This is a genomic window from Pseudonocardia aurantiaca (genome assembly GCF_039526725.1).
GTDB lineage: Bacteria > Actinomycetota > Actinomycetes > Mycobacteriales > Pseudonocardiaceae > Pseudonocardia > Pseudonocardia aurantiaca.
The window spans coordinates 56269-112550 of sequence record NZ_BAAAJG010000005.1 but is presented as its reverse complement, the minus strand read 5'-3'; the positions used below and the strand labels follow the sequence as shown (position 1 = coordinate 112550).

The window sequence follows — 56282 nt, the reverse complement described above, 5'->3', positions numbered from 1 at the left end:
GACAGCTGGTTCCGGTCGAGCGCGGCGGACGGATCGGTGGACGTGCCCGCCGACACGAACAGCGTGACCTTTGCGGCGTAGAGAGGTGTGCTGGTCTGGACGATCCCGACCGCCACCGCGATCCCCAGCAGCAGCCCGGCGAGGATCGCCCGCCAGCGCTCGCGGAACAGGTCGACGTACTCCCGCGGGGTCATTCACAGCTCCCGTAGATCGTGTTCTTCGCGTTGATCGTTCTCTTGACCGTGTTCACGAGCCGGCCGTATCCGGCCCGCAGCGCGAGGGCCGCCTTCGCCGAGCGGCGCGCCCGGCTGACGTGGAGGTATGGGGTCTGGCGGCCGCCGAAGTCGCGGAAGAAGCGCTCGACCGGCACCAACATCGATCCTTCGAAGTCGAACGTCGACGTCACCTCGCGCGACCGCAGGATCGCCTCCCAGAGCAGGAGGCTCTGTGCCCCGCTCGCGCGCAGCGCCGGGTCCGCGCCGCTCAGCAGGTAGTAGGCCGACGAGCGGTCCCACACGACGTACGCGACGGCGTGCACGCGCTCCGACGCGTCGCACGCGAAGAGGATCGAGCGCGCTCCGCGGGGTGCGCAGACGGCCTCGATCCGGCCGAGCAGGGCGCGGTCCGGCGGCCGGATCCCCTGGCGCTCGAACGTCCCGGACAACACGTGGTGGAACAGGTCCAACCCGAGGTCGGATCGGACCGTGACGCCGCTCTTGCGCGCCTTCCGCACGTGACCGCGGATGTTGGCCCCCAGCCCGTCCCAGAGCGCTTGCTCCGAGGTCAGGTCCTCCAGCCGGTAGGTGTAGCGCACCTCCGCCCGGTAACCCGCCCAGATGAACGGGAGCACGCCGAGCACGTTGGGCGCGAAGCTCTGGCGGAACGCGCCCGCGGCCGGGAGCCCCGCCTCCAGCTCGGCGAGCAGCTCCATCTCGTTCCCGAGCGCGCCGATCGGCTTGGCGCCCGGTCGCCGCGCGGTCCACGGCCCGAGGAACGGAGTGAGCGGGGGTTGGGTGAGCACGCGCATCCGCCGCGGCCCCCGCACGACGAAGGGCAGCCGGGCCACGGTCTGCCCGTTCCGCTGCACCGCGACCTCGGACCAACCTCCCGGGGCGACCGCGTCGAGCCACCAGCTCTCCTGGAACATCCCGTGGCCATGCACCGGCTCCGGGGCTGAGGGGGCCACGCCGGGCAGCGCCCCGGCAGCACGCGGCTGCCCGATATCAGTAGGGTCCGCAGGATGCCCGGAGTTTGTGCTGCTGATCACCACCCGCGCCTCCCGCGCTCATGACGCTCGTCGTCGCAGTCCCCGACGGATACGGCGCCGAACGTCGGTATGCCCTCGACGTGGTGCTGTCCGAGTGGCTGGGCCTGGACTGGCGGCTCGTGCATCACGCCGGTCCCGGCGTCCGGATCACGCTCGCGGACGACACCAGCGACCCCGCGGGCTGCGTCACGCTCCCGGACGGGCTCTTCGCCACGGCCGAGGACGACTGGCTGACGCCCACCGCGCTTCCGCCCGCCGACGTGCCGTGGGTACCGGTCGGCACCACCTTCGAGGGGCCGTTGCGCGCCGACGATCGGCTGCCCGTCCTCCACGGCGCACCCGCGGCCGACCCGCCGTCCCGGCTCGTCACGGCCGACGACGGCGTGCACCTGCACGTCGACGTCCTCGGTGGCGTGTTCTTCCTGATCACCCGCTACGAGGAACTGCTCGACGCCCCGCGCGACCGCTACGACCGCTTTCCGGCCGCGGCGTCCGTGGCCGAGAGGGCAGGCTTCCACGGCCTTCCTCTGGCCGATGCCTACGTCGAGCTGCTGTGGGCGGCGCTGCAGCGGGCCTGGCCGCGGCTGACCCGCACACCGAGCAGCTACCAGGTGCTGATCACCCACGACGTCGACGACCCGCTCGCGACGCTTGGCCGCACGCCGGCGCTCACCGCACGCCAGCTCGCTGCCGACCTGGTGCACCGCCGCGACCCCGGCCTCGCCGCACGCCGGGCGCGCGCGGTGCTCACCGTGCGCCGCGGGGACCACGGCCCGGACGTCAACAACACCTTCGACTTCCTCATGGACGTGAGCGAGCGCCACGGCCTGCGCAGCGCCTTCTACTTCCTCTCCCACAACGAGGTGCGCGCGGGCGCCCCGCCGTGCCACGTGCTGGGTCACCCGTGGGTCCGGGATCTCGTGGGCCACGTGCACCGGCGCGGGCACGAGGTCGGGCTGCATGCCGGCTTCGGCACGTACCGCGATCCGGAACGGACGCGCAGCGAACTGACCGCGCTCCGGGCGATCGCCGACGAGCAGGGCGTGCGGCAGGAGGTGTGGGGCGGGCGGCAGCACTACCTGCAGTGGGGTGGCCCGGTGACGTGGCGGAACTGGGAGGCCGCCGGCCTCGACTACGACTGCACGCTCGGCTGGGCGGACCGCATCGGGTTCCGCACGGGCACGTGCCGTGAGTACCCGGTGTTCGACCTGGAGGAGCGCAAGCCGCTGCGCCTGCGGGAGCGGCCGTTCCAGGTGATGGACGTGACGCTGGCGGGCTATCTGGGCCTCACGCCGGACGCCGCCATGGACGCGGTGCTGGCGGTCGCGCGCGAGTGCCGGCGGTTCCAGGGCACGCTCGGCGTCCTGTGGCACAACGACGAGGTGCTGCGCACCGGCCGCGAGAAGCGCTGGTACGCCGACCTCGTGGCGGCTGTGACGGCGGCGGGCTGAGCCCGGTCCCGGGCCCACCTCAGGACCCCCCGTCGGCCCACGGCGCGAACCCGGCGTTCCCGATGTAGTCGATGCAGCTGAGCCCGGGCGCGAACGCCCCGTGCTGCTGCGGGTACTCGAACACCTCGAAGGCGTGGTAGCGCAGGCCGACGCCCGCCTCGGCGAACATCGCCGGCTCCAGGTACTCCCGCCCCGTCGTGCCGGACAGGTAGACGTCACCGCCCACCGCCCTCGTCAGGTTCAGCATCAGCCGGCTCCCGCTGCCCTCGCAGCCCAGCTCGGAGGCAGGCACCAGGCGGGTCGGGATCTCCATCCGCTTCACGACCTCGCCGATGATCGCCATGGCCACGTCCACGAGACGGTGGACGCCCGGCTGGGCATAGACCGACTCCATGAGCTCGAAGACCTCATCGCGATGCGGCGCCTTCGCCAGCACGCTCTGCAGGGTGCGCAGGTGGACCCGGCGCCATTCCGCCGACTCGTCGATCTCGACGTCGTGCGTGGCCTGGTCGTAGCGGCCCTTCGTGACCACCGGCACCGTCAGCCACTGTGGACCGCCCGGCCCCTTGATCCGGGTGCGGTTCTGGTAGCCGCGCTTGACGAACTGCACGGTGTCGAGCAGCACGAGGACGTCGGCGTGCCGCATCTTGTCGAAGAACCCCAGCCAGGGCGCGAAGTTCGGCTGGTGGGCCGCCACGATCACAGGCGGATCCGGATCATCTCGTAGGCCTCGGCGTACACGCTCCTCACTTGCATCCCGCGGACCCGGGCCATCGCCTCGATCGCCTCGTAGCGGAAATAGGGGCGCTGCAGCTCGATCTGACTGTCGTACTTCATGAGGGCCTTCCACTTGCGCAGCAGGTGGTCCTCCGACAGCACGACGAACGCGTGCGTGGAAAAGGTGATGTGGTTCCAGGGCAGTTCGTACCCCATGATCGTGAGGTGCCGGAAGGCGCGCAGGCTCTCCTGGAAGACCACGTTGTGGTCCTGGTGCAGGTCCGCGCCGGACGGCGTGAGGATCACGTCGGGACGCACCTCCGAAGAGAGCCCCACCATGTGCTCGAGCACCTCCTGGCGGTGGTAGCCGAGCTCGCGGACCGGATAGTTGTAGATGAACCGGTTCTCGGTGGGCACGCCGATCTGGTCCAGCGCCTCGTTGCACTCGGACTTCAGCCGATCACGCGGGGAGCCCGGCGGCAGCGACGTCTCGGCGATCGAGAACACCGCGGTGAACATCTCGGCCCCCTCGTCGATCCAGCGGGCCATGGTGCCGCCGCACCCCAGCTCGGCGTCGTCGGTGTGGGGGGCGAGCACGAGAACCCGCTTCGGGCTGAACATCACGCCAACCTCCGGTAGAGGGCATCAAGGGTCGAGTACTCCGCTTCCCAGTTGAACCGCTCCAGGACCGCCCGGCGCCCGTTCTCCCCGAGCCGGCGGGCCTCGTCCGGGTCCTTCGCCAGCTGCTCGATCGCGGCCGCTGCCGCGGGTGGGTCCAGCGGGTCGACGAGGACGCCGCAATCGGCCTCGCCGACGATGCGCTCCCAGAGCGGGAAGTCCGAGCAGACGACCGGGATCCCGCAGGCCATGTACTCGAACATCTTGGTCGAGTAGGAGTCGAGGTAGTTGCTGATCGGGTGGTCGACGACGATGCCGCACCGCGCGCTACGTAGCACGTCGAGCACCGCCTCCGGCGGGATCTCGCCGAGGTGCTCCACCCGCCGCCAGCCCGCCGAGGCCCGGACCTCCCCCTCCAGTTCCGCCGCGTCGAACCAGCCCGCGAGGACACCGGTGAGCTCCCGGGGCAGGATCGTGGCGATCGCCATGATCTGGCGGACGCCCTGCACCTCCGTGAGCCCGCCCGTGTATGCGAACGCGTAGGGGCGTTCCGAGAACGGGAGCGCGTCGTCGAGCGGGCGCGCGGCCGCTGCCGACGGGAAGTTCTGGACCACTACGGTCTTTCCGGCGGGGAACCGCTCCGCGATCGAAGGCGTGGCCGCGACGACCGCGTCGAAGATCCGGGCGCAGATCCCCTCCGCGACCCACGCCGCGAGCGACAGCGCCCGGCGGGCCCACCGGGGGATCCAGAACTTGCTCATGATCTGCTTCGGCACGTCCTCGTGGACGTCGTAGACGACCCGGCAGCCCCCGAGCTTCAGCAGCACGCCGATCCACAGCAGCTCGGGGTCGTGCAGGTGACAGACGTCGGCCTGCTCGCGCCGCGCCGCGCGCAGCAGCCGCCACGCGATCCGGGTCATCCGGTCCAGGCGGTTGCGGCACCTGCCGACGCCGACCACCCGGACGCCGTCGACCGGCGCGCTCGGCGGACGGCCCGCGATCACCGCCACGTCGTGACCCGCTCGCGCGAGGCTCGCGCACTCCCGGTGCAGGATCCGGCTGTCGTCGACCTCGTGCACCGAGGTCAGGTGCCGGAACCTGGGCTGCGCCGCCCCTGGTCCGGCCGCTGACGGTCCACCCACGTGTCGGCCTCCCATCGAAAACCGCGGTTCGAGATCAGCGCCGGACGCGCATTCCACAGCGCCGCTTAATCGCGGAACGTGTGACGACTGTCGCAGTCGATCAGACGTGCGTTACGAAAATGTCTCCAGAGGACGATCGGAATCGACCGACCGGGTCGTCTGTGGACGAGAGCCGTGACATGCGGCTTCGGCTGTGAGTACCGTCCCCGGCCGTGCCGAGCAGCACCGTCGAACGCGACGGACTTCTCCACCGCGCGCCGGTGGTCGTGCTGGTCGCCCTTGCCTACGTCGGGGTCCTGCACTACGTCTACGAGAACGACATCGCGCCGTACTTCACCTACCTGCAGTACGCCTACCGCTCGCCCGACCCGCTCGCGTACACCTTCGCGATCTGCCTTGTCGTGACGCTCGCCCTCGTGATGCCGCGACGGATCACCCTGCCCTCGCATTTCATCGTGTGGGTGCTCTTCGTCGTCGCGGTGGTGCCGGCGATCGTGATCCCGCAGATCGCACCCGCCCTGAGCAAGTCCGGCTCCGTCGAGCTCGCAATCTGGGTGGCGGTCAGCTATCTCCCGGTCGCTCTCTTCGGCACGCGCCGGGTGCTGCGCGGCTTCGTGCCGCGCCACCCGCTGCGCGGTTCGACGTTCTGGCTCCTCCTGGTCGTGCTGTACGCCGTGCTCAACGGCTACGTCCTCGCCACGATCGGGGTGCGGCTGACGCTCCCGTCCCTGGAGGACGTGTACGGGGTGCGCGGCGAACTCGCCGGCGAGGAGCAGGTCTTCGGGCCCCTGCTCTACGTGGTCCCGCTGCTCGCCAACGTCGTGAACCCGGTGGTGATGGTCCGCGGGCTGTGGACGCGGCAGTGGGTGTGGTTCGCGGCCGGGGTCCTCGGGCAGCTCTTCGTCTTCTCGATCTCGGGCAACAAGACCGCGGTCCTCTCGCCGATCGCGCTGTTCGGGGCGTTCCTGCTGTTCCGCTCCCGCAGGCCGCCCGCGGGGACGGCGTGCCTGCTCGCGGCGCCGGTCGTCTCGGTCGCGATGGTGGCGCTCGACCGCTTGGCGGGGTCGGTGAACGGCGACTGGGTCTCGCTCATCGTGCGTCGCTTCCTCGTCACGCCGGGGCTGCTCACCGCGGGCTACGTGCAGGTGTTCGACGACATCGAGAAGGCGAAGCTCGCGCACTCGATCTTCTCGTCGTTCCTGGACTATCCCTATGCAGAGGAGCCGCCGCCGCTGGTCGGAGGGGCGTTCTTCGGCAACCCGGAGACGCACGCGAACGCCAACCTGCTGGCCGACGGGTACGCCAACTTCGGCTACCTCGGGATGGTGGCCGCGTGCCTCGTGTTCGTGTGCCTGCTGTGGACGATCGACGACGCCGCCGAGGGCCTGCCACTCGGGTTCGTCTGCCTGGCGTTCATGATGCCTGCGCTCGCCCTGGCCGACTCGGGGATCCTCACGACGATGCTCACACACGGCTTCCTCGCCACCGTGCTGCTGTGCGCGCTCGCGCCGCGGACGGGCTGGCCGGGACGGGACTCGCCGGAGCCGCGCGCCGACGTGGCCGTCCCCGCCGGTGTGCGCGAGAGCGCGCCGCCGTGACGGCCGCCATGAGGACCACACCGGTCTTCCACGAACGCTGGTGGCTCGACGCCGTCGCGCCCGGCACCTGGCGGGAGGCCCGGGTCGAGGAGAACGGCCAGAGCGTGGCCCGGCTGCCCTTCGTCGAGCAGAAGCTCGCCGGCTTCCGGCTGCTGCTCGCCCCGCCGCTGTCCACGCGCCTCGGCCCGCTCGTCGACGCCGGCGAGGGCCGGTACGAGACGCGGCTGCGGCGCTTCGACCACCTCGTCGACGAGCTGGTCGACCGGCTGCCCCCCGCCGACCTGTTCCGCCAGACGTTCCACCCGGGCCTGATGAGCTGGTTGCCGTTCCACCGCAGGGGCTTCCGCGTGGAGCCGCAGATCTCCTACGTCCTCGACGATCTGTCCGATCTCGACCGGCTGTGGGCCGGCGTCTCGGGTCAGACCCGGCGGGTGATCAAGAACGCCGGGAAGACGCTCGAGGTCCAGCACGACGACGACGCCGAGCGGCTGGAGCGGATGGTGCGGTCGACGTTCCGGCGCCAGCGCATGGAGGTCCCGTACGACTCCTCGGTGCTCAACCGGATCGTCCTCGCCGGACTCGAACACGACCGGGTGACCGTGCTGAGCGCCGTCGACGCCTCCGGCGCGGTCCACGCGTCGCTCTACTGTGTGCGCGACGACGAGCGCGCCTGGTACCTGGGCGGGGGCGGCGACCCCGCGCTGCGCTCGAGCGGCGCGGGCAGCCTCCTGATGTGGGAGCTGATCAAGGAGTCGGCGAAGCATGTGCCCGCGTTCGACTTCGAGGGCTCGATGCTCCCGGGCGTCGAGCGCTACTTCCGAAACTTCGGCGGTCGCCAGGAGACCTACTTCGCCGTGAGCCGCACGAGCAGGCGGTTCGCGCCGGTCTGGGCCGCCCACCGGCGCCTCCGGGAGAGCGGTTCGGGGGAGGTCGTGGCCCGGCTGCGGCGGGTCCTCCAATCAGGTGGCGACCACCAAGGGAGCTAACGGGTACTCCGGCGCCGACGAGAGCCCCGTTGCACGGCGCCACTCGCATCTCAGCAGGTGGAGGCAGTATTTCATGAGCATAGGCAGCACCGCGCCCACCGCGCGGCTGGTCGTCGGCCGGGGGAATGCCAGAGTCGCAGCCCGGGTCGGCTACGCCTTCAGCGCCTACGCGGCCCTGCACGGCATCCGCGTGGTCCCAGCAGGCCCCGCGGACGTCACCGTGGGCTACGGCGAGTCCGCCGAGACCGCCGACGTCGTGATCCCCGCCGGCTACCTCCCACGGCCCGCGGCGACCCCGGCTCCCCCACCAACCTGGATCGACGGGCTGCCCTGCTTCCACCCCGCCCCCGGCGGCGCGCTGGACCCGCTCGGTGAGGTCTTCGAATGGCTCGCCGCGCCGCACGAGGCGGCCTGCCCCGAGTTCGACGACGTCGGGCGCGTCCCTCCGCGGCACACACTCGCAGGCACCCACGGCCTCGACCCAAGGGTGCCGTGGGCCAACCGGTTCCTCGCCCGGCTGCACGCCACCGTCCGCTCCGCCCTGCCGCGACTCCCGGCCACCCCGCCCTCGCCCTTCCCGCAGCGCCGGGTGTTCGTCGCGAGCCACGACGTCGACCACCTGTCGAACCGCCGGTTCGTCAACGGCAGGCGGATCGTCGAGAACATCGGGATCGCGCTGCTGCAGCGCCGCGACCCCGCCACCGCCGTGCAGATCGGCGCCACGGCGCTGAGCCGCGCGGCCCAGCGCCACCCGGTCGCCGTGGGGCTGCGGGAATCGCTCGCCGGGGAGGCCGCCCGCGGGGTGCGCGCGACGTACACGGTGGTGGCCGAGTCCCTGCACCCCCGGGACCCGGGATACCGCCTCGACGACGACTTCGTGCGGCGGACGCTGCATGCGGTGGCCGAGGCCGGGCACGAGATCGGCGTGCACGGCAGCTACCTCAGCCTGGAGCGGCCGGGCCAGCTCGGCAGGGAGTTCGCGCTGCTCACCGAGGCGGGTTTCGCCGTGACAGGGGGCCGCCAGCACTGGCTGCGCCACCGCGGGGCCGAGCTGTTCGACGCCCTCGTCGCCGCCGGCGCGGAGTGGGACTCCACCCGGGGACACCCCGACGACGTCGGGTTCCGCCACGGGGCGGCGTTCCCGTTCCTGCCCTATGACCTCGCGACCGAACGCGCATTGCCCGTGGTGGAGATCCCGCTGGTGGTGATGGAGCGGGCCCTCTGCAGCGCCACTCCGGACCCGGGGGCGTGGGGCGCCATCACCCTCAACGTCCTGCGCGCGGCGGGTGCCGACGGGTGGGGCGGCGTCGCGGTGCTGTGGCACGACACCGCGTTCACCGGCACCTACCTGCCCGGCCGGCTCGCCGACGCGTACTGGGCTGCGCTCGACGGCGTCGTCTCGGCCGGCGACGCGTGGGTGACCGGCGGGGAGGTCGCCGCGGCGACCCGGGCCCGCTGGGAGGCCGCGGGCGCACTGCGCCGGCCGGGCGCCGTGGTGGGGGGCTCATGAGTGCCGCGCCCGGGGAAGCCCCTGGCACCACCCCGACCACCCCTGACCGGACCGGCGCGGACCGGCCGAGCATCTCGTTCGTCGTCGCCTCGCTCAACGAGGAGGCCTCGATCGGCGCGTGCGTGCGCAGCCTGCTCGACCAGGACTACCCGTCCGAACACATCCAGGTCGCAGTCGTCGACGGCGGGTCGACCGACCGCACGTGCGAGATCGTCAGCGAGATCGCGGCGGCGGACCCGCGGGTCCAGCTTCTGCACAACCCGGCCCGGATCGCGGCAAGTGCGTTCAACATCGGCGTCGCAGGCACCACCGGCGAGCTGATCAGCCTCGCAAGTGCCCACAGCCGCACCGATCCCCAGTACGCCGCGGTGCTCGCCGAGGCGTTCCGCACGTCCGGCGCCGCGCTCGTCGGCGGGCGGATGGACGCCGAGGCCGGCCCCGACAGCGGCCCGATGGCGGCCGCGATCGTCGCTGCCACGTCGTCCCCCCTCGGGCTCGGTTCGGCCAAGCACCACTACAGCGCCGAGCCGGGCTGGGTCGACACCGCCTTCCCCGGGGCCTACCGACGCGAGCTGTTCGACGTGATCGGCGGCTTCGACGAGTCGCTGGTGCGCAACCAGGACGACGAGCTCCACCTACGGGCCCGGCTCGCCGGCCACCGGATGTGGTTCGAGCCGCGACTGCGCTCGCGCTACCGCCCCCGTGCCGAGCTGCGCAGGCTCTGGCGGCAGTACTACCAGTACGGCTGGTGGCGGGCCATGACCGTGCACAAGCACCGGCGGGTCGTCTCGCCCCGCCACGTCGCACCGGCGGCGCTGGTGGCGGGACTTGCCGCCGGACCGGTGCTGGCGGCGGCGGCACGGCACCGGCTCGTCCTGGGGCACCGGCTCGTCCTGGGCGTGTGGGCCGCAGGCGCCGGGTCATGGGCGGCGCTGCTCGCCGTCGCCGGTTGGCGGGAGCGCGACGGGCCGCGAGCGGTCGCGCGGCGCGTCCCGGCCGCCGTGGCGTGCCTGCAGGTGGCCTACGGCGCCGGGTTCTGGGGCGGCGTCGCCCACCTGGTCCGGAGATCCGTCCGCGGTGGCTGAAGGTCGGGTGGGCGGGCGGGTGCGGTGGCGCCCTCCGCGGGTGCTCCGGGGGGTGCTCAGCATCGTCGGGGGAAGCGCAGCCGGCCAGGGTCTGGTGATCCTGTCCTATCCGTTCCTGACCCGGCTTTACGACCCGGCCGAGTTCGGCCTGCTCGCCGTGTTCATGGCGGTCGTCGGCATGATCGGGGTGGTCTCGGCCGCGGCGCTCGAGGCCGCTGTCCCGCTGCCTGTCGACGACGCCGAGGCCGCCGCGGTGGCGTGGGCCGGGCTTACCGCCGTCGCCGTGACCACTGTGGTCACAGCGAGCGCGGGCGTGCTGCTGGCCGAACCACTCGCCGGGCTGCTCGGGGTGCCCCGGCTCGCGGACGTCTGGTGGCTCGTCTGCCTCAGCGTCCTCGTGCTCGGGTGCTACCTCGTCGCGTCGGAGTGGATGATCCGGGAGCGGTCCTACGGGACACTGGGCCGGCGCAACCTCCTGCAAGGGGTGGGGCAGGCCGTCACGCAGATCGGGCTGGGCCTCGTCGGGGTCCGCCCGATCGGGCTCCTGCTCGGCTTCGGCGTGGGCAGGCTGCTCGGCATCGGCGGGGTGACCTCGCGGGGCGGCCTCCTGCGCAGGCCGCCGCCGCGTCCGGCGGCGATCCTTGCCGCGCTGCGCCGCTACCGCCGGTTTCCGCTGCTGGCCGCGCCGTCCGGGCTGCTGAACTCGGCGGGGCTGGAGGTGCCGTTGCTGCTCGTCAGCGCCCTCTACGGAGACGCGCGGGCGGGCTTCCTCGGGCTGACCATCCGAGTGATCGGGGCCCCAGCCACGGTCATCGGCCAGGCGGTCCACCAGGTCTTCACCGGGGAGTCGGGCGCCCGGATCCGCGACGCCGACGGCGGGCTCGGCGCGTCGGTGCGCTCCGCGTCGCTGCGGCTGCTCGCCGTCGGCGCCCTCCCGGCGCTCACGCTGGTGGTCACCGGGCCGGCGCTCTTCGGCTTAGTCTTCGGTCCGGCGTGGACGGAGGCGGGCGACTACGCGCGACTGCTCGCGGTGGCCTATCTCGTGCAGTTCGCGGTCACCCCGGTGTCCTCCACATTGTTCCTCCTGGAGCACCAGGACCGGGAGCTCGGCTGGGTCGCGGTCCGGTTGCTGCTCACGGCGGGCGGCCCGATCGTGTGCGGGCTCACCGGGGCGCCGATCGGCACGGCGATCTTCGCGCTCGCGCTGGGCCACGTCGTGAGCTACGGGCTGCTCTACCTGCTGTGTGTGCGGGCGGCGGACGCCGCAGACCGGAGCGGCCGACCTGGTTGATAACGCACGGATATGGCTAATGTCGAACAACCTTTAAATCAATTTAGTTCAATTTAGATCAAGAGGAGACCGATGCGTGGCCGTGGCGCCCTGCTCGCGCTGATCGTCTGCCTGCTCGTGGCCGCTGTCGCCGTGGCGTGCTCCACCAGCAGCCGCGAACCACGGCCGCTACCCGGTCCCATCACGCCGATGCTGCCCGAGCCCACGGGCCCGGATGCGGCCCCGCGCCCCACGCTGTACGTCTCGCCCACCGGCGACGACGCCGCCGCGGGCACCCAGGACGCACCGTTGCGGACGATCGCCCATGCGGCCGAGCTCGCGCGTCCCGGCACGCTCGTGCGGGTGGCGGGGGGCCGGTACGTGGGCTCGTTCAGCACCAGGGCCTCCGGCACCGAGGACGCCCGGATCACCTACCAGTCCGACCCCGTGGGCGCAGCCGAGGTGGTCGGCACGGGTGAGGCCGCGGTGTGGCGCAACCGGGGCGACCACGTCGACATCGTGGGCTTCGCGATCACCGGCGATGCCGTCGACGGTCTGATCAGCGAGGGGTCGTTCGTGCGCATCATCGGCAACCGCGTCTCGGCGTTCGAGGGGAACTGCATCTCGACGTCGCGCACGGGGTACACCTTGCACGACATCGACGTGATCGCGAACGTCGTGCACGGGTGCGGGCGCTCGGCGCTCGACCACGGCATCTACGTCAGCCACCCGGGCGGCACCGTGGCCAACAACATCGCCTACGGCAATACCGGGTTCGGGATCCACTGCTGGCACAACTGCAACCACCTGGCCATTTCTAACAACCTGGTCTTCGACAACCGCGAGGGCGGGATCCTCATCGGGCAGGGCGACAGTCCGAACGACGGGAGCGTCGACGCCGACGGCTTCGTGGTCTCCAACAACATCGCCGTGAACAACGGCGAGTACGGCATCAGGGAGAGCGGCGCCACCGGGTCCGACAACCACTACATCAACAACAATGTGTTCGCCAACGCGGTCGGGGGGATGGACCTGCAGACCGGCGTGGAGAGCGGCACCATCGACGCCTCCCCCGAGTTCGTCGACTTCCGGCCCGACGGCACCGGCGACTACCGCCTCCTCCCGGACAGCCCGATGATCGACGCAGGCACCAGCGAGGGCGCGTTCGGCCTCGACATCGTCGGCATCCCCCGGCCGCGTGGCGCCGCGGTGGACATCGGGGTCTACGAGCAGTGACAACACCAGGCGCGCATGTGCGCTCCGGGGCCGGCAACCGGAGGACCGCCGGTCGCCGCCCTGCAACGCTGACCGGCGCCTGCGCTACTCCGCCGAGGATCGCCGTCCGGAGGACATGAGCTGCAAATTGCAGGTCATGTCCCCTCTCGGCGATCACAGTCGGGCGGCCCCTTGGAAGCTCACCCCGATGTCCGTCGCCGCCTTGGCGGTCGGATGGGCCGCTCCCCCGCGCCCCAGCCGGATCAGGGCCACACCCTCCCATCGCTCCGGGTCGAGCACGTCACGACCATCCAGCACCACCTGCACACTCGGGAGATCCGATGTGGACAACTCCGCGTACTCGGCGTGGTCGGCCTGTACGATGGCCGCGTCCACTCGGGTCATGGGCAGGTACGGATCGAGGCGCAGTTCGAGAAGCTCGTCTGCGCTGTACAGCGGGTCGTGCACGAGCGGCACCGCCCCGCGCCTGCGCAGCGCGCTGACGGTGGCGAAGACGCCCGAGTAGGCCGTCTCCTTCACCCCGCCGCGGTAACAGGCGCCCAGCACGACGACCACGGCTCCGGTCAGGTCGCCGTACGCGTCGGCGAGCCGGTCCACACACCGCTCCGGCATCACGCGGTTGGCCTCGCGGGCGGCGGTCACGATCGTCGCGCCGGGATCACCACCGAGGTAGAGCCACGGGTACACCGGGATGCAATGGCCGCCCACGGCGATCCCGGGCCGGTGGAGGTGGCTGAACGGCTGAGAGTTGCACGCCTCCGCCACGCGGGCGAAGTCGACGCCGATGCGATCGGCGTGCAGCGCGAACTGGTTGGCCAGGCCGATGTTGACGTCGCGGTAGGTGGTCTCCGCGAGCTTGGCCAGCTCCGCGGCCTCCGCAGAGCCGAGGTCCCACACGCCGTTCGGCTCGCTGAGGTCCGGGCGCTCGTCGAAGCGCAGCACGGCCCCGTAGAACTCGACGGCCTGCCGGGTGCTCGCCTCGTCCAGGCCGCCGATCAGCTTGGGGTAGCGCGCGAGGTCGGCGAACACGCGCCCGGACGAGACCCGCTCCGGGCTGAAGGCGAGGAAGAACTCCTCCCCCGCGCGGAGGCCGCTGAGCTCCGCGAGCATCGGCGCGAGGCGTGTGCGGGTGGTGCCGACAGGCAGCGTGGTCTCGTACGTGACGAGCGTGCCGGGGCGCAGGCCGCGCCCCACCGCCTCCGTGGCCGCGTCGATCGCCGAGAACTCCGGCGAGCCGAACGAGTCGACGTAGAGCGGCACGACGACGACGACCGCGTCGCTCGCGGCGACGGCGGCAGTGGTGTCCGTCGTGGCCTCCAGCGCGCCGGCGGCGAGCACCTCCCCCAGCCGCTCGTCCAGGTGCGCCTCGCCGGGAAACGGAGGGCGGGCTTCCCGCACCGCAGCGACGACCTGCCGGTCGATGTCCGCGCCCACGACGCGGTGACCCATCCCGGCGAACTGCACGGCGAGCGGGAGGCCGATCTTCCCCAGCCCGACGACCGTGATCTTCATGCGGCCTCCACCGTCCTGCCGGTCGTTGCTGACTCGCGGAGGGCCTCGGCGACGCGCACCGTCGCAAGCCCGTCTTCCAGGGTGACGAGGCTCGACTCCTCCTCGCCCCGCACGGCGGCGACGAAGTTCGACAGCTCGGTCATGAGCGGTTCCGGCTTCGGGATGGCGTAGCGGATCATGTCGCCCTCTGTCACGCCCCGGAAGGAGGCCACCCGATCCCACTGCGCGACCTGGGTGCCGTTCTTGTAGAAGGTCAGGTCCGCCGTGATCGTGTCGGCAACGAAGCATCCGAGCTCACCCGTCACGGTGGTGACCCGCTCCTTGAGCGGGGAGAGCCAGTTGACGAGGTGGGTCACGACGATCCCGTTCTCCAGCGTCCCGACGGCGCTCACAAGGTCCTCGTGGGCGCGGCCGCTCTTGTGCGCCACCCGCGCCGACACCGACCGGTAGGCCGACTGGGTCACCCACGCGGTCAGGTCGATGTCGTGGGTCGCGAGGTCGAGCACGACGCCCGCGTCGGCGATGCGGGCGGGGAAGGGACCCTGGCGGCGGGTGATCACCTGGTAGACGGTGCCGAGCTCACCGAGCGCGAGCCGGCGGCGCATGTCCTGCAGGGCCGGGTTGTACCGCTCGATGTGCCCGACGCAGCCGATCACGCCGTTGCGCATGAACGCCTCCGCGATCGTCTGCGCCGCCTTGCTGTCGTGCGCCAGCGGCTTCTCGATCAGCGCCGCGATGCCCGCCTCGGCGAGCTCCAGGCCGATCGCCTCGTGTGTGCTCGTCGGCGTGGCGACGACGCAGAGGTCGACGCCGCAGTCGATGAGCTCCCGGGTCGTGTTCAGAACCTCCACGCGCATCGCCGGGTGCTGCGGGGGGTCTCGCGGGTCGACGGCCGCGACCAGCTCGACGTCCGGCAGCGACTGCAGGACACGGGCGTGGTTGCGCCCCATCGCGCCGAGCCCGATCAGGCCGGCTCTGAGCGTTCGTCTGCCGGTCATGCCGCCACCGCCTCCTCAATGGCCTGCGTCAGTGCAGTCACGACCCGTTCCCGCTGTGCAGGCGTCAGCGCGGGATGGACCGGAAGGGACACGACCTCGCGGGACGCGGCCGCCGTCACGGGCAGGTCGAGGTCCAGGCCGTAGGCGGGGAGCCGGTGGATCGGGGTCGGGTAGTAGACGCCGGTCTGGACGCCGACGCCGGCCATCGCGGCGACGACCCGGTCGCGCTCTGGGGCGCGCACCGTGTACTGGTGCCAGACGGGGCCCGCCTCGGGTGCCACGGCAGGCAGCACGAGCCCGGCCCGCTCCGCGACCTCGCCGAGCCCCGCGGTGAGGAACGCGGCGTTGACGCGGCGCTGCTCCGTCCACCCGGGAAGGCGCCGCAGCTGCACCCGCCCGATCGCGGCGTGCAGGTCGGTCATCCGGGCGTTGTAGCCGACGATCTCGTTGGCGTAGCGACGCTCCATGCCCTGGTTGCGCAGCAGGCGCACCCGTCGCGCCACCGCCTCGTCGGCGCAGACCACGATCCCGCCCTCACCGCAGGTCATGTTCTTTGTGGGGTAGAAGCTGAAGGCAGCGATCTCGCCGAACGTGCCGACGGGCCGGCCGGCGAGGTCAGCGAGGTGGGCCTGCGCGGCGTCCTCCACCAGCGCGAGGCCGTGCCGCCGCGCGATCTCGCCGAGGCGGTCCATCGCCGCCGGATGCCCGTAGAGGTGCACGGGCATGATCGCCGCGGTGCGCGGCCCGATCGCGGCCAGCACCGCGTCGGGGTCCAGGCACAGGTACTGCGGGTCGACGTCGGCGAACACCGGGGTCGCCCCGGCGAGCGCAACGGCGTTGGCCGTGGCGGCGAAGCTGAACGACGGCACGATCACCTCGTCGCCCTGCCCGATCCCGGCCGCCAGCAGCCCGAGCAGCAACGCGCTGGTGCCGGAGTTGACCGCCGCACACGGCCTACCGTCGACCGTGGCGGCGAACTCGGCCTCGAAGGCGGCGACCTCCGGGCCCTGCGCGAGCATTCCCGATGCCAGCACCCGGTCGACCGCGGCCCGCTCCTCCGGTCCGATGAGGACGCCGGTGGCGGGCACGATCTCCGCGGTCGGCTCCCCCGGTTCAGATCTCATGCAACTGGCCTTCCTCTTCCATGAACCGCTCGCCCGTCCGCGCGCAGCGCCAGACGGAGTCGCCGTCCTTCTCCAGGCGCTCCCCGGCGCGCCCCACCCAGCCGATCTGCCGCGCGGGCGAGCCCACGACCAGCGCGAAGTCGGGCACGTCGCGGATGACCACGGCGCCGGCGCCGACCATCGCCCAGCGCCCGACGGTCACCGGCGCCACGCAGACCGCGCGCGCCCCCACCGACGCGCCCGCCCGGACGAGGACGCCGACCGGCGACCAGTCCCGGCCCGTCTTGAGCTCGCCGTCGACGTCCACCGCACGCGGGTGGAGGTCGTTGGTGAAGACGACGGCCGGTCCGATGAAGACGCCCGCTTCGAGCCGGGCCGGTGCGTACACGAGCGCGTAGTTCTGGATCTTGACCTTGTCTCCCACGTGGACGCCGGGTCCGATGTAGGCGCCCCGCCCGACCACGCAGTCCCCGCCGAGCACCGCGCCGTCCCCGATCTGGGCGAGGTGCCAGATCCGGGAGCGCGGGCCGATGCGCGCGGACCGCGCCACATCGGCGGACGCGCAGATGGTTGTCGTCATGAATCGAGCACCTGTCACTTCCGTACTAGGTCGAACGGGACTAGGAGAGGAGGACGGTCAGCGTGCGCGCGAGTATCTGGAGGTCCCCCCGAACGGACCACTCGCGGACGTAGCGCAGCTCGATCGCCAGCTTTTCGGGGAGGATCTCGGTGATGTAGAACGACTCCGCGTCCGGTGGCCGAGCGCGTTCGATCCACTCCTGTTCGTGACCGAACCGGAGAAACGCGAGGCTCGTGATCCCGGGCCGCACCGACAGCACCTGGCGCTGCTCCGGCGTGTACGAAGCGACGTACTTCGGGTCCTCCGGCCGGGGCCCGACGATGCTCATGTCGCCGCGGAGCACGTTGACGATTTGTGGCAGTTCGTCCATTTTTGTCGCCCGCAGGAATCGCCCGGCGGGGGTGATCCGGTGATCGCCCGATCGGGTAACGCTCGGACCGGTGCAGTCCACCCGCATCGTGCGGAACTTGAGGACCTCGATCGGTCGGCCGTACCTGCCGACGCGGCGGGCGCGGTAGAGCACCGGACCCCGGCTCGTGGCCTTCACGAGGGCCGCGACGACCACGCCGATCGGGACCGTCACCGGCAGCGACAGCACGCAGAGCGCGAGGTCGATCAGGCGCTTCACGGCCGACCCGACGGGGTGGCTGCGCGTCCGGTGCCGCCCGGCCGTCACGACCGCCGCCGGTTCGCCGCCACGACGTCGCGCACCGCGGCGACGACGTCGTCGACGTCGCCGGGGCTCATGCGCGGGTAGATCGGGAGCGAGAACATCCGGTCGAACTCGGCGGCGGCCACCGGGAAGTCGTCGCGCTCGAAGCCGTAGCGGTCGCGGTAGTAGGGCTGGGTGTGCAGCGGGATGAAATGCACGCTCGTGCCGATGTTGCGCAGCCGGAGCTGCTCCACGAACTCGGCGCGGTCGATGGTCAGGGCCGGCAGGTGCAGCCGCAGCGGGTAGAGGTGCCACGCGTGCGTCACGTGCGGCCGGCGGATCGGCGTCTCCACCTCGTCGATGTCGGCGAGGAGCGCCGTGTAGCGCGCCGCGATCGCCGTGCGCGTGCGCTGGAACGACCGCCAGCGGCGCAGCTGCGTGGCCGCGAGCGCCGCCTGGATGTCGGACATGTTGTATTTGAAGCCCGGCATGAGGACCTCGTAGTCCCACGAGCCGCGCGGGCCGTAGCGCTGCCAGGAGTCGCGGCTCATCCCGTGCAGGCTCCACAGCCGCGACGTCTGCACCAGCGCTTCCGAGCCGGTCAGCACCCCGCCCTCGCCGCTGGTGATGTTCTTCGTGGCGTAGAGCGAGAAGCACACCGCGCGCTGATCCTGACCGGAGACCTCCCCGATCGCGACGTCGCGGAAGGCCGCCCCGAAGGCGTGCGCAGCGTCCTCGACCACCGGGATCCTGTGCGATCGGCCCATCTCGAGGAACTGGTCGAGCTCGACGGGGTGCCCCGCGTAGTGCACCGGGAGGATCGCCGCGACCTCGTCCCCGTATTCGTCGAGCGCGCGCCGCACGCCCGCCGGCTCGAGGTTCAGCGTGTCCGGCTCGACGTCCACGAAGAGCGGGCGGCAGCCGATCTGCTCGATCACGTGAGCCGTGGAGCAGAACGTCATCGGGGTCGTGATGACCGCCTTGCCCGCCGGCACGTCCAGCGCGCTCAGCGCGACGTGCATGGCCGCGGTCCCGGAACTCAGCGCGAGCGCGGCCGTCGCCCCGACCTCGGTGCTGAACTCCCGCTCGAACTTCTGGATCTGCGGCCCGGAGGTCAGCCAGCCCGAGCGGAGGACGTCGACGACCTCGTCCACGTCCTCCTCGTCGATGGTCGGCAGGGCGAAGGGCAGGAAGCTGCCGCGGCGGACGAACGGCCGTGTCGATGATTCGCGCGCAAGCTCGCTCATACCGGCTGCCACCGCCGGTCCGAGCCGTCCAACCGGCCCGCGACGCCGCCGGTCAGCACGACCATCGCGTCGCCCGCCCCGAGACGGAGCGCGCATTCATCGGCATAGGACGGGTCGATAGCGGGCACGGTGACGTGAGAGATCGAAGGGTGGATCGGGCGATCGTCCAGTTCGCCCACGCCGAACAGCTCCTCATGTAGCTTCTCGCCGTCGCGCAGTCCGGTGTAGACGACCTCGACGTTGCGTCCGGCGATGTCCATCAGCTGGTGGGCCACATCGGCGATGCGGACCGGCGCTCCCATGTCGAGCACCAGCGCCTCTCCGGGCCTGCCGATCGCCGCCGCGTAGATCACCAGCTGCACGGCCTCGGGGATCGTCATGAAGAACCGGGTGACGTCGGGGTGGGTCACCGTGATCGGGATCCCCGCCGCGATCTGCTCGGCGAACGTGGTGAGCACCGACCCCCGGCTGCCTAGGACGTTGCCGAACCGGACCGACAGCAGAGTGCCCTCGGCCTCGGCGGCGACGTGCGCCACCAGCCGCTCCCCGATCCGTTTGGACCGGCCCAGGACGCTGATCGGGTTCGCCGCCTTGTCCGTGCTGATGTTGACGAAGCGCTCGACGTCGGCCAGGCGCGCCGCCTCCAGGACCGTGCGGGTCCCGACCACATTGGACTTCCACGCCTCCTCTGGGTACTGCTCGAGCAGAGGGAGGTGCTTGAGCGCGGCCGCGTGGAACACCACGTGCGGCCTGCGCTCCTTGAAGATCGCGTTGATGGTCTCGGCGTCGCGGATGTCGGCGAGGATGAGGTCGGGCGAGTCGAGCAGCGCGGTGCCGTGGATCGACAGCTGGGTGCCGTGCAATGCGGACTCGTCACGGTCGAGCATCAGCAGCTCGGCGGGCTCGAAGCGGTGGATCTGCCGGCACAGCTCGGAGCCGATCGATCCACCCGCGCCCGTCACCAGCACCCGCCTGCCGGTCAGGTAGCCGGCGATCGCGGCGAGGTCGATGTCGACGGGGCGCCTGCCCAGCAGGTCGGTGATGTCGAGGTCGCGCAGGTCGGCGTGGCCCACCCACGGGCGCAGCAACTCGGCCAGCGGCGGCAGCACCTTCACCCCGAGGCCGGACTCGGTGGCCGCCCTGGCGAGGGTCCGAACGATGCCCGCGTCGGCCTCGCGGCGGGCGACGACCAGCAGGTCGGCCCGGGTGGCGGCGGCGATCTCGGCGAGGTCGGAGTGGGTGCCGCGCACCGACACCCCCGCGACGCGACGGTTGCGCAGGTCGGGCGCGTCGTCCAGCAGTGCGACCGGGAGGTAACCACTGTCCTGATCGGACAGCATCGATCGCACCAGTTGCCGGCCGTCGACGCCGGCGCCGAAGATGATCACGCGCTGGGACGAGTGGCGGTCCGGCCGGGCGTTGCGCTCGCGGTAGAGGCGCACGGCCACCCGGGCGCCGACGGCGATCAGGAGCGCGATGAGCGTGGCGATCAGGGGCACCGACCGCGGGACGAGCGGGCTGCTGCTCAGGATGTTGACGCCGAAGAGCACCCCTCCCACCACGCCCGTCGCGATGCTGACGTTGATCGCGTCCTCGACGGTGCCGATGGAGTCCCGTCCCCAGTAGACCTGGAACGCGGCACCCACGAGCGGGACACCCGCGACCGCGAGAAACGTGATCAGTCCGAGATTCGCGTCGGCGATCTGCTGTAGATCAAGTTCGTACCGCAGCACTGTGGCACCGTAGAGCGCAAATGACCATGCACTGATGTCGAAGGCGCACAGACCGATCCTTCGTAGTACCCAGGATGACGATCTCCGCGCACCTGCCAACGCCATGCAATCCTCCTCCGGCATGGAAGAATGATCAGAAAAGGTCAGGCTTGTGCGGCCCCCCAGGCGACCTTGTGCTGGGACTGTCGATAGGTCCCATAGTTCCGTTACACCGAATTCACGCAAAGATCTTTGATCTGGCATCTGGCATCCTCACGAACCGTGACCACCACTTCCTTGCCCCGGATCTTGTTCGTCGGCGCCGTCGAGGAGGGCCGCCGCTGCCTAGAAGCCCTGCTCAAGCAGGGGGAGCAGTTCGCGGGCTTCGTTACGCTCGATGCTGCACTCGCGAGTGTCACGTCGGGCTGGGTTCCGTTCGACGACCTGGCCGCCGCCCACGGAGTCCCGTTGATCACCGTCCGGAATCTGAACACTCCGGAAAACGTCGCCCGAATAGGTGAACTGCAGCCCGATCTCATTCTGGTCGTCGGGTGGACCCGGCTGCTCGGAACCGAGCTCCTGCGGATGCCACCGCTCGGCGCCGTTGGGTTCCACGCGAGCCTGCTCCCCCACTACCGCGGACGGGCGCCGGTGAACTGGGCGCTGATCAACGGTGAGCGCGAGACGGGTAACACCATGTTCTTCCTCGACGAGGGCGTCGATACCGGCGACGTGATCGACCAGCGCCGGATCGCCATTCTCGACGAGGACGACTGCGCCTCGCTCTATCGGAAGGTCGCGGACTCCGCAGTGGACATGCTGCTCGAGCACCTGCCCCGGCTGAAGGCAGGCACCGCCCCGCGCGCCGCGCAGGACGAGGGGCAGGCGACCGTCATGCCGCGCAGGCGCCCCGAGGACGGGCTGATCGACTGGAGCCGCGACACACGCAGCCTGTTCAACTGGGTCAGGGCGCTGACCCACCCGTACCCGGGCGCCTTCACGTTCCACAATGGCCGGCGGCTCTCCGTGTGGCGGGCCGCGGAGGCCGCGCCCGACCCCGTCACCGGCGCCGTGCCGGGCAGGGTGTTCGTCGGGGACGACGAGCAGGTCCACGTCGCCACCGGCAACGGGCTGCTGCGGCTGGACCGCCTCCAGTGGGAGGACGAGGAGGAGCAGCCCGGAAAGGCCCTAGCTGGGCTGGACGGCGCCGTGCTCTCGGGGCGTCCGTCGTGAACGTCCTGGTGGTGGCCGCGCACCCGGACGACGAAGTGCTCGGACCCGGCGGCACCGTGCTGCGGCACGCCAAGGCGGGCGACGACGTGAGCGTCCTGATCGCCTGCACCGGCACGAACCTGCGCTACGGCTCCGAGGAGACCGCGGAGCTGCTCGACGCGGCGCGGGAGGTCGGCGAGCTGCTGTCGGTGCGCCTCGTCCTCGGCGAGCTGCCCGATCAGGCGCTCGACACGCTGGCACTACCCACAGTTGTCGAGGTGGTGGAGCGGGAGATCGCCGCGGCCGGCGCCGAGGTGGTGTACGTGCACCACTGGGGTGACATCAACCGCGACCACCGGATCCTCTGTGAGGCGACAGTGGTCGCCACCCGCCCGTACGCGGCGCCCGGCGTGCGCGCGGTGCGGTGCTTCGAGACGCCCTCCTCCACCGAGTGGGGACCTCCCGGGCAGGCCCCGTTCGTGCCCAACCTCTTCGTCGACGTCGCGGACGTGCTCGACGCCAAGATCGACGCGTTCGGCCGGTACCGAAGCGAGGTGCGTCCCGCGCCGCACCCCCGCTCGCTCGACGCGCTGGCCGACCGGGCGCGGTACTGGGGATCGGTGTCGGGTCTCACCGCCGCCGAGCCGTTCGCGGTGATGCGCGACCGCTGGTAAGACCCGGCCGGGGTTGTCATGATGGGGCCCAGTGAGGAGGGCAGAGTCGATGAACCGGACCAGCGACCAGAAGGTCACCCACGGCCAGGAACTCGCCCACGACGGCGCGCCGGCGCAGCCGGAACTGGCCGAGGGGACACTGGGCAAGCCCATCACCGAAACGTCCTGCCGCCTCTGCTGGCACGAGCACCTCGTGTGGCGGGCCGGGGTGTGGACGCTGGAGCACCGCGGCCCGCTCAGCGCCTGCACCCACCACTGCCACGACACCGAGCAGCTCCTGCCGTCGGTGAGCTAGGGCCCCGCTCAGCGCCGACGGCGCCGTAGGCCGGACCGGCTTTCGGGCGCGTCGGCGGGCGCGGCGTGCCGACGGTTGACGAGTGCCGGGTCGGGGCGCCGGGCGGGCTCGCCGTTCGGGCCACGGGGCGTGTCGTCGGGTTCGTCGGCCCTGCGGTGCCGGGCCCCGGCCGCGCGCCGCTGAGCGGGCACCGCGACGACGTGCGTGGCCTCGGCGTCGGCTACCGCAGCGGGGACGGCCGCGGGAATGACCATCGTCGCGACGTCTCCGGGGTCGACCTGCGTGAGCGGCGGGGGCGGTGCGGCCCGCTGCACCGGCACCGGGACTGGCATCGGCCGTAGCGTCGGCACCGGCGCTGGCGCCGGCATTGGTACCGGCTTCGGGCCTGGGACCGGCTTCGGCACCGGCATCCGCGGTTCCGCGGGCCCTGCGGCCTGCCGCAGGGCCCGCACATCGACCAGGCGCGCGACGAGCGCGGCGAGCAGCGCCCGCACGGCGTCCGCCTGCGACGGGTCGACGGGACGTGCCGCGGTGCCCAGGAGTTGGAGCGCACCGTACCGCTCGTCGCCCGCGATGAGTGGCAGCACGAGTGAGCTGGTGAGGCCGGTCTCCGCCGCAGCCGCCGCCAGCGCGGGCGGGCCGACACGGGTGAGGTCGGGCGTGCGCAGCGGGCGCCCGGACCGGGTGACGGCCGGCAGCGGTCCCGCCCCGCCATGGCGCTGGACCTCACCGATCCGTCCGGCCTCGGCGCCGGACGCGACCAGCGTCGGCTCCCGGTCGGACGGCTCCATGACGAGCACGACGGCCCCTGCCGCGCCGGTGGCGTCGGGGAGCGCGGTGCAGATCCGGCTCAGCAGGGCGGTGAGATCCAGGTCTCGAGCGCTGGTGCGGCCCACGTGCAGCGTGAGCGGGACGAGCGACTGGTCGACCACCGTCATCGGCGCCCCGACAGCGGGCGCGGGCGGGCAGCGGCACAGGGCATGGCGAACTCCTCGGGCCCGGCGGGACGGGGAGCGAGCCGGGGCCCAACTCTGCGTCGCCAAGGTGGCGCCCGGCGTTACGCGTCCGGCGACGGTAGGAGGGGCGCTCCTAGGGCACCCGGCCAGCCGTCACGAGCTGCTCCCACGTGAGGCTCGCCCGCCGCACCAGGGTGATCAGCAATTGCCCCGTCATCCAGGCGTCGTAACCCGCCCGGTGCCGTCGCCTGCCGGGTTCGGGGGGGCGCGACGAGCCCGGCGTGGGTGACCAGCCGGTCCAGGCCGTAGCCGCCTGCGAGCCGAGGCCAGACGCTGCGGGCGAGCCGGCAGGCGAGGGCGCCGGGATTGCTGGGTGACAACAGAGACTCCGGATGAGTCCGCCGTATGGCGGTGGGCTGGCGTCGTGCACCGGCCGAAGAAGCGCCGCTGCACGTCGGAGGCTCGCGGCGACGCCGGCGCGTCCGATGCGGTAGATCATCCTCGGATACGGAACGTGACAGTCGCGCACCCCAAGTGACAATTCACCTTTGAGGCAACTAACATTTCGCCTGCTTGTGTGCCTTCTTCCGGGCCCGCGCGTTCAGCCCGCCGGGAGCACGGCGGTGGCCTTGAAGAACGTGTAATGGAAGGTCCCGCCGTCCTCCGCGGTTCGGCGCAGGTCGGTCACGCCCCGGTCCCACGCCTGCTCGGTTATGAGACCGGCCAGCAGGGCGTCCTCCCGGACGGACTCGACCATCGCGGTGAACGTCTGGAGCGTGAAGCCCTCCACCAGCGCGGGCCGGGTGGCGTCCACGTAGACCGGGCGGGGCTCGACCCGCACCTCGCCGTATCCGGCGCCGGCGAGCAGCGGCTGGAGCCGGCGGCCGAGCAGCCCGTCACCGCCGGCGTCGGCTTGCAGCTGGACCAGGCAGTCGACGGCCGCAGTGGCGAAGATGCTGGCCGGGTGGAAGAACGCCGAGCCGTGGTCACCCTCGATCACAGTGATCGTCCCGCCGGGCCGCAGCACGCGGCGCAGCCCGGTCAGGGCGCGGTGGGGGTCGGCCAGGTGCTCCAGCACGAAGCACACGAAGAGGTGGTCGAACGAGGCGTCGGGAAACGGGAGGTCGAAGAGGTCGGCCGCGCGCCACACCACGTCCGCGCCCGGCGCGGCGCCGGTGACCCGCGCGCGGGCCTCGGCGAGCGACGCGGCCGAGACGTCGACGGCGGTGAGGTGCACGCCGGGGCTCGCCCGCACCAGGTGCACGGTCTGCGCGCCGACCCCGCAGCCCACCTCGAGCACCCGGCTCCCCGCCGGGTAGGCGGTGCCGGTGTGCAGCAGCGCGGCGAGCGTGTCGGCCTGGTCACCCAGCCTGCCGGCCTCGCGGGCGGAGTACCCGTGCACGTAGCGGGTTGTCGTCGCGGTGTCCATGACGGCAACCCTGGTGCGAGTATGGCCCGATGGGTAGGGCCAAAGTGGACGCTGATCACCGGGCCATAACGCCGGGCTCGGACTTCCTCCAGCTGAACGTCGCCGACGCCCCAGCCGGCGGGCTCGCCGACTGGCTGGCGGGGCAGCTCCGGCTCGCGATCGCGGACGGGCGGCTGCCCGTGGGCGGCAGGCTGCCGGCCTCGCGCGTGCTGGCGAGCGAGCTGCGCGTCTCGCGGGGCGTCGTCACGGAGGCCTACCAGCGCCTGACCGAGGACGGGCACGTCGTGGGCCGCGGCCGGGGCGGCACCGTGGTCGTCGCCGCGCCCCTGCCACTCCCGCCCGCGTCGCGACCGGGCGGAGCGGCGCCGGGGGCGGCTGCGGTGTTCGGCGATGAGCCGGGCCCCGAGGTCTTGGAGCGGATGCGCGCGGCTCCCGCCCGGATCGACCTCAGCCCCGGCGTGCCCGACCTCACCGCGTTCCCGCGGGCGGCGTGGCTGCGCGCCGAACGGGCGGTGGTGGGTGAGCTCGCCCCCGCCGACTTCGGCTACGGCGACCCGCGCGGAACTCCCGCGCTGCGGCTCGAAGTGACCCGCTGGCTCGCGCGGAGCCGCGGCGTGCGGGCGGACCCGGACCACGTGCTCGTCGTCGCCGGGTTCGCGCAGGCGCTCGCGCTGCTCGCGCACGTGCTCGGCCGGGGCGGGATCACGGAGGTGGCGGTGGAGGACCCGGGTTCGCTCGGCGTCCGGCACCAGTTGCAGAGCTGGGGCGTGTGGACCCCGCCGGTGCCCGTGGACGAGGGTGGGCTCCGGGTCGACGCGCTGCGGGCGAGCGGCGCCGCGGTCGTGGTGCTCACCCCGGCCCACCAGTTTCCCACGGGTGTGGTGCTCGACGGTGAGCGGCGCCGCGAGCTGCGACAATGGGCCGACGAGGGCGGCCTGGTCGTCGAGGACGACTACGACGCCGAGCACCGCTTCGACCGCCCGCCGGTGCCCGCGCTGCGCTCGATGCTCGGCGAGCAGGTCTGTTACGCCGGGAGCGTCTCCAAGCTGCTGGCCCCGGCGCTGCGGGTGGGCTGGCTCCTCGCGCCGCCGCGGTACCGGGAGGCCTTCGTGGCCGCGAAGCGCAACACCGACCTCGGCAACGCGGTGCTCGCGCAGCTCGTCCTGGCCAGGTTGATGGAGTCGGGCGATCTCGAACGGCATCTGCGACTGCTGCGCCGGCGCCACCGCGATCGGCGCGACGCCATGATCGGCGCGATCGGCACGCACCTTCCCCGTGCCACCGTCCACGGAGCGGCGGCCGGCCTGCACTTGATGATCACCTTCGCCGGCGACGTCGACGATGTGGAGCTGGCCGCGGCCGCGCTCGCCCATGGCGTGAAGGTCCATCCGCTCTCCTGGCACGGTCAGCTCCGGGGCCGCCCCGGCCTCGTGCTCGGGTACGCGGCGCGCACCGCAAGCGAGATCACGGACGGCGTCCGTGTGCTCGGCGAGCTGCTCGAAGATCGCCAGTCGGACTAGCGGCTACCGCCGCTGCCGAACGCGACCGCTGCGACCAGGACCACGGCGGCGCGCACGTTCACGGGAGTGGATCCATCAGGTTCGACGTGGTCGGGCCGGGCGCGTCAGGGGACGCGGGCCGCGACCTGTTCCAGGATCGGACGATTGACGGCGCACGGGTCGCCGCTGGGAAGCACGGTCGACATCGCGGCGATGCCGGTGGCGAGCTGCACGGCGCTGTAGCAGAGCGGCTCGCCGCGCTCCAGCGTTCCGCGCTGCTCCACCCCCGGCTTGCCGCTGAACTGCGCGGCCGCCGCGCCGGGACGTGCGGCGGGGTCGGCGGAGAAGGCGCCCTGCGGGGTCCCCCACACCAGGCTGGAGAACATCGGCCCGGTGTTGAACGAGCAGCCGACGGAGTAGCCGCTCTGAGGGGTGACCGGCATCGCCGCGGCGATCTTGGGCTGGGTGGGTCGCAGCTCTTGCGGGTAGCCGTCCCAGCCCACGATCGTGCACGGGTCGAACGGGGCGCCCACCTGCTCCGGTGAGGGCGGGGGGTCGAGGTCGCCGAGCGCGAGCGCACCGCCCACCGGGGTGATCGGCGCGGCCGGTGTGCCCAGCGCCTGCGCCGCGGCCTCGGCCACCCGCTGGACCTGGTCGCAAGACGCGGTGATCTTTGCCGTCTCGTACGTTGGCTGGAAGCCCGGGTTGCCCTGCACGGTGAAGTCGCTGGACTGGAACGTCAGGATGCAGTCGCTGCCGAGCGACATGTGCGCGGCCGGCCGCCCGGCGACGACGGCACCCTTCAGCGGCTCGGAGGCGACACTGAGCTCCACGGCCGCCCACACGTCCGTGAGGTCGGCGGCGCCCTCGCCGATCCGGACCCCGATGCTGCACCCGTACGGCCCGGACAGGTTTGCGCGGGACTCGGCGAGATCGACGGGCGCCCCGTCCGCGAGCACCGGCACCAGCTCCGCAGCCAGCGCGCACGGGTCGGTGCCGCCCAGCGCCGGCGCCGGGCTCGTCCGGCCCTGGGTGCGGAGCGGCGGCGACACGAGGCGCTGGCCCACGGCGTTGACGTAGTCGCGGGCGACGTCGCACGGCGGCCGGTTGGCCGAGACGTTGTAGGAGGTCACCTCGATGCCCCACGGCCGGTCGCCGTCCGGCCCGATGGGGTAGCTGTAGCTGCAGGTCGCCTCGCTGCTGTAGCCCGTCTGCTGCAGCTGGGTGGCCCCGAGCGCGATCGGAGCGGCGCCGTCGACTGGCTGCACGGTTGCGATGCTGAACGTCAGCTCCCACTCGCTGACGCCGTCGGGCTGCTTCAACCGCAGCCGGCAGGTGTCGAGGCCGATGGAGGGCAGCAGCTCGTCGGGGGTGTACCCGGTGACGCTCGCGGCTGCCTGGACGTCGTGCACCGCGCAGAGATCCCAGGTGCGGACCGTCGCGAAGACGGCCGCAAGAGCCTGCTCGTCGGCGTCGAGCGGCAGTGCGGCGGCCGTCTGCTTCGCCCCGGCGACGGGACCCGCGGCGCCGGTCACGGTCTGTGCACAGCCCGTGACCAGTAACAACACCGCCGCCACCATGGCGACCCCGACACCGACCTCACGACTTCCCCCCGAGCATGAGCTCACGCCAGGCACCGTATGCGGCTACCTCCGGACGCCCCTGCCAGGGGCGCCCGTTCAGCCCTGCGGCCACTACTCCACCATCCGTAAGCCCGAGGTCACGGCGTGTTTCAGGCCGAAAGCAGCTAGCAGGTATGCGAGGACTCCCGCTGGCAGGCAGCGCCGATTCGGGCTAGCGGTAACGACACGCGGGCCGTCTACCGCAACGCTCGACGAGGTCTTCGGAACACAGCGGCCCGAGTCGCCCATTTTCCCCTACCAGCACGGGAATCAACCTATGAACCTTCCCAAGGTCATCACTCTCGCGTGGGTCGTGGCGGGCCTCATTGCCTCCGTGACCGCGTGCGCGAACGCGGCTTCCATTCCGCCAGGCCAAGCCCAGGCTGCGCCCTCGGTCAGCATGCCAATCCCGCCGCAGCTCAATGTTCCCGCCGGCCAGCAGATGGTTGTCACGCTCCATGTCCAACGCGGATCCCAAATCTACACGTGCACGGCGGGCGCGTGGACCCTCAAGGGACCGGCCGCGCTGCTCGCGTCCGATTCGCAGGAAGTGCTGCACACGCTTGGTCCACAGTGGATCTCGGTGAACGACGGTAGCTCCGTCACCGGCACGCCGGTCGCCACGGTGCCAGTTCAGGACGCGGTACCCGAGTTGCTCCTGAAAGGCAGCGCGAATCAGGGCGACGGGCTGTTCGCCAAGGTGGATTTCATCCAACGGCTGGACACCCAGGGCGGCCTCCCGCCGACCGGGACGTGTACTGACGGCTCCCAGACGGTCGTCGGATACACCGCGATATACCAATTCTACGCACCGGTGCCACCGCCGCAGAATTGATTCAATGTCCGGGTCAGTCTCGGTCGGTGTCCGGGTGTACGGCCAGGAACACCGACCACGGCCGGCCGCCGGGGTCCGGGGGGCGGTCGGCAAAGTCCTGCAGCACCTCGTCGAGGCGCCGCGTCAGCTCGGCGTAGCCGGCCTCGTCGAGGCGCAGGCCGAGGCGCGAGAGGCGGAGGTCCTCGTCGGGTAGGTCCGATGTGGTCTCCAGAAACGCCTCGATCATGGGACGGGCGGACCCCCGCGTGTCCAGGCGCCACGACTTGCGGGTGGCCCGGTAGGGCACCGGGCGCGAGCCGCGGGGGCCCTCCTCGGCGGGGAGCGCCTCGAGGAATCCGGTGGCCGTGAGCGTCCGGACGTGGTGCAGCACGCTCGCGGGCGGACGGCCGAGCCGCTCGGCGATCTGGGCGTTCGTCATCGGTTCGTCCAGGCACATCCGCAGGATGCGCACCCGCAGCGACGACGCGAGCGCCTTCGCCTCGGCGTCCGTCGCCGGGCGTCGCGGCAGGTGGGTCGGCTCCACCTGCACAACGCTAGTAGTCGACCGATTGACTTTTCCCAATCAGTCGGGTGACCATCACTCGTGTGACGCCGGTGCCGACCGCCCCTCTCGTCCGCTGGTACCGCACCAGCCTCGCCGGCCATCCGGACGGGCTGAACTTCCGCCGGCTGTGGGTGGGCGACACGTTCAGCCAGTTCGGCACGCAGGTCGGCCTCATCGTCCTGCCCCTGCTCGCGGTGTCCGTGCTCGGCGCCGACGAGTTCGAGATGGGGCTCCTGGCGACGTTCGAGACGCTCGCCTTCCTGGTCATCGGCCTGCCGGCGGGCGCGTGGGTCGACCGCATGCGCAAGCGCGAAGTCCTGGTGGTGGCCGATCTCGTGCGCGGCCTGGCCCTGCTCACGCTGCCGGCCGCGTGGCTGCTCGAAACGCTGACGTTCCCGCTCGTGCTCGTGGTGGCGGCGGTCGTCGGCGTCGCGACGGTGTTCTTCGACGTCGCCTACCAGAGCTACCTGCCGTCGCTGGTGCCGTCCGAGCGCATCAGTGAGGGCAACGCCAAGCTGCAGGTGTCGCAGTCGGTCGCGCAGATCGCCGGTCCGGGACTGGGCGGCGTGCTGGTCAGGGCGCTCGGGGCACCCCTCGTCGTACTGCTCGACGCCCTGTCCTACTTCGCGTCGGTGCTGTTCCTGCTGCGCATCCGGCACCGGGAGGGCCCCATCCGCCGCAGCGGCAGGCGCCTGCACAGCGAGATCGGCGAGGGGCTGGCGTTCGTGTTCCGCGAGCCCCTGCTGCGCCGGATCGTCGCGACGACCGCGCTGGGGAACCTCGCCGGGAGCGTCACCAACTCGATGCTCGTGCTGTACGCGATCCGCGACCTCGGCATCGGCGAGACCGGGCTGGGGCTCGCGCTGAGCGTCGGTGCGGTCGGCGGGCTGGCCGGCGCGCTGCTCGCCGAGCCGCTGCTCAAGCGCGTCGGCGAAGGCCGGACGATCGCGTTGGCCCTGTTGCCGGCCCTTCCGATGTACGTCCTCGTCCCGCTGGCCGAGGGGCACCCCGGGCAGGCGGCGGTCACGATGATCGCGACGTCGATGGCCATTACCGGCGTGGGAGTGGTGGTCTACAACGTGGCCCAGGTGTCCTTCCGCCAGCGGCTGTGCCCCAGGCCGCTGCTCGGCCGGATGAACGCCTCCGTCCGGTTCGTGGTGTGGGGCACGATGCCGGTCGGCGCGTTCCTCGGCGGGGTCATCGGCAGCCGGTTCGGCGTGCTCACCGCGCTCTGGGTAGGGGTGGCCGGGCAGGCGCTCGCGGTGCTGCCGGTGCTGCTCAGCCCGCTCGTCCGGATGCGCGATCTGCCCCGCGGCCTCGACCAGCACGCCTGAGCTCCGCCCACCCTGCTACTGCATCGCCCGCGCCGAAGCCGTCCGCCCTTCTCACGATCCTTCCTTGCTCCACCCGCACCGCCGTCTCCGTCATGTCCCCTAGGTCCGTCACGCCGGCCGCCGCCGCGACCGCGCCGGACTCGTCGTGGACGATCCGCAGCCGCGGCCACGCCGACGGCGGGATCGCGTGGCGCAGGAGGCCGCGGAACTCGGCGACGGCAAGCCGGGCCAGCGGGCCGAGCTCACCCGGGTCGGGGCTGACGAGCACCGCGGTCACCTCGACGCCCGGCGGCGCGGCGCGCAGCGCGTCCTCGGCGGCGGAGAGCCGGTGCAGCCCCAGCACGGTGACCACGCCGTCCGACGCGAGCGGCGCCGGTTCGCCGCGCAGCGCGTCGACGGCGGTCGGCGGCGCCCACGGCTCGTCGGCCGCGCGGGCCTCCGGGACGATTGGCGGGCCCGTCCAGCCGTCGGCCAGGTCGAGGCCGGCGAGCTCCTCGCACACCCGCACGACGTGGAACGGCTCGCCGAAGCCGGGCGCGGCCGCGGCGAGCCGGCTCGCCCCGTGGAGGGTCGTGAGCGCAGCCTCGGCCACGCGCACCAGGCGGGCACCGGGCGAGCGGGCCGGGCGCAGCTGCTCGAGCGCGACCCCGAGCAGGATCGCGTCGAGCTGCAGGAGCTGCGCGAACGGGCGTCGAGTGCGTTCGTCGGCGAGCACCTCGGGGATGAGGTCCGCGGCGAGCCGCGACGGGCTGCCGCGCTCGTCGGTGGCGAGCGGGAGGTCCGCCACCCAGGCGCGGGCGAACGCGCCGAGCGCCTCCCGCGGGCTGCGCCTGGGATCGGCGGGCGGCGGCGCGGGGGCACGCTCCGCGGCGGCGGCCAGCACCGCGAAGTACAGCGCGCGCTTGCCCGGGAAGTTGGAGTAGACGGCACCGCGGGTGAGGTCGGCGCGCTCGGCGATCTCGTCGATCTTGGCCTCGCGGAAGCCGCGTTCGGTGAACTCCGCCCTCGCCGCGGCCAGCACCTTCTCCCGGTTGCGCTCCTGCGTCTCCGCCCTGCTGAGCCTCGCCACCGTTCTCCTCGCAGAGTTGCCCTTCCGAGGCGCTCAAGATACCTTCCCCATCCAGATGATGTGACCATCTGAAATTGGAGGACTGGTGACCACTGCGGTGCCTGAGATCAACCCGGCCGACCCGGCCGTCCTGCACGACCCGGTCGGCACCTATGACCGGGCGCGGGAACAATCGGCGCTCGCCCAGATGCCGATCCCGGGCTTCGGCGCGTTGTGGCTGGTCACCCGCCACGAGGATGCCCGGGCGATGCTCGCCGACCCGCGGTTCGAGCTGAACTCCGGGAGTTTCATGCGCCCGCCCGGCATCCCGGAGCACTGCCTGGCCTACATGCGCACGATGTCCGAGATGGACGGGCCCGAGCACGCCCGCCTGCGCAGGCTCGTGTCACCGGCGTTCACCCCGCGCCGGGCCGCGGAGTTCCGGCCGCGGATCGAGCCGATCGTCGACGCTCTGCTCGACGCCCTTCCCGAGCACGCGGAAGATGGCACGGTCGACCTGCTGGCGCATTTCGCGCGGCCGCTGCCGATCGACGTGATCTGCGAGCTGGTCGGCATCCCCGAGCAGGCCCGCCCGAGCTGGCGCGAGTACGGCGCCGCGGTCGTCGGCGGGATGGGCCCGGCCTTCGTCGCGGCCGTCCCGGCGATCATCGAGGACGCCAAGGCAGCCGTCGCGCGCCGCCGCGCCGAGCCCGCCGACGACCTCCTCTCCGACCTCCTGCGCGTCCAGGCCGAGGACGGCGACCGGCTGAGCGACTCCGAGCTGGTGACACTCGCGTTCCACCTGGTGCTCGCTGGGCAGACGCCGACCAACCTCATCGCCAACGGCGTCGAGGCCCTGCTCACCCACCCCGACCAGCTCGCCGCGCTCCGTGCCGACCCGACGCTCGCGCCGCGGGCCGTCGAGGAGCTGCTGCGCTGGTGTGGCCCGCAGCTCCTGGCGACCCCGCGCTACGCGCTCGAGGACGTCGAGATCGACGGGGTGCTCGTGCGCAAGGGTGAGCCGGTCGCCGCCGCGCTCGTCTCGGCCAACCGCGACCCGCGGGCGTTCCCGGAGGCGGACCGCCTCGACATCACGCGGCCCGGCGGCCAGGCGGCGCACCTCGGCTTCTCCCACGGGCCGCACTTCTGCCTCGGCGCGTCGCTGGCGCGGGTGGAGACCGAGGTCGCGATCACCGCGCTGCTGCGCCGCTACCCCGGCCTCGCGCTCGGCGTCGCACCCGAGGACCTGCAGCGCGCTCCCGACGGCGGCACCTGGCGGCTGGCCGCGCTCCCCGTCACCCTCTGAGGATCAGAGTGCGTCGAGGACGGGAATCAGCTGCTCCTCCTCGTACGCCAGGTGGCGTTCCAGCTCGTCGGTGAGCCGGTCGACTTCGGATCGCACGAGCAGCGGGTCCGCGCCGTCCGCGATGACCGCCCGGAGATCCTCGACGAGCGCGGCGATCGTCTCGTGCTCGGCGCGCAGCCGCTCGACCGTCCCGCCGAGCTCCGGGTAGCGGTGCGCGAGATGCGGGAACATCGCGATGTCCTCGCCGGCGTGGTGGTTGTGCAGCCCGGCGCAGACGGTCAAGCAGTTCACGCGGAGCTGGGCGCCCAGCCCGGCGCCCGACTCGGCGATCTCCTTGCGGATCAGCGCGAGCTCACGGCGGAACGCGTCGTGCACCAGCTTGAGGGCCGCCCCGCCCGACGTGCCGGGCGGGAACCCGGGTGGGCCGGGCAGCGGCGCGATCGCGACCACGGGGATCACGCGGGTGGTCCGCGCCTGGTAGTCGGCCCATCCGGGGTCGGCCTCGGCGGCGCGGGCGAAGGCCGCGTCGCGCTCGGCGCCCTCCATCACGACGGCGGTCGCGTCGTGGGAGAAGGCGCCGTCCTCCACGTGGACACGCGGGTCGGCGACGACGTTGTGGAACCAGTCCGGGTGTTTGGCGGCGCCGCCGGCCGAGCCGATGACGAGGACGCGCGCACCGCCGTCGGGGAGGTACCCGAGCGGAACAGTGTGCCGGGAGCCCGAGCGGGCTCCGGTGGTGGTCAGCAGGAGCAGCCGGGCTCCCTCGAAGAAGCCTCCGACCTGCCCGCCGTTGGCGCGGAACTCGTCGATGACCTGCTGGTTGAAATCGTTGGGCATACGCTTCCTTCTTCTGAGTCAGGCGGGTCGCGGGCAGCACGAAATGGCCGCGGGTCGCGACCGCAGCAGAAAATGGGGTAATGCATGAGAACGGTGGGGAGCAACGCGCAGGGATGCGCGGAGACAAGGAAAGGGGCGGGCCGCGGGCCCGCCGGGCGCTCACGCCCTGGCCGGGTACCCGACTCGCTCGTGGCCCATGGCCGACCCGGCAGTCACGGGTCGGACTCTAGAGCGTGAAAGGCGTCAGGGCAACATCTCCCCCTGGCAGGGAGGGTGCTGACCGGCGAACGCCGCCCGACGGGTGATCGCGGGGCGGCCGCGCCGGCACGACGGGAAGCACCTCCGCAATACAACCTGCCGCTTCTCGCCGAGCGCAACTCACGCACCCGAATTCAGCGACTCGCGCACATCAATCCAGCGACTCGCGCAGGCACCTGCGAGTCGCTGGAAAAGTGCGCGCGAGTCGCTGGATTCGGGTGTGCGAGTTGGGCCCTTTCGGCGCTGCGCTGGACTCGATCGGCTGCCCGCCCGCCCGGCGTCAGCAGATCGCGGCGAGCCTGGCCCACCTGCACTGCAACCGCCTGTTCGGACCCTACCGGGCCCGCGAGCGGGCCGTGCTGGCCCTACTGCACGGCGGGTTCGCGCTGCTGCCGACCGCGCGAGGTTCGGCCGATGAACGAGCTTGCGAGCGAATCAATGTCACAGCGCCTGCACGAAGCGCCGGCCGAGCAATGAGCACGACACTGCGCGTCCGGAGGTGCGGCGGTGGGCGGCGGACGTGGCCGCGGAGGTCGGTGACCGCCACTGTGGCGTGCGTCCGCCGCCCGGTGGGCCATCCCCGGTGGGACGGGTCGTCGCTCCTGCTCGGTCACCCGGGCATCGCCACGCTGCACGCGACCCTGTCCGTCGCCGACAGCTCGTGGGCCGGCGCCACGACTCGCTCGTCGTGGCACGTCGGGGGTGGCGCGGGCGCTGCATCTGGCCGGGCGGGCGCTCGGCGACCCGGAGATGTCGGCCGTGGCGGTGGCCGCCTTGCGGGGCGTGTTCCGGCGCCCGTGGCCGCATGCGAACCTGACCGGCCCAACGCTGTGCCACGGCGAGGCCGGGCTGCTCCAAGCGGTGCTCCGGGTGACGGAGACCGACCGCGACCCCGTGCTGCTCGCTGCGGCGGGCGTGTTGGCGGGACGGATCCTGACGGGCTTCGACCACCAGGCGCCGTTCGGCTTCCGGCACGGGCACCGCACCCGCCCCGGCGGGCTCGTGGGCGTCGACGAACCCGGCCTGCTGCAGGGGGCCGCCGGCGTCGCGCTGGCCCTCGCGACCTTCGCCCGGCACCCGGGAACGGCGGGCACCTCGACGTGGGATTCGATGCTGCTGCTGAACTGACGCCCGTCACGACCTCCTTCAGGGGCCTCCGGGCGTGACGGCACCTGTGCGGGGCCTCTACGCCGCGCGCGGCCGAGTCAGAACGGTGGTTCGTCGTCGGCTGGATCGTCCGCCGGGTCGGGGTGTTCGGGGGTGGGCTGGTCGGGTGGTGGTCGGGCCGCCCAGGTCTGGGGGAACGGGTCGTCGTTGTCGCGGTAGTCGTGCGGGGTGCTGCGGTAGCGGTGCCCGGTCGGGGTGATCCACTCGATGACGCCGTCGGGCAGGGCGTGGACCTGCCAGCCGGGGCTGTGTTTCAGGTGGTGGTCGTGGCTGCACCCGGTGGCCAGGTTCGCCTCGCTGGTCGGCCCCATCGGGAAGGGGATCAGGTGGTCGAGTTCGCTGTCCGCGGCCCGGCGGCGGCAGATGGGCTGCCGGCACCGGACATCGCGGGCGCGGACGTGGTCGGCCAGCCCGGCCGGGGGCCGGTAGGTGGCGCGCCCGTGATCGAGCAGCGTCCCGGACTGCGGGTCGTAGACCAGGCGTACGAGGGTGGCGTCGGCGGCGATCTTCCGGGCGTGCCCGGCGGTGATCGGGCCGTGCCCGACCAGCTCACACGGCTGCTGATCCGCCCCGAGCAGGGTGGTGAACGGCATGACCACCTGCACCAGCGGCTTCCCGGGGGACACCGGCCGCGGCCCGGTGTCGGCGCCGCCGGGTCGGTGGCGGGGGTGAGCCGGCCGGTCAGCAGCGCGGCGAGCAGGTCGGCGCGGCGGGCGTCCATGGAACGCGGGTCCTGCGCCCCGCAGCCCCGCGCCAGCCGCGTCAGCCACCCGAACGCGGCGACCGCGTCGGTGGCCGGCAGCAACGCCCACAACGAGGCCATCCCCTCCGGCTCCGGGTTGACCGCAACGCGGCGGTCCCGGCGGGCGGCCGTGTGCCGCTGCTCGGCGCCTTCGGGGTCGGCCGCGATCACCGCCCGGGCCAGCGCGGCCCGCAACTGGGCGAGGGTTTGTTCGGGGGCGCGGGGCAGCACCCGCTCCTGCACCGCCCGCGCGGTTTCTAGCGGGAGGTGGCGGGTGGCGTCGCAGATCGCGGTCACCCGGCGTTCGTCCAACCGCCCGGCCTCCCACAGCCCGAGGGTTTCGGGGAGCCGCTCGACGAGCTCCCGGGACTGCCCGATCCGGCCGGTCGCCGACCACCGGGACAGCCGTAGCGCCAGCCCCACCTCGTCCGGGGCGTACGGGCTGGCCGCGCAGGTGCGGTCGGTGCCGGCCAGGTCCTTGGCGTCCGGCGGGCGGCGGCGGGCGAACTCCGCCACGACCCGGGCCTGCCGGGCCTGCGCCCACGCGGCCTGCCGCTCGAACCCGACCATCGCATCGATCAACTGCGCATCCGACAAACCCGCCGGGTCCGCCGTGTCCACGTCCAGTTCGAGCGCGGCGATCCCGGACGGGGCGGTGTCGGCCCAGGTCCGGTCCGGTGGCGGCTCCGGCCAGGTGAGCAGGTCCAGATCCGCGAGCTCATCCCGTACGGGAGCGGTCGCGGTCTCGAACATGTGTTCGATTTTAGGCGAGATGTCGATCTCCCGCAATGCGGCAGGGCAACCGGATTGCGATCTTCAACGGGTCTGGGTCGTAGTGGGGTAGTCGGTCGCGCGGAAGCATCCGTGGAGGTGGTCGTTGATCACGCCGACGTTCTGCATGAACGCGTACACGCTCGTGGGCCCGACGAAGCGGTACCCCTGCGACTTCAACTGCTTCGCGAACGCCTCCGCCTGCGGCGTCGACTTGGGTAGGTCGGCGAGAGACCGCGGTGCCCGCTTGCGGGTGACCTCGTAGGACTTCGCGAGCGCCACGAGGCTCGGCGACGCGGACAGCATTGCACGCGCGTTGTCGACGGTGGCCTGGATCTTGCCACGGTTGCGGATGATCGAGGCGTCCTGTACCAGCCGGTCGACGTCCCGCTCGGTCATCGCCGCGACCTTGGCGACGTCGAAGCCACTGAATGCCAAAAGGAACGCGTCCCGCTTCCCGAACACGATCGACCAGCTCAGCCCCACCTCGAACACGCCCAGGGTGAGCGCCTCGAACATCGCGGACTCGTCGTCGGTGCGGGTACCCCAGACCTCGTCGTGGTAACGGCCGAACGCGGTATCGCCGGCGCCGGCCCAGGCGCAGCGCGGCTTCCGGTGGTAACCGATGATCACGTCGCTGCTCATCCGGCCCTCCAGCGTCCCGCTCCGCCCGCACCCGAGTCTCCCCCGATTGCCGGGCGTCAGCATCCGTTCGAGACCGGGCTCGTCTGGAGCACTTGCCCGAGGGCTGGACCCTGACCGACTGCAGCCGCAACGGCACGTTCGTCGATCGGCTGGGATTCGTTATGCCCGCCGGGCCTGTAACGGCGAGCAAGCCCGAGCCGAGACACCCCGCTTAAGAGCCCCGGCGATTGCCCAGGAGCCGGCGCTCTGCGTTGTGCGGAACGGGAGACGGCCCGTGCCTGAGGAGATGTTCGGCCAGTACCGGCTCGAACGGCTGCTCGGGCGTGGCGGCATGGGCGAGGTCTACCAGGCCTTCGATACGGTCCGCCACCGGGCCGTCGCGATCAAACGACTACCCCCGATACTGGCCGCCGACCCGGGGTTCGAGGCCCGGTTCCGCGTCGAGTCGGCGCTGGTGGCCCGCCTACGCGAGCCGCACATCATCCCGATCCACGACTTCGGGGAGATCGACGGCTGGCTCTTCATCGACATGCGGCTGGTCGAAGGCCCGGACCTGGCGCGGCTGCTCAACGAGACCGGCCCGGTCGAGCCGGAGCGCGCCGTCCATCTCGTGGCGCAGATCGCGGCCGCGCTGGACGTCGCGCATGCCGAGGACCTGATGCACCGCGACATCAAGCCGGGCAACGTGCTCGTCACCCTGGGCGGGGACGGGGACGAGTTCGTCTACGTCGCCGACTTCGGGCTCGCAAGGGCGATCAGCGCCACCTCGACCTCGCTGACGGCGACTGGCTCGATGGTCGGCTCGATGGAGTACATGGCCCCGGAGCGGTTCACCGACGGCAACGGCGACCACCGGGTCGATGTCTACTCCCTCGGCTGCCTGCTCTACGAGGCGTTGACCGGCCAGAAGCCGTTCCCGGTCGAGGGGCTGCCGGCCGTGGTGTACGCCCATCTCCACACGCCCCCGCCCCGACCGTCGGACCTCGTTCCAGGCCTGCCGCTGGGTCTGGACGATGTCGTCGCCCATGCGATGGCGAAGAACCCGAAGGACCGGTACCCGACCGCCGGCGCGCTGGCGTCCGCGGCACGTGCGGCGCTCGACGGGGCCCGCGAGACGATCACGGTGCCGGTGCATGCGGCGGCTTCGACGGTGGTTCCCGGGGCGGTCACCGACCCCGTTCGCCCGCCGGCGGCACGGGGCAGGCGTCGGTGGCGGGGCCTGCTCGTGGCTGTTGTCCTCCTCGCGGTCGTCGCCACGCTGGTCAGTGTGGGCTTCCTCCAGGGCAACGAGGAGGCGGCCGGTGGAGATGTCGTCGCCGAGCCGGGCGGCCGTCTCGGCCGCAACCCGTTCATGCCCCCGGTCGGCGTGGACAAGCCGGCTGTCGCGGCACCACCGAGATCCGGCGGAACCCTCGTCGGAGACACGCCAGGGCTGTACGGCGGCACACGCAACATCGCGAGTTGCGACGCCGGCGCGATGGCAACCTTCCTGAACCAGCATCCGGACCGGAAGGTCGCGTGGGCCGGCGTCCAGGGCATCACCATGGAGCAGGTGCCCAGCTACGTCGAGGGCCTCACGCCGGCGTTGCTGCGGTCGGACACCTCCGTCACCAACCACGGCTTCGTGGACGGGCGCGCCACCGTCGTGCCCACGGTGCTGCAGACCGGCACCGCGGTGCTCGTGGACGACCATGGCGTGCCGAGAGTGCGCTGCAGCTGCGGCAACCCGCTGACCTCGCCCGCGCGGATCGAGCAGCCGCGGTACGTCGGCTCGACCTGGCCCGGCCTCTCCCCCGCGACCACGATGACGATCGCGCCGGGCGTGACGCCGATCCGCGAGTTCACGCTGGTCGACCCGGTCTCCCGGGAGGTGTTCATCCGGCCTGTAGGAACCGACGGGGATCTGGACCGACCGGCGAATTCGCCGCCCCCACCGCCGCCACCGTCCGCGACGCCGCCCGCTCCACCGTCAACGGTCGCGTCGACGCCTCGGCAACGGTCCTCTCCGCGACCCCAACCCCAACCGCAAGCACAACCCCAACCGCAACGTCAGCCCTCGGCCGCACCCTCGCCCAGCGTTGCGCCGCCGCCCGACCCCACGACGGAGACCGTCAAACCGTCGCCGCCCGAGCCGCGCGTGATCGAGCCACTCGCCGATCTGATCCCGACCTCGATCAGGTACGACGAGTCGCAACTGGTCCGCGGCTCGCCAGTGATCTTCGACTCGGGAATCAGGAACACCGGCGATGCCGGGACGGACGCGTTCACCATCAAGTGGTTCGTCAACGGACAGGAGGTGGGCGCCAACGGAAGCCACAGCGGGATCCCCGCAGGCACCACCGTGGGAGACGGAGACAGCCAGTTCAGGTGGACCTTCGACCCCGGCGCCTACCGCATCACGTTCGCAGTGGACACCGACGACGTCATCCATGAGTCGAATGAGGGCAACAACTCCACGAGCGTCGCCATCACGATCTCGTGACGCTCCCGTCAGCGCACAACCCAGACGCCACCGGAAGCGCCGTCGCACCTTCTACTCGTCGAGGAGCAGCGGATGGCGGCCGGGCAGCCATGTCCGCCCGTCGTGGAGTCCCGGGGTCGTCACGCCGGTGCAGTTCGGGAGCGGCGCGCCGCTAAGCAGCCCAGCTGCCGGGGTGATCAGCGCTACCACTGTCCTCGCTGGTGAGCATCAGGTACCGCCGCCGTTCTAGCAGCCGGTCAATGTCTTGCCGCGCAGCCGCTCTGCGCTTCGGCATCAGGTTCGAGCCAGGCCCGATGTACCCCCGCAGCTCAGCGAGGTGTAGATCCACACTGGCCACGTCGGGGCAATGGAAGTAGTAGCCGGGGAGCACGCTGCTGACCGCTTCGAGCGGGTCAGGAGCGACGGATTGATACCACATGACCTTGCCTCGTTGATGGGGAACGGACACAACCAGGGACTTCACCGTTGAAACCACAGCCGCGGCTGGGAAAGTCCGGAGGAACGATCGGTTGGAGACCGAGATCGCGTCGGCACCGATGCCGATGGCGCGGCACGCAGCCAGGCGACGTCCGACCAGCTCGGCAGCGGCGACTGCATCCATCCGCCGTAGGCGCCGAAGAACGTCGGCGCCGGTTCGCCGGGCACGGCGAGATTGGGCGTCGTGGGGTCGGGCAGCGTGCGATGGCGAAGATAGTTCAACAGCCAGCGCTGAGGCTCGGAGACCCCTCATTTGTGCTCGCCGCGGTCTATGTCGTCGGCCGCCGCGGCGTAGCAGCGGGCGACCGATTGGAAGGCCTCCTTGGGCTCCCACCGGGTGGGGTCCTGCGGATCGGTCTTGACCAGCCCGAAGCCGGCCATGTCGAGGTCGTACCGGGGATCGGCGTGGTGAGGGAAGCCGGGCGAGGCGAAGGTATAGACGAAGCAGCCGTGGACGCCATGTCGGGTGTAGAGGTCGATGAGTTCGGTCAGGTAGTCAGCCTGGGTGCGCTCGTCGCGGGTGTGGCCGTCCCTGACTCGGGGCGGATCGGCGAACCAGTTGACGATCCGGAACGAGCCGGGCCCGCGGCGGTCGGCGCCGGTGAACGCGCCGCAGCCGAACTCGGTGACAACCACGGGCTTGTCGGCCCGCTGGACGAGGTTGCGCAGCCGCCGTTCGTAGCGGGCGGGGTCGTTGCCGTAGCGGTAGAGGTTGACGCCGACGACGTCGAAGCCGGACCAGTCGACGTGCTCCCAGTAGCCGGACGCGTAGGTGATCGGGCCGTGGAAATGCTCGCGCGCGGTGGCCAAGGCGCTGGCCAGCAGTCGCTGTAGCTTCCTGGTGATCCTGCGGTCGAACAGCCGCCGCCAGTGCGGTCGCACCAGTACCTCGACCCGGACGAAGACCCGCGGGCCGGGCAGCATGCCGGGGCTGGTGAGGGAGAATTCGCTGCCGAGCAGCAACGTGACCCGTCCCGGGTACATGGTCCGCAGCCGCTCGGCGGAGGTGGCGGTCGCCTCGAGATGGGACAGCAGCACGGCACGGGGCTGGTCGGCCAGGTACGGCCGGACGTACACGTCGAGACCGACGTCCAAGGCTTGTTCGGCCGCCTCGAGCTGGCGATCCGTGTCGGTCCCGATCACCATCACCGTCGTGCAGTGCAGATCGTTGCGGATGGCCTGGAGGTCACGGCGTACAGCCTCGATCGGCTTGTCCCCCACGACGTAGGAAACGCCTCTGACCTCCACGATCGAAGATCGTAGGCGCTGACGCCGCGCAGGACGACAAGGCCATCTTCGTCGGGCAGGCGTGATCGGCCACCGCCACCGCTCACCACAGCAGCGAACGCCGCCCCACGCTTAAGGCGCCAGCCCGACGTGCAGGATGACTTGGCCGGTCATTGCAGCCACGGGGCTCAGGCTGTGGCCGGACTGGGTTCCGCGGCCCGGCGGGCGGGCTGGAACAGCTCGATCAGGTTGCCGTCCGGGTCGGCGAGCAGGATCTGCGCCCCGCCCGGGCCGGTGACCAGATCGCTGCGGAAGGGCAGGCTCGCGTCGCGGAGCCGGGCGATCTCGGCGTCCAGGTCGTCGACGACGAGGTGGATGCGGTTGCGTCCCGGGCCGGCCGTATCGGCGGGAGTGGCGCGGGCGCCGGAGCTGGCGGGTCCGGACAACAGCAGCCGCAGCGGGCCACGGACCACGTCGGCGAAGGCGGGTGCGGCGCTCATGTTCAGAGTGAAGCCGAGGTGGGTGGTGTAGAAGTCGATAGCGGCCTGCACGTCGTCGACGAGGTAGCGGACGCTGGCGTACTGCTCATGTGCGGTCACGGCTGATCCTTCTCTTGATCGGTGGCGGTGAGGACGGGCAGCAGGTGCCTGATGCGGGTATCGATGTCGGCTGCGGTGCGCTGAAAGGCCAGGTAGTCGGCTTGGTCGCCGTCCTCGGCCGCGGTTGGGTCGGGGATGCTCCAGTGGGCCCGCCGCGTGCGGTGGGGAAACTCCGGGCAGGCCTCGCGAGCCCTGTCGCACAGGGTGATCACGTGGTCGAAGGTGGCGCCGGCAAGGGTGTCCAGGTGCTGGGGGCGCTGGCTGGGAATGTCGATGCCGATCTCGCGCAGCACTCGGATGGCGTTGGGGTGCAGGCGGCTCTTGGGTCGGCTACCGGCGCTCGATACGGCCACGTGGCCCGCGGTGTGGTGGCGCAGCAGTGCTTCGGCGATCGGTGAGCGGGCACTGTTGCCCGTGCACACGAACAGCACGGCGATGCGCCGGGACCACTGCTGTTCGGCCGGAGGGATCGGTGTCTCTGCGACCCGTCGCAGTGCCGGGTGCAGCGCTGCGCCGCTGTCGGTGAGCGCATGCGCGCAGCGGTCCAGGTCCAGGTGGTAGTAGCTGTCGCGGCCGTCGAAGCTGCTGCGAGTGGCCGTGACCAGCCCGCCGCCGCGGAGCAGGCGCAGGTGGTAGGAGACCAGGTTCTGTGGCTGGTCGACCCGCGCGACCAGCTCGCGGACCCGGTAATCGCTGTGGGCCAGTTCGGTCAGCAACCGCCACCGCAGCGGGTGGGCGGCCAGCCGGACGAACGCCGGTGGGGCGGCGACTTGTCCCCGGGACAACATGGGCAAAGAGTAAATCAAACGCGCTTGATGTATCAAGGTATTTTGATGCACTGCCTGGTGAGGGAGGACGGCGGCAACCTCCAGCGGCTGACACTGACCTGGCGCCATGGCCGGGTCTGCCGATCAGCCGATGCGGCGGGAGCGGGCCAGCGCCAGCCCACCGAGGACCATGCCGATCAGCCCCACCACCAGGGCCACGATGGCCCCGAGTAGCCCGTTGCCAGTGCCGATACCACCGGTAGAGGTGGCCAGATGCAGCCCACCGACGACCACGCCGATGAGTCCTGCCACCCCGGCCGCGATGGCCCCGCGTCGCCCGTTGCCGGTGCCGATACGACCGGCGGAGCGGGCCAGAGCCAGCCCACCGATGACCACGCCGAGCAGCCCCACCGCCGCGGCAACGGTGGGCACGAGTCGCCCTGAGCCGATGCCGAGGTAACCGGCGGCGACGGAGACGTGCGCGGCCGCCGGTGCGGCAAGCCCGACCCCCCCGAGCATGGCGGCATCTGCGGCGGCAATCAGGTGATGGACGGACATCGAGGATCCCTTCGCTTGTGTCGTGGCGTCATCGGGTAGCGGGTTGGAACAGTTCGACGACGTTGCCTGCGGGGTCTTGCAGCAGGGAGGCCGGCCACCAGATCCGGCACCTCTGATCAGCTCCCCTCCTGGCGACGGCTTTGTGGGAGCGATCGTTGTTGCCGGGTGGTGCCCGCGCGTCGGGTGACGGTGGTGTTTCCCTGCTGACGCCCGCGCCGTACGGTCAGCCGCCGGTGGTAGACGACCTCAACCAGTTCGGTAGTACCGAGACACCACACCGGGTGGATGCCCAGACCCCGGCGGCACACGCAACATAGGACCGGGCTGCGTGTGCCGATCGAGCCCGGATCGAGGGCGGGAGAATGGTCAGTGGTCCGCAACCTGCGTGAGACGGCGGGCGCGCCGGCTGTGGCCGACGCGATTCTCGGCGCCTGCGTGGCGGTCGGGCTCCTCGCCGCCACGTTCGCCGGGGTCGGCCCGGTAGTGGCGAACGCCCGCCCGCTGGACGCCGGAGCGGTCGCGCTGGCCGCGACGGTCGCTGCCGCGATCGCGGTGCGCCGCCGCTACCCGATCGCGGCGCTGGTCGTGCTCAACGCAGTCCCCCTCGTCTGGTTCCTCGCCCGCTATCCCGGGCAGCTGATCACGCTGGCCCCGCTGATCGGCTGTTACACCCTCGCGGCCGACCGGGGCTGGCGGTGGGGTCTCGCGGGCGCCGTACCCACCGCGCTGATCGAGATCATCGCGATCCGGGTGGTGCTCGGCGACGCCGAGACCGCCGGTGTGGTCCCCATCGCGGTGCTGTTGGCGGCCACCGCGGGCAGCGCCGGCGCGGCCGTGGGTTACTACCGGGCGGTGCTCGCGGCCACCCGCGCCCAGCTTGCTCGCGAAACGCAGACCCACGAGGAGCGGGCGCGCCGGATCGCGGTCGAGGAACGGCTGCGCATCGCACGCGAGCTGCACGACGTCTTCGGGCACGCCATGGCCACCATCAGCGTGCAGGCCGGGGTAGGTCTGCACGTCATCGAACAACGACCCGGGCATGCCCGCGAGGCACTCGCCGCGATCAAGAAGATCAGCGACGACGGCCTCACCGACGTCAAGACCATCCTCGGCATCCTGCGCGCGGACACCTCGACGACGGAGGGGCCCGAGCAACCGCGTGCGCCTCGCGGCGGGCTCGACCGGCTCACCGAGCTGATCGACACGGCCCAGGCCGCGGGCCTACGGGTCGAGCTGAACCTGGACGGCGACCTGCGGCCACTGCCGGCCCCGGTCGATCTGGCTGCCTATCGGATCATCCAGGAAGCGCTGACCAACGTGCTACGCCACGCCGAGGCTCGTACCGTGCGGCTCGCGCTGAAGCACGAACCGTCGCGGCTGCTCATCCAGATCCGCGACGACGGGACCACCACCAGCGCAGACACCAACCACACAGCGTCGGGGCGGTGCGGGCACGGCATCGACGGGATGCGCGAGCGTGCCCGGGCGCTGTCCGGCCAGCTCACCGCCGCCCCACGCCCCGAGGGCGGCTTCGAGGTTTACGCCGAGCTGCCCATCCCGAACCCGCAATGATGTCCACGTGAGCCCACCCGACCCGGTGACCGAGCCCATCCGCGTGCTCATCGCCGACGACGAAGCCCTCGTCCGGGGCGGCTTCCGAGTACTCATCGAGACCGAGCCCGGCATGATCGTGGTCGGCGAAGCCGGCGACGGCGCGACCGCGGTGGACCTGGCCCGGCAAACCCACCCCGACGTCGTGCTCATGGACATCAGAATGCCCGGCGTCGACGGGCTGCGCGCCACCCACCAGATTGCCGCCGACCCCGACCTCACTGACGTCCACGTGCTCATCCTCACCACCTTCGACCACGACGAGTACGTCATCGAAGCACTCGGTGCCGGCGCCGCCGGCTTCCTGATCAAAAACACCGAACCCCGCCAACTCCTGCACGGCATCCGCGTCGTCGCCGGCGGCGAAGCCCTCCTGTCGCCAGGGCTGACCCGCAGGCTGATCGCCCAACTCACCAGCCGAGCCACAACCCCACGACTCAATAACAACGCCTTCGCCCAGCTCACCACCCGCGAACGGCAGATCGTCGGACTCGTCGCACGCGGCCTGAGCAACAACGAGATCGCCACCGACCTCACCATCAGCCACGCCACCGCCAAAACCCACGTCAGCCGCGCCATGACCAAACTCGGCGCCCGCGACCGCGCACAGCTGGTCGCCCTGGCCTACCAACACCGCCTCGTCGAACCACCCGACCCCACGCCATAACCACTCCGCAACGGGAAGAAGGAGCTATGACGCGTCCAGAACGGGTGCTCGTCACTGGTGGTAGCGGCGTGCTCGGGCGCGATCTGGTACGTCGGCTACAGGATCGGGCCGAGGTGCGGGTGTTGAGCCGTCGTCCACCACAGGGGCCCGGCTTCGTCCAGGGCGATCTTGAAACGGGCGAGGGCCTGGCCGCAGCGGTGGACGGTGTGGACGTGATCGCCCACTGTGCGAGCGCAGCCGACTACCGGCGGCCGCAGCGTGACGTGACGCAGACCCGGCAGCTGCTCGCCGCGGTACGCGGTGCGCGGCCGCACTTGGTGTACGTCTCGATCGTCGGGGTGGATCAGATACCGTTCGGGTTCTTCCAGGCCAAACTGGACTCCGAGCGACTGGTCGAAGAATCCGGGCTGCCGTGGACGATTCTGCGGGCCACCGAGTTCCATGATCTGATGCTGATGTTCTTGATGCGGCTCTGCATGGGCCCGGTCGCCGTGGTCCCGCGGAACGCGCTGTTCCAACCCGTCGCCCCGGGCGACGTCGCCGAACGGATGGCGGAGCTCGTCACAGGGCCTGCGGCCGGCCGTGTTCCCGAACTCGGTGGTCCGAAGGTCGAGTCCATGGCGGATCTGATGCGCTCCTATCTCGATACTGTTCAGCGCCGCCGGTCAATCATCGAGGTTCCGCTATGGGGCAGGCTAGGCACCTGGTTCGGCGTTGGTGGCCAGCTGATCACCGATGGTGACCGCGGCACGGTCCCGTTCGCCGACTACCTTCACGCGCGTATCACCTCTGACGGCGTTCTCCGCCATCCCTACCGCTAGCTCACCTGCGTGAGACGCACTCCAGCGGTGTTGGCTAGACCAACACTCCGTAGTAGTGTTGGACTCAGGCGAACCACCCCACCGGACAAGCGGCCTGCGATCGGCCGGCACCGCCGTGCGGACCGCCGCGGGCTGGCGATTCAGCGAAATACACATCACGCTCGCCTGGATGCACGAGACGTGACGCGGTCAGTCAGGCCCAGACCTCAGCCCCGAGCGCACTCCTGCCGCAGCGAGGAGGACCGGATGATCTGGGCATTGCTGGCGGCGTAGTCGTCGCGACATCGGGCGACGTCCGTTTTGTACCGCCAGCCACGCGAGGGGCCCCACCGCGTGGACGGGGCCTCCGGGGCGCGAGCCCTGTCCGTAATCGTGTGATGCATGGCCGCCCACGCGGGGCCTGACGCCCGCGACGCGCGCAGGCTCGACGTAGAGCGAAGCCCTACGTGAAAGGTGCAGCACATGACCGAGACGATCGCCGGGATCAACATTCCCGACACCGAGCTGGCCCGCGAGGCCACCGAGCTCGTCCGCAAGGCCACCAGCCCGCTGTTGTTCAACCACTCCCGCCGCGTGTTCCTGTTCGCGAGCCTGAAGGGCCGCTACCGCAAGATCGAGGCCGACCCCGAACTGCTCTACGTCGGCGCGATGTTCCACGACCTCGGCCTGACCGAGGCCTACCGGCGCACCGACCAACGCTTCGAAGTCGACGGCGCCGACCTGGCCCGGGACTTCCTCCTCGACCACGGCCGCAGCGCCACCGAGGCCCGCGCCGTCTGGCTGGGCATCGCCCTGCACACCACCCCGGGCGTCCCCAACCACCTCGAACCCGAAACAGCCCTGGTCAGCCTCGGCGTCGAGACCGACGTACTGGGGATGGACCTCGACCAGGTCACCGCCAAAGAGGTCGCCGCCGTCGTGGCCGCACACCCACGACCGGACTTCAAGAACAACATCCTGCAGGCCTTCTACGAGGGAATGAAGGACCGCCCCGACACCACCTTCGGAACCATGAACGACGACGTGCTCGCCCACTTCGCGCCCGACTTCACCCGCGCGGACTTCGTGGACATCATCACCGGCTCGGCATGGCCCGAGTGACCTCTCAGCCAGTTCCCACCCCAACACGTTCAGGAGGACGCAATGAACTGCCTGGAATGCGCGATAGCCGCTGACCCGCTCGAGCGCCCGGCAATCGGACTCTGCAGACTCTGCGGTGCGAGCATCTGCCTCGAGCACGCAGCCATCACCCCGATCCGGCCACAGCCCGTCGGAGTGGTTCTGGGGCCGAGGAGGGGTCGCCGAGAAGTCACCTGTGTCGTCTGTACTCCGCGCGGTCGCGGCGCGGAATCACGTCGTCAGCGGCCTGCCCGAGCCGACGGCACCGTCGATGCGCCTGCAGGACTGCGAATCTTGGCCGCCTGAGGGGGCAGACCAAGTACGGGAGAAACGGGCGCTGGGGCGCCGAGCCGCAGAGGGCGTCCCCGTCCCGTTGCCCCACGGTCGGTTCGCCTCGCGATCGGCGAGCCCGCCCCACAGGTTGGCGACGGGGCGGCCGCCCACATAGACGCTGCACGCCGCGCCGACCTCGCCGGGGGCCTCGAAGTTCGCGCGGAACGCGTCAGCGAGCTTTCCCCAGCCTTCCTCTACACCGTGCTCGAGGTCGTCACCACCACCGCTCACGGAGGCGTTGTCGCGGCCCTGATTAGCCGTCATTCGGATATCCATTCTCGTTACGATTTGTCGCCCGGGTGCCGCCATCGATGGCGTGGTCAGCCGTTCCCGCTCGGGCTGATCGTTACTTCTCGGCCGTTCCGGGTTTCCCGCTGATGGACTCCTGATAGATGTCCGCGTAGGTGCGCGAGTCCTTGATCAGGTCGTCGCAGAAGGCAGCGACATCGTTGCCGATGAGTTCCAGGACTCCCTGTTGGCCGCGACGCCCTCCTCGAAGAAATCGAGGATCCCGGAGAGCAGGGCCCGTCAAGCAAGTCGATCGGTCCAACCTTGAACAGGTACCTCTGAATCTCCTTGTAGACGATCTGATAGTCCGGCGGGAGCGCCTTGACCCGCGCCATGTGCGCCCGCCACTGCTTCTTGCCCTCGATGATGTCTTGGATGCCCACGTCAGCCCCCTAGCCGGCCCAATTTCCTTGCGACGTTCCTGTTCAACTGCTCGCGCCACCGGTCGCGATAGCTCCGAGCCCCTTCTCCGCCGGCCAGCGCCGCGCAGAAGCCCCCGATGTCGGCACCCAGCACCTCGTGAATGCTCTGCCCATCGGCCGCTGTCTCTTCGAGCAGCCCCAGAGCACCGTCGAGAATCGGCGTCAGGTTTCGACCTGTGAAGTCCGAGTAGGCAGAAAGATGACCCTGATCTCTTCCCACGCCGCCCGGTAGTCGGCCGGCAATGCCTCGGCCCGAGCCCCTTGCCCTGTGCGCTGTCCGCCCGCGCAGGGCACCGGCATGTCCGGCGCCGTCCATTTCGAGCCAGCGTCAATTTCCAGCTAGCAGCCAGCGGAGATTACCCGCAGGCATTGACGACACGAGGCCCATGGGCCCGCACGATTGTGGCCATGAACACCGCGGTGCACCGCATCGGCATCGTGGTCTTCGACGGCGTGAAGCTGCTCGACGTCGCTGGGCCGAGCGAGGTGTTCAGCGAGGCGAACCGGATGGGCGCCCACTACGAGCTGACGCTGTGCGCGGTCGGCGGCGGCGCGGTGTCGTCCTCCACCGGCATGACGATCCCGGTCGACGCCGACGCCACCGACCCACGGTTGCGGTTCGACACGCTCCTGGTCATGGGCGGTGACGTGTTCCCGGCCCGCCCTGTGGACCCCGAGCTGCGCGAGGCCGTCGCCAGCGTTGCGCAACGCTCGGGCCGGGTCTGTTCGATCTGCACCGGGGCCTTCATCCTCGCCGCGGCCGGGCTGCTCGACGGCCGCCGCGCCACCACGCACTGGCGCCACACCGGCGTGCTGAGCAGGGGTTATCCAGACATCATCGTGGAGCCCGACGCAATCTTCGTCCGCGACGGCACGACGTTCACCTCAGCGGGCGTGACGGCGGGAATCGACGTCGCACTCGCCTTGGTCGAGGACGACCACGGCGAGCAGCTGGCGCGGCAGGTCGCACAGTCGCTGGTGGTGTTCCTGCAACGCCCCGGCGGACAGTCGCAGTTCTCCCCCACCCTCACCGGCCCCCGCCCGCAAACCTCCGCGCTGCGCTCGGTGTTCGACGCCGTAGCCGCGGACCCCGCAGCCGACCACTCCACCCCCAAACTCGCCGCGCTCGCCGGGATGAGCCCGCGCCACCTCACCCGCCTGTTCCACGACGAGCTCGGCACGACCCCAGCCAAGTACGTCGAGTCGGTGCGCTTCGACGGCGCCAAAGCAGCCCTGGAATCCGGCTACACAATCGCCCAGGCCGCCGAGCGGGTTGGCTTCAGGAGCCCCGAGACGTTGCGCCGCGCCTTCGTGGCCCGACTCGGAGTGCCCCCGAGCGCCTACCAGCAACGATTCCGTTCCGCGCAGCGGCGCGACGCCACAGCGGGAGCGTCACGGACACGCTGAACCACCCGCCACCCCACGGCTGTCAGCGAGTGCCTGGCGACCGTGACCCCTGCCGTCGAAATGATCAACTACCCGGAAAGCTCACTACGCCGCGCCTCGCGCATGGTTTCGTCGGAACCGCGCTGGTGTCGAGTTCGTCGCCGTCCGGAAGGCTTTGACGAACGCCGACTCGGATCGGTAGCCGACCGAGGCCGCCACCATGCCGACGGATTCATCGGTGGTTCTCAGGAGCTCAGCCGCGGTGATCATGCGGATGCGGGTCAGGAAGTCCCCGGCGCTCATGCCGGTGGCGCGGGTGAACTGGCGGATGAACGTGGCGCGTGACATTGCAGCGAGCTCGGCGAGATCGGCGATGGTCCAGCCACGATCGGGCTGGTGGAGAACGGCCTCGACGACCTTCCGCAGGCTTGCGTTCTGCACCGCGGTCCACAGCACGTCGCCCTCGAGTCGGCGGTTCGGTGTCGAGCGCAGCACCATCGCCAGCAGCGCGTCGCACAACGCGGACACGATGGCGACGGTGCCGGGTCCGTCGTGCTGCGCTTCGCTTCGCATCAGGCTGCTCAGCATCCGTACCGATTCGCCGGGCTCGGCATCGAAGGAGACGTGCAGCACCTCGGGGAGGCTGGCGAACAGCACCTCGCCCGCACCCGGCCCGAGATCGTAGTGACCGCAGAAGAGATCGACCTCGGGATCATCACCGGCGCTTCGCGCGGTGATGAACGCGGCGCCCGATTGTTCCGTGAGCCGCCTGCGTCGCCCGGGGCCGTGGGTGCGGATCTGGTGTGCGCTACCGCGGGGCAGCAGGACCATGTCACCAGGGGCCATGTCGAGGCTGCGGCCGGCGAGTTCGATGGTGCAGGCACCCTCCAGCAGCAGGTGGAAGGGCACCTCGCGAGGCGTGCGCGTCGCGTGGTCCAGGAGGGCGGGCCCGGCCAGCAGGCACCGCTTGTCGACGGTGCCCCGCAGCCGGGCCATGCGGATCAAGTAGCTCACCGAGTCCACCGGACACCTCCAGCCAGGTGATACTTCTGCGACAAGAATCGAGATTTTCAGGTCTCCCCAGATCATATGCCGCGAGGCAGCATTGCTGCATGAGCACATCGACAGAGCCAGTTCACGCAGACGTCCTGGTCATCGGGTTCGGCAAGGGCGGCAAGACCCTCGCCGCGACGATGGGCCGCCAGGGCAAGCGGGTCGTCATGGTCGAGCAGTCTGCCCAGATGCACGGCGGGACCTGCATCAACATCGGCTGCGTCCCGACCAAGGCCCTCGTCCACCGCGCCAATAGCCGCCGCGACGCCGACGAACCTCAGGCGTGGCACCAGCAGGCCATCGGAGCCGTCGAGCAGCTGACCACGCTGCTACGGGGCAAGAACTTCCAGATGCTCGACACAATCGACACCGTCACCATGGTCACCGGGCGGGCACGGTTCCTCGATCCCACCACCGTCGAGGTGGCCGCCGGCTCCGACCGGCTCACGATCAGCGCCGAGACGATCATCATCAACACCGGTGCCGAACCCGTCATCCCCGACATCCCCGGCCTACGGGCCAGCGAGCACCTGGCCACCAGCACCGACCTGCTCCAGACGAGCACGCTGCCGAACCGGCTCGTGGTGCTCGGCGGGGGCTACCTCGGCGTCGAGTTCGCCGCGATGTACCGGCGGTACGGCTCCGAGGTCACCATCCTGGAGGCCGCACCGGCCCTCATGGCAGGCGAGGACGACGACATCGCCGCGGCCGCCACCGGCATCCTCGCCGACGACGGCATCACGATCGTCCCCGGCGCACGCTGCACCAACGTGCACGACAACAGCGACAACAGCGTGACGATCACCTACGAGCAGAACGGCGTCCGGCACACCCTGCAGGCCGACACCATCCTCGCCGCCGTCGGACGCACCCCTGTCACCCGAGGCCTGGGACTCGAGCCGGCCGGCGTACGGACCACCGATCGTGGCGCGATCGAGGTCGACGAGCGCCTGCGCACCAGCCAGCCGCACATCTACGCCCTCGGCGACGTCAACGGCGGGCCCCAGTTCACCTACATCTCCCTCGACGACAGCCGCATCGTCACCGACCAACTCATCGGGACAGGTACCCGGACCGTCAAGGATCGCGTCGCCGTCCCCCAGACGGTGTTCATCACCCCGCCGCTGTCCACCGTCGGACTCACCGAAAAGCAGGCCCGCGACCACGGCCACCGCGTCACGATCGCCAGCAAACCGATCGCGCAGATCGCCGCGATGCCCCGCGCCCGCATCGTCGGCGACACCCGCGGCCTCATGAAGTTCGTCATCGACGCCGACACCGACCAGATCCTCGGCGCAGCCCTCCTGTGCCTGGACTCCCAGGAACTCGTCAACACCGTCGCTCTCGCAATTCGGCACCAGGTGACCGCAAGCGAGCTCCGCGACGCCATCTACACCCACCCCAGCGCCACCGAGGGCTTCAACGAGGTCCTCGCCACCATCGTGCCCGCCTAATTCCGCGGAACCATGCGGATCCAGTCGAGAGGTAGTGACATGTCATACCCGATCGAGGTGCCCGCCCCGTCGCAGGAGCGCACCTCGCCGGCGGCTCTGCGGGCCGTGGCCGGCGTCGCCGCACCGATGTCGCCGCTGCGCATCCCGATGAACACGTTCGGGATCGCTTTCGGGCTCGCGGGTCTGGCGGACACATGGTCGCTGGCGACCGGCACGCTCGGCGCACCCGCGACCGTCGCGGTCACCCTGTGGGTGCTCACGACGGTCGCGTGGGTCTGGCTGGTCGTGGCTCACACGGTTCGCGGGCGGCGCTCGGCCGAACGTCTCGTCGACCAGCTGCGGAATTCCGCGCAGGGACCGATCGCCGCTCTTGTGCCGATCGTGGGAATGCTCATCGGGGCGGAGGTGTACGAGTTCCTCCCCGCGCTCGGGGTCGGGCTCATGGTCGCGTTCATCGTGGTCGCTGCGCTGTTCGCCGGGTGGCTGCTCGCGCAGTGGTCACGTGGGCTGCTGCACATCGAGGACGTCCACGGCGGGTACTTCCTCCCGACGGTCGCCGGCGGGTTCATCGCCGCAACCTCGGCCGGGACGATCGGGCTGCACGGCCTCGGGCTCGGCGCGTTCGCGGTCGGCGTCTTCTTCTGGGTGGTCGTCGGGGCGCTCATCCTCACTCGCATCACCCTGAAAGGGCAGCTTCCAGCCCCGCTGTTGCCGACACTCGCGATCTACATCGCGCCGCCCGCAGTGGGCGGGACCGCGTGGTTCAGCCTCAACGGCGGCCACGCCGACCCGGTGGCGTACTCGCTCGTCGGTCTCACCGTGGTGCTCGCGCTGATGCAGATCGGGCTCATCCCGGCCTACCGCCGGCTGACGTTCTCGACGGGGTTCTGGTCGTTCACCTTCCCCTTCGCCGCCGTTGCCAGGCAGGCCATCGACTGGCTCGACATCGAGCGGCCGTCGCTGTGGCAGCTGTGGGCATGGTTGGTCGTCGCCGCCATCACGGTCTTCGTCGCCGCGATCGGCATCCGGTGGCTGTTCTCAACCCGCCCCGCGTCGGCGGGGCCGACCGGGACCAACACGACTCATGACACAGAGGGACGACGACCATGAGTGATCTGCTCGACATTCCGGGACAGTCAGTACCCCTCCGGTCTGCGACGTTCTCTGATGCGGCACTTAGGAGCGCCCTGAACAACTCGGCCCTACTGCGCGACGCCCAGGCGGGCACCTCGCGGCGTTGGACCATCGGGCCGATACAACAGCGGTATCGGCCCGATCGCCCGCCTTGCGATGCACCCACCTGGACGCCGCTCGCTACGGGCGGAGTTGTTCAGGACCCTCCTAACCAGCCGTAACACGGGGCGCCTGGAAGCGTTCTGCGTGCTCGGCCGCCCACTGGGCGAACGTGCGCGCCGGACGGCCGGTCACCTGCTCGACGGTGTCGACGACGGTCGTGGAGGCATCGTCGGGAGCGGCGTACCAGCCGACGACATATTCGGCGTCCGCCCGGGACACCCCGGTGGCCATCAGCCTGCCGACGGCCTGTTCGTGCGTGATCGGGGCGAATACGATGTCGCGGCGGATTGCCCGAGACAGGATTGCGATCCGTTCGCGTGGGGTCAGCGATTCGGGCCCGGTGAGGTTGTAGACACGCCCTGCATGGCCATCGTCGAGCAGCGCGACTGCCGCCACTGCCGCGATGTCGGCCTCGTGGACCAGCGCGCTGGGAAAGTCGTACGGCTCGCGCACGACACCCTCGGCCCGAACCGATTCGATCCAAGTCAACGTGTTGGACATGAACTCCTGCGGTTCCAGGCGTGTCCACTCCACACCCGAGTCCGCCACAGCCTCCTCCACCGGCCCCACGCCACCACCCCATACCACGGTGATGCGCCGCACACCCGCACCAACCGCCCGCCGCACCAACTCGGGCCCGACCTCGGCGAGCCCCGTCGTCACCGTTATATGCAACCGGCTGACGCCGTCGAGGGCGGCGTCCAACTTCTCCGGTGTCGTGTGCGTGCCGGCCACCAACTCCACCTCGGCCGGAAACCTCCCCGCTGCCGCAGCCGGATTCCGCGTCAATGCCCGAACGCGCTCTCCTCGGCGGACCAGCTCTGCCACAACGTGCCGGCCGGTGTTCCCTGTGGCGCCCGTAACAAGTGTTGTCACAGTTGAACCCCTTTCCTCGCCGACGACGCTAGAAGCTCAACTGCACTCGAGGTCAAGGTCGGAGTCGCGACGTTCGTCCAGGGCGAAACAGGGAAGAATGCGGGGCACTGCGGCAATCAGCGCGCGCGGTCGTAGATCAGGGCGATCTCGCCGAGCTCGCCGATCTCCTGGTGCGTGAGCGTCCACTTCGAACTTGGCAGGCCGTCGTCGAACAGCCGCTGCCCGCCCCCGGCGATCTCGGGGCAGACCATGAGATACAGCCGGTCGAGCAGGTCCGCCGCGAGGAGCGCTTTGATGACGCTGGCGCTGTTGTTGACGAGGATGTCGCCCTTGCCGGTTGCCTTGAGCTCGGCGACGACGGCCGCGGCCGGGGCGTTCACCACGCGGGTGCGTTCCCACGGCGCCTCGGTCAAGGTGGTCGAGAGGACCACCTTCTCCGCGTCCACGAGCCACTTCGCGTAGCCGCGATCACGTGGATCGGCGTTCTCATCGTCGGCGACCGACGGCCAGAACCCCAGGAACCCCTCGGCATTGAGACGGCCGAGCAGCGCCGTCGACGCGGTCTCCCAGATACGGGTGAGGTGGTCTCGCGCGACCTCGGTGGTCGCGTACGGGACGATCGCACCCATATCACCGGGACCGCCGGGACCGCTGTAACGCCCGTCGAGGGTGAGGCAGATGTTCGCGGTCACCCTGGGGATGGTCGGGTTGGTCATGAACTTACGTCCTTTCCGTTGGGCTCGGTGGCGCGCTGGGCTACACAGACGGCCTCGGTGAGGTTGTCGAGCACCTGTCCCCAGCCGGTTTCGATCCCGGCGATGTAGGGCACGGCCTCGACGGTCGTTTCGGTGATGCGCAGGCCGAGCCGGAGCCGGGTGCCGTCCTCGACCTCAGTGAGGGTCAGGTCGTAGTGGCCGGTGAACGAGATCGCCCCGGCCGCGTCCAGTACCGAGATGTCGAACTCGAG

55 protein-coding genes (2 of these 55 only partly in view) are annotated in these 56282 nt (G+C 71.1%); 23 read left to right on the top strand and 32 right to left on the bottom strand.

Annotation, left to right across the window (positions count from 1 at the left end; translation table 11 throughout):
* Together ABD143_RS09085 and ABD143_RS09080 are read right to left on the bottom strand one after the other, a co-directional pair.
* A protein-coding gene (locus ABD143_RS09085; protein WP_343974175.1) for a tyrosine-protein kinase domain-containing protein crosses the window boundary here: on the bottom strand, positions 1–194 show its beginning. Its footprint begins 1417 nt before the window's first position; 194 of the gene's 1611 nt are visible here — the first part of the coding sequence; its start codon is at positions 192–194; its stop codon lies off the left edge, out of view.
* Positions 191–1186: a GNAT family N-acetyltransferase gene (locus ABD143_RS09080; protein WP_343974173.1), complete on the bottom strand. Its 996-nt coding sequence runs from the start codon at positions 1184–1186 to the stop codon at positions 191–193. Before ABD143_RS09080 ends, ABD143_RS09085 begins: the two co-directional genes overlap by 4 nt.
* A 101-nt stretch (positions 1187–1287) precedes the next feature.
* Here ABD143_RS09080 and ABD143_RS09075 point away from each other — a divergent pair, with 101 nt between their 5' ends.
* Complete coding sequence (locus ABD143_RS09075; RefSeq protein ID WP_343974170.1) at positions 1288–2718, top strand: polysaccharide deacetylase family protein; 1431 nt, start codon at positions 1288–1290, stop codon at positions 2716–2718.
* Positions 2719–2737: 19 nt separating this feature from the next.
* Here the strand turns inward: ABD143_RS09075 and ABD143_RS09070 are convergent, their stop codons facing one another.
* Genes ABD143_RS09070 through ABD143_RS09060 form a run of 3 tightly spaced genes read right to left on the bottom strand, consistent with a single transcriptional unit; the run spans position 2738 to position 5195 of the window.
* Positions 2738–3421, bottom strand: a complete 684-nt coding sequence (locus tag ABD143_RS09070) for a WbqC family protein (protein ID WP_343974167.1) — start codon at positions 3419–3421, stop codon at positions 2738–2740.
* On the bottom strand, positions 3418–4056 hold the full coding sequence (locus ABD143_RS09065; RefSeq protein WP_343974164.1) for a PIG-L deacetylase family protein: 639 nt from the start codon (positions 4054–4056) through the stop codon (positions 3418–3420). The genes ABD143_RS09070 and ABD143_RS09065 overlap by 4 nt, the downstream gene beginning before the upstream one ends.
* The gene (locus ABD143_RS09060) at positions 4056–5195 is read right to left on the bottom strand and encodes a glycosyltransferase family 4 protein (RefSeq protein ID WP_343974162.1); all 1140 of its coding nucleotides are present in this window, start codon (positions 5193–5195) and stop codon (positions 4056–4058) included. The genes ABD143_RS09065 and ABD143_RS09060 overlap by 1 nt, the downstream gene beginning before the upstream one ends.
* Before the next feature lie 212 nt (positions 5196–5407).
* Here ABD143_RS09060 and ABD143_RS09055 point away from each other — a divergent pair, with 212 nt between their 5' ends.
* The 6 genes from ABD143_RS09055 to ABD143_RS09030 all read left to right on the top strand — a co-directional run bounded on the left by ABD143_RS09055 (position 5408) and on the right by ABD143_RS09030 (position 12880).
* Positions 5408–6793 carry a hypothetical protein gene (locus ABD143_RS09055; protein ID WP_343974158.1) on the top strand — a complete coding sequence of 462 codons (1386 nt, stop codon included), beginning with the start codon at positions 5408–5410 and terminating at the stop codon, positions 6791–6793.
* An 8-nt stretch (positions 6794–6801) separates the two neighbouring features.
* Positions 6802–7779, top strand: a complete 978-nt coding sequence (locus ABD143_RS09050) for a GNAT family N-acetyltransferase (protein ID WP_343974155.1) — start codon at positions 6802–6804, stop codon at positions 7777–7779.
* Positions 7780–7852: 73 nt separating this feature from the next.
* Positions 7853–9289 (top strand): polysaccharide deacetylase family protein, encoded by a 1437-nt coding sequence (locus tag ABD143_RS09045; protein WP_343974152.1) that lies wholly within the window; start codon positions 7853–7855, stop codon positions 9287–9289.
* Complete coding sequence (locus ABD143_RS09040) at positions 9286–10374, top strand: glycosyltransferase family 2 protein (protein WP_343974149.1); 1089 nt, start codon at positions 9286–9288, stop codon at positions 10372–10374. Before ABD143_RS09045 ends, ABD143_RS09040 begins: the two co-directional genes overlap by 4 nt.
* Positions 10367–11665 (top strand): lipopolysaccharide biosynthesis protein, encoded by a 1299-nt coding sequence (locus ABD143_RS09035; RefSeq protein ID WP_343974146.1) that lies wholly within the window; start codon positions 10367–10369, stop codon positions 11663–11665. The genes ABD143_RS09040 and ABD143_RS09035 overlap by 8 nt, the downstream gene beginning before the upstream one ends.
* Positions 11666–11737: 72 nt before the next feature.
* A complete protein-coding gene (locus ABD143_RS09030; protein WP_343974143.1) occupies positions 11738–12880 on the top strand; it encodes a choice-of-anchor Q domain-containing protein in 1143 nt (380 codons plus the stop codon).
* A 153-nt stretch (positions 12881–13033) separates the two neighbouring features.
* Here ABD143_RS09030 and ABD143_RS09025 read toward each other — a convergent pair whose 3' ends face one another.
* From ABD143_RS09025 to ABD143_RS08995, 7 genes are read right to left on the bottom strand one after another with little or no spacing between them, the layout of a single operon-like run.
* Entirely contained in the window at positions 13034–14392 is a 1359-nt protein-coding gene (locus ABD143_RS09025; protein WP_343974140.1) for a nucleotide sugar dehydrogenase, read from the bottom strand.
* The gene (locus ABD143_RS09020) at positions 14389–15390 is read right to left on the bottom strand and encodes a Gfo/Idh/MocA family protein (RefSeq protein WP_343974137.1); all 1002 of its coding nucleotides are present in this window, start codon (positions 15388–15390) and stop codon (positions 14389–14391) included. Before ABD143_RS09020 ends, ABD143_RS09025 begins: the two co-directional genes overlap by 4 nt.
* Positions 15387–16514: a DegT/DnrJ/EryC1/StrS family aminotransferase gene (locus ABD143_RS09015; protein ID WP_343974134.1), complete on the bottom strand. Its 1128-nt coding sequence runs from the start codon at positions 16512–16514 to the stop codon at positions 15387–15389. The genes ABD143_RS09020 and ABD143_RS09015 overlap by 4 nt, the downstream gene beginning before the upstream one ends.
* A complete protein-coding gene (locus ABD143_RS09010) occupies positions 16504–17094 on the bottom strand; it encodes an acyltransferase (protein ID WP_343974131.1) in 591 nt (196 codons plus the stop codon). The genes ABD143_RS09015 and ABD143_RS09010 overlap by 11 nt, the downstream gene beginning before the upstream one ends.
* Before the next feature lie 40 nt (positions 17095–17134).
* Entirely contained in the window at positions 17135–17722 is a 588-nt protein-coding gene (locus ABD143_RS09005) for a sugar transferase (protein WP_343974129.1), read from the bottom strand.
* A gap of 44 nt (positions 17723–17766) precedes the next feature.
* Positions 17767–18993, bottom strand: coding sequence for a DegT/DnrJ/EryC1/StrS family aminotransferase (locus tag ABD143_RS09000; protein ID WP_343974127.1), 1227 nt, complete (start codon positions 18991–18993; stop codon positions 17767–17769).
* Complete coding sequence (locus tag ABD143_RS08995) at positions 18990–20726, bottom strand: polysaccharide biosynthesis protein (protein ID WP_343974124.1); 1737 nt, start codon at positions 20724–20726, stop codon at positions 18990–18992. Before ABD143_RS08995 ends, ABD143_RS09000 begins: the two co-directional genes overlap by 4 nt.
* 261 nt (positions 20727–20987) lie before the next feature.
* On the opposite strand from ABD143_RS08995, the gene ABD143_RS08990 reads away from it, so the two are divergent.
* The 3 genes from ABD143_RS08990 to ABD143_RS08980 are packed head-to-tail and all read left to right on the top strand — an operon-like array spanning position 20988 to position 22886.
* Positions 20988–21938 (top strand): methionyl-tRNA formyltransferase, encoded by a 951-nt coding sequence (locus ABD143_RS08990; RefSeq protein ID WP_343974121.1) that lies wholly within the window; start codon positions 20988–20990, stop codon positions 21936–21938.
* A complete protein-coding gene (locus ABD143_RS08985) occupies positions 21935–22591 on the top strand; it encodes a PIG-L deacetylase family protein (protein WP_343974118.1) in 657 nt (218 codons plus the stop codon). The genes ABD143_RS08990 and ABD143_RS08985 overlap by 4 nt, the downstream gene beginning before the upstream one ends.
* A 49-nt stretch (positions 22592–22640) precedes the next feature.
* Positions 22641–22886: a hypothetical protein gene (locus ABD143_RS08980; protein WP_343974115.1), complete on the top strand. Its 246-nt coding sequence runs from the start codon at positions 22641–22643 to the stop codon at positions 22884–22886.
* An 8-nt stretch (positions 22887–22894) separates the two neighbouring features.
* Here ABD143_RS08980 and ABD143_RS08975 read toward each other — a convergent pair whose 3' ends face one another.
* Together ABD143_RS08975 and ABD143_RS08970 are read right to left on the bottom strand one after the other, a co-directional pair.
* On the bottom strand, positions 22895–23824 hold the full coding sequence (locus ABD143_RS08975; protein ID WP_343974112.1) for a GAF domain-containing protein: 930 nt from the start codon (positions 23822–23824) through the stop codon (positions 22895–22897).
* A 619-nt stretch (positions 23825–24443) separates the two neighbouring features.
* Positions 24444–25271 carry a methyltransferase domain-containing protein gene (locus tag ABD143_RS08970; protein WP_343974109.1) on the bottom strand — a complete coding sequence of 276 codons (828 nt, stop codon included), beginning with the start codon at positions 25269–25271 and terminating at the stop codon, positions 24444–24446.
* A 29-nt stretch (positions 25272–25300) separates the two neighbouring features.
* Between ABD143_RS08970 and pdxR the strand changes: the two genes are divergently transcribed.
* The gene (pdxR, locus tag ABD143_RS08965) at positions 25301–26791 is read left to right on the top strand and encodes a MocR-like pyridoxine biosynthesis transcription factor PdxR (protein WP_343974106.1); all 1491 of its coding nucleotides are present in this window, start codon (positions 25301–25303) and stop codon (positions 26789–26791) included.
* 104 nt (positions 26792–26895) lie between these two features.
* Here the strand turns inward: pdxR and ABD143_RS08960 are convergent, their stop codons facing one another.
* Complete coding sequence (locus ABD143_RS08960; RefSeq protein ID WP_343974103.1) at positions 26896–28398, bottom strand: hypothetical protein; 1503 nt, start codon at positions 28396–28398, stop codon at positions 26896–26898.
* A 271-nt stretch (positions 28399–28669) separates the two neighbouring features.
* On the opposite strand from ABD143_RS08960, the gene ABD143_RS08955 reads away from it, so the two are divergent.
* Positions 28670–29227: a DUF3455 domain-containing protein gene (locus tag ABD143_RS08955; RefSeq protein WP_343974100.1), complete on the top strand. Its 558-nt coding sequence runs from the start codon at positions 28670–28672 to the stop codon at positions 29225–29227.
* A 13-nt stretch (positions 29228–29240) separates the two neighbouring features.
* Here ABD143_RS08955 and ABD143_RS08950 read toward each other — a convergent pair whose 3' ends face one another.
* Positions 29241–29750: a helix-turn-helix domain-containing protein gene (locus tag ABD143_RS08950; RefSeq protein ID WP_343974097.1), complete on the bottom strand. Its 510-nt coding sequence runs from the start codon at positions 29748–29750 to the stop codon at positions 29241–29243.
* A 47-nt stretch (positions 29751–29797) separates the two neighbouring features.
* Between ABD143_RS08950 and ABD143_RS08945 the strand changes: the two genes are divergently transcribed.
* Complete coding sequence (locus tag ABD143_RS08945; RefSeq protein ID WP_343974094.1) at positions 29798–31105, top strand: MFS transporter; 1308 nt, start codon at positions 29798–29800, stop codon at positions 31103–31105.
* On the opposite strand, the gene ABD143_RS08940 is transcribed toward ABD143_RS08945, so the two are convergent.
* Positions 31050–32174, bottom strand: coding sequence for a TetR family transcriptional regulator (locus ABD143_RS08940; RefSeq protein ID WP_343974091.1), 1125 nt, complete (start codon positions 32172–32174; stop codon positions 31050–31052). The genes ABD143_RS08945 and ABD143_RS08940 overlap by 56 nt on opposite strands.
* Positions 32175–32259: 85 nt before the next feature.
* On the opposite strand from ABD143_RS08940, the gene ABD143_RS08935 reads away from it, so the two are divergent.
* On the top strand, positions 32260–33459 hold the full coding sequence (locus ABD143_RS08935; protein ID WP_343974088.1) for a cytochrome P450 family protein: 1200 nt from the start codon (positions 32260–32262) through the stop codon (positions 33457–33459).
* Between the two features lie 3 nt (positions 33460–33462).
* On the opposite strand, the gene ABD143_RS08930 is transcribed toward ABD143_RS08935, so the two are convergent.
* Complete coding sequence (locus ABD143_RS08930; protein ID WP_343974085.1) at positions 33463–34296, bottom strand: nitroreductase/quinone reductase family protein; 834 nt, start codon at positions 34294–34296, stop codon at positions 33463–33465.
* A gap of 960 nt (positions 34297–35256) precedes the next feature.
* Between ABD143_RS08930 and ABD143_RS08925 the strand changes: the two genes are divergently transcribed.
* Positions 35257–35682: a lanthionine synthetase LanC family protein gene (locus ABD143_RS08925; protein ID WP_343974082.1), complete on the top strand. Its 426-nt coding sequence runs from the start codon at positions 35257–35259 to the stop codon at positions 35680–35682.
* A 77-nt stretch (positions 35683–35759) separates the two neighbouring features.
* Here the strand turns inward: ABD143_RS08925 and ABD143_RS08920 are convergent, their stop codons facing one another.
* The 3 genes from ABD143_RS08920 to ABD143_RS08910 form a co-directional block, all read right to left on the bottom strand.
* Complete coding sequence (locus ABD143_RS08920; RefSeq protein WP_343974079.1) at positions 35760–36032, bottom strand: hypothetical protein; 273 nt, start codon at positions 36030–36032, stop codon at positions 35760–35762.
* 11 nt (positions 36033–36043) lie between these two features.
* A complete protein-coding gene (locus tag ABD143_RS08915; RefSeq protein WP_343974076.1) occupies positions 36044–37216 on the bottom strand; it encodes a DUF222 domain-containing protein in 1173 nt (390 codons plus the stop codon).
* 63 nt (positions 37217–37279) lie between these two features.
* Positions 37280–37879: a DNA-3-methyladenine glycosylase I gene (locus ABD143_RS08910; RefSeq protein WP_343974074.1), complete on the bottom strand. Its 600-nt coding sequence runs from the start codon at positions 37877–37879 to the stop codon at positions 37280–37282.
* A 274-nt stretch (positions 37880–38153) separates the two neighbouring features.
* On the opposite strand from ABD143_RS08910, the gene ABD143_RS08905 reads away from it, so the two are divergent.
* Positions 38154–40361: a DUF6777 domain-containing protein gene (locus tag ABD143_RS08905; protein WP_343974072.1), complete on the top strand. Its 2208-nt coding sequence runs from the start codon at positions 38154–38156 to the stop codon at positions 40359–40361.
* A gap of 151 nt (positions 40362–40512) precedes the next feature.
* Here the strand turns inward: ABD143_RS08905 and ABD143_RS08900 are convergent, their stop codons facing one another.
* The 5 genes from ABD143_RS08900 to ABD143_RS08880 form a co-directional block, all read right to left on the bottom strand.
* Positions 40513–40962 (bottom strand): hypothetical protein, encoded by a 450-nt coding sequence (locus tag ABD143_RS08900; RefSeq protein WP_343974070.1) that lies wholly within the window; start codon positions 40960–40962, stop codon positions 40513–40515.
* Positions 40963–41087: 125 nt separating this feature from the next.
* Complete coding sequence (locus ABD143_RS08895; RefSeq protein ID WP_343974067.1) at positions 41088–42086, bottom strand: glycoside hydrolase family 113 protein; 999 nt, start codon at positions 42084–42086, stop codon at positions 41088–41090.
* Positions 42087–42253: 167 nt separating this feature from the next.
* A complete protein-coding gene (locus ABD143_RS08890) occupies positions 42254–42664 on the bottom strand; it encodes a VOC family protein (RefSeq protein ID WP_343974064.1) in 411 nt (136 codons plus the stop codon).
* Positions 42661–43452: an arsenate reductase/protein-tyrosine-phosphatase family protein gene (locus ABD143_RS08885; protein WP_343974061.1), complete on the bottom strand. Its 792-nt coding sequence runs from the start codon at positions 43450–43452 to the stop codon at positions 42661–42663. Before ABD143_RS08885 ends, ABD143_RS08890 begins: the two co-directional genes overlap by 4 nt.
* A gap of 123 nt (positions 43453–43575) precedes the next feature.
* Positions 43576–43989 (bottom strand): DUF6223 family protein, encoded by a 414-nt coding sequence (locus tag ABD143_RS08880; protein WP_343974058.1) that lies wholly within the window; start codon positions 43987–43989, stop codon positions 43576–43578.
* A 285-nt stretch (positions 43990–44274) separates the two neighbouring features.
* Between ABD143_RS08880 and ABD143_RS08875 the strand changes: the two genes are divergently transcribed.
* The 4 genes from ABD143_RS08875 to ABD143_RS08860 all read left to right on the top strand — a co-directional run bounded on the left by ABD143_RS08875 (position 44275) and on the right by ABD143_RS08860 (position 48189).
* Complete coding sequence (locus ABD143_RS08875; RefSeq protein ID WP_343974055.1) at positions 44275–45561, top strand: sensor histidine kinase; 1287 nt, start codon at positions 44275–44277, stop codon at positions 45559–45561.
* 7 nt (positions 45562–45568) lie between these two features.
* The gene (locus ABD143_RS08870) at positions 45569–46267 is read left to right on the top strand and encodes a response regulator (protein WP_343974052.1); all 699 of its coding nucleotides are present in this window, start codon (positions 45569–45571) and stop codon (positions 46265–46267) included.
* Positions 46268–46293: 26 nt separating this feature from the next.
* The gene (locus ABD143_RS08865) at positions 46294–47088 is read left to right on the top strand and encodes an SDR family oxidoreductase (RefSeq protein ID WP_343974049.1); all 795 of its coding nucleotides are present in this window, start codon (positions 46294–46296) and stop codon (positions 47086–47088) included.
* A gap of 462 nt (positions 47089–47550) precedes the next feature.
* Positions 47551–48189 carry an HD domain-containing protein gene (locus tag ABD143_RS08860; RefSeq protein WP_343974046.1) on the top strand — a complete coding sequence of 213 codons (639 nt, stop codon included), beginning with the start codon at positions 47551–47553 and terminating at the stop codon, positions 48187–48189.
* Between the two features lie 697 nt (positions 48190–48886).
* Here ABD143_RS08860 and ABD143_RS08855 read toward each other — a convergent pair.
* On the bottom strand, positions 48887–49072 hold the full coding sequence (locus ABD143_RS08855) for a DUF1048 domain-containing protein (RefSeq protein ID WP_343974043.1): 186 nt from the start codon (positions 49070–49072) through the stop codon (positions 48887–48889).
* 140 nt (positions 49073–49212) lie between these two features.
* Complete coding sequence (locus ABD143_RS08850) at positions 49213–49566, bottom strand: DUF1048 domain-containing protein (protein WP_343974041.1); 354 nt, start codon at positions 49564–49566, stop codon at positions 49213–49215.
* Positions 49567–49658: 92 nt separating this feature from the next.
* Between ABD143_RS08850 and ABD143_RS08845 the strand changes: the two genes are divergently transcribed.
* Entirely contained in the window at positions 49659–50657 is a 999-nt protein-coding gene (locus tag ABD143_RS08845; protein ID WP_343974039.1) for a GlxA family transcriptional regulator, read from the top strand.
* 84 nt (positions 50658–50741) lie between these two features.
* On the opposite strand, the gene ABD143_RS08840 is transcribed toward ABD143_RS08845, so the two are convergent.
* A complete protein-coding gene (locus tag ABD143_RS08840) occupies positions 50742–51758 on the bottom strand; it encodes an AraC family transcriptional regulator (RefSeq protein WP_343974036.1) in 1017 nt (338 codons plus the stop codon).
* Between ABD143_RS08840 and ABD143_RS08835 the strand changes: the two genes are divergently transcribed.
* Together ABD143_RS08835 and ABD143_RS08830 are read left to right on the top strand one after the other, a co-directional pair.
* Positions 51749–53143 carry an FAD-dependent oxidoreductase gene (locus tag ABD143_RS08835; protein WP_343974033.1) on the top strand — a complete coding sequence of 465 codons (1395 nt, stop codon included), beginning with the start codon at positions 51749–51751 and terminating at the stop codon, positions 53141–53143. The genes ABD143_RS08840 and ABD143_RS08835 overlap by 10 nt on opposite strands.
* Positions 53144–53182: 39 nt before the next feature.
* Positions 53183–54253 carry an SLAC1 family transporter gene (locus ABD143_RS08830; protein ID WP_343974030.1) on the top strand — a complete coding sequence of 357 codons (1071 nt, stop codon included), beginning with the start codon at positions 53183–53185 and terminating at the stop codon, positions 54251–54253.
* A gap of 231 nt (positions 54254–54484) precedes the next feature.
* Here the strand turns inward: ABD143_RS08830 and ABD143_RS08825 are convergent, their stop codons facing one another.
* From ABD143_RS08825 to ABD143_RS08815, 3 genes are all read right to left on the bottom strand, one after another.
* Entirely contained in the window at positions 54485–55315 is an 831-nt protein-coding gene (locus ABD143_RS08825; RefSeq protein WP_343974026.1) for an NmrA family NAD(P)-binding protein, read from the bottom strand.
* Between the two features lie 116 nt (positions 55316–55431).
* Positions 55432–56031: a dihydrofolate reductase family protein gene (locus ABD143_RS08820; RefSeq protein ID WP_343974023.1), complete on the bottom strand. Its 600-nt coding sequence runs from the start codon at positions 56029–56031 to the stop codon at positions 55432–55434.
* On the bottom strand, positions 56028–56282 hold the 3' end of the coding sequence (locus ABD143_RS08815) for a metalloregulator ArsR/SmtB family transcription factor (protein ID WP_343974020.1). It continues 579 nt past the right edge of the window; 255 of the gene's 834 nt are visible here — the last part of the coding sequence; its start codon lies beyond the right edge, outside the window; it ends in the stop codon at positions 56028–56030. Before ABD143_RS08815 ends, ABD143_RS08820 begins: the two co-directional genes overlap by 4 nt.

Coding starts and splice junctions, on each gene's coding strand:
- ABD143_RS09075 (WP_343974170.1), top strand. CDS start 1,288: ATGACGCTCGTCGTCGCAGTCCCCGACGGATACGGCGCCGAACGTCGG.
- ABD143_RS09065 (WP_343974164.1), bottom strand. CDS start 4,056: ATGTTCAGCCCGAAGCGGGTTCTCGTGCTCGCCCCCCACACCGACGAC.
- ABD143_RS09050 (WP_343974155.1), top strand. CDS start 6,802: ATGAGGACCACACCGGTCTTCCACGAACGCTGGTGGCTCGACGCCGTC.
- ABD143_RS09045 (WP_343974152.1), top strand. CDS start 7,853: ATGAGCATAGGCAGCACCGCGCCCACCGCGCGGCTGGTCGTCGGCCGG.
- ABD143_RS09040 (WP_343974149.1), top strand. CDS start 9,286: ATGAGTGCCGCGCCCGGGGAAGCCCCTGGCACCACCCCGACCACCCCT.
- ABD143_RS09030 (WP_343974143.1), top strand. CDS start 11,738: ATGCGTGGCCGTGGCGCCCTGCTCGCGCTGATCGTCTGCCTGCTCGTG.
- ABD143_RS09025 (WP_343974140.1), bottom strand. CDS start 14,392: ATGAAGATCACGGTCGTCGGGCTGGGGAAGATCGGCCTCCCGCTCGCC.
- ABD143_RS09020 (WP_343974137.1), bottom strand. CDS start 15,390: ATGACCGGCAGACGAACGCTCAGAGCCGGCCTGATCGGGCTCGGCGCG.
- ABD143_RS09015 (WP_343974134.1), bottom strand. CDS start 16,514: ATGAGATCTGAACCGGGGGAGCCGACCGCGGAGATCGTGCCCGCCACC.
- ABD143_RS09010 (WP_343974131.1), bottom strand. CDS start 17,094: ATGACGACAACCATCTGCGCGTCCGCCGATGTGGCGCGGTCCGCGCGC.
- ABD143_RS09000 (WP_343974127.1), bottom strand. CDS start 18,993: ATGAGCGAGCTTGCGCGCGAATCATCGACACGGCCGTTCGTCCGCCGC.
- ABD143_RS08980 (WP_343974115.1), top strand. CDS start 22,641: ATGAACCGGACCAGCGACCAGAAGGTCACCCACGGCCAGGAACTCGCC.
- ABD143_RS08975 (WP_343974112.1), bottom strand. CDS start 23,824: ATGACGGTGGTCGACCAGTCGCTCGTCCCGCTCACGCTGCACGTGGGC.
- ABD143_RS08970 (WP_343974109.1), bottom strand. CDS start 25,271: ATGGACACCGCGACGACAACCCGCTACGTGCACGGGTACTCCGCCCGC.
- pdxR (WP_343974106.1), top strand. CDS start 25,301: ATGGGTAGGGCCAAAGTGGACGCTGATCACCGGGCCATAACGCCGGGC.
- ABD143_RS08955 (WP_343974100.1), top strand. CDS start 28,670: ATGAACCTTCCCAAGGTCATCACTCTCGCGTGGGTCGTGGCGGGCCTC.
- ABD143_RS08930 (WP_343974085.1), bottom strand. CDS start 34,296: ATGCCCAACGATTTCAACCAGCAGGTCATCGACGAGTTCCGCGCCAAC.
- ABD143_RS08920 (WP_343974079.1), bottom strand. CDS start 36,032: ATGGGGCCGACCAGCGAGGCGAACCTGGCCACCGGGTGCAGCCACGAC.
- ABD143_RS08915 (WP_343974076.1), bottom strand. CDS start 37,216: ATGTTCGAGACCGCGACCGCTCCCGTACGGGATGAGCTCGCGGATCTG.
- ABD143_RS08910 (WP_343974074.1), bottom strand. CDS start 37,879: ATGAGCAGCGACGTGATCATCGGTTACCACCGGAAGCCGCGCTGCGCC.
- ABD143_RS08900 (WP_343974070.1), bottom strand. CDS start 40,962: ATGGATGCAGTCGCCGCTGCCGAGCTGGTCGGACGTCGCCTGGCTGCG.
- ABD143_RS08885 (WP_343974061.1), bottom strand. CDS start 43,452: ATGTTGTCCCGGGGACAAGTCGCCGCCCCACCGGCGTTCGTCCGGCTG.
- ABD143_RS08880 (WP_343974058.1), bottom strand. CDS start 43,989: ATGTCCGTCCATCACCTGATTGCCGCCGCAGATGCCGCCATGCTCGGG.
- ABD143_RS08875 (WP_343974055.1), top strand. CDS start 44,275: ATGCCCAGACCCCGGCGGCACACGCAACATAGGACCGGGCTGCGTGTG.
- ABD143_RS08865 (WP_343974049.1), top strand. CDS start 46,294: ATGACGCGTCCAGAACGGGTGCTCGTCACTGGTGGTAGCGGCGTGCTC.
- ABD143_RS08860 (WP_343974046.1), top strand. CDS start 47,551: ATGACCGAGACGATCGCCGGGATCAACATTCCCGACACCGAGCTGGCC.
- ABD143_RS08850 (WP_343974041.1), bottom strand. CDS start 49,566: ATGGACGGCGCCGGACATGCCGGTGCCCTGCGCGGGCGGACAGCGCAC.
- ABD143_RS08845 (WP_343974039.1), top strand. CDS start 49,659: ATGAACACCGCGGTGCACCGCATCGGCATCGTGGTCTTCGACGGCGTG.
- ABD143_RS08835 (WP_343974033.1), top strand. CDS start 51,749: ATGAGCACATCGACAGAGCCAGTTCACGCAGACGTCCTGGTCATCGGG.
- ABD143_RS08840 (WP_343974036.1), bottom strand. CDS start 51,758: ATGTGCTCATGCAGCAATGCTGCCTCGCGGCATATGATCTGGGGAGAC.
- ABD143_RS08830 (WP_343974030.1), top strand. CDS start 53,183: ATGTCATACCCGATCGAGGTGCCCGCCCCGTCGCAGGAGCGCACCTCG.
- ABD143_RS08820 (WP_343974023.1), bottom strand. CDS start 56,031: ATGACCAACCCGACCATCCCCAGGGTGACCGCGAACATCTGCCTCACC.